This window comes from Mucilaginibacter sp. GW822-FHT03E02 (assembly GCF_058801545.1).
The window spans coordinates 55,053-100,703 of sequence record NZ_JBXANJ010000004.1 but is presented as its reverse complement, the minus strand read 5'-3'; the positions used below and the strand labels follow the sequence as shown (position 1 = coordinate 100,703).

Annotated in this window: 28 protein-coding genes (1 of these 28 cut by a window edge); 15 read left to right on the top strand and 13 right to left on the bottom strand. The window is 43.3% G+C overall.

Translation table 11 applies throughout. The features are described from left to right. The 6 genes from AC1RM2_RS34125 to AC1RM2_RS34100 form a co-directional block, all read right to left on the bottom strand. Window positions 1–1,044 (bottom strand): ABC transporter permease (locus AC1RM2_RS34125; RefSeq protein WP_492989586.1); only part of this gene is annotated, 1,044 nt, incomplete at its 3' end. A 210-nt stretch (window positions 1,045–1,254) separates the two neighbouring features. Next, window positions 1,255–3,660 carry an ABC transporter permease gene (locus AC1RM2_RS34120; RefSeq protein WP_492989585.1) on the bottom strand — a complete coding sequence of 802 codons (2,406 nt, stop codon included), beginning with the start codon at window positions 3,658–3,660 and terminating at the stop codon, window positions 1,255–1,257. Between the two features lie 155 nt (window positions 3,661–3,815). Next, window positions 3,816–6,209, bottom strand: a complete 2,394-nt coding sequence (locus AC1RM2_RS34115; protein ID WP_492989584.1) for an ABC transporter permease — start codon at window positions 6,207–6,209, stop codon at window positions 3,816–3,818. 701 nt (window positions 6,210–6,910) lie between these two features. After that, window positions 6,911–8,647: a phospho-sugar mutase gene (locus AC1RM2_RS34110; protein WP_492989583.1), complete on the bottom strand. Its 1,737-nt coding sequence runs from the start codon at window positions 8,645–8,647 to the stop codon at window positions 6,911–6,913. A 1,155-nt stretch (window positions 8,648–9,802) separates the two neighbouring features. Beyond that, window positions 9,803–10,612: a hypothetical protein gene (locus AC1RM2_RS34105; protein WP_492989582.1), complete on the bottom strand. Its 810-nt coding sequence runs from the start codon at window positions 10,610–10,612 to the stop codon at window positions 9,803–9,805. 2 nt (window positions 10,613–10,614) lie between these two features. Then, on the bottom strand, window positions 10,615–11,127 hold the full coding sequence (locus AC1RM2_RS34100) for an endonuclease V (RefSeq protein ID WP_492989581.1): 513 nt from the start codon (window positions 11,125–11,127) through the stop codon (window positions 10,615–10,617). Window positions 11,128–11,314: 187 nt separating this feature from the next. Between AC1RM2_RS34100 and AC1RM2_RS34095 the strand changes: the two genes are divergently transcribed. The 4 genes from AC1RM2_RS34095 to AC1RM2_RS34080 all read left to right on the top strand — a co-directional run bounded on the left by AC1RM2_RS34095 (window position 11,315) and on the right by AC1RM2_RS34080 (window position 15,509). Further along, on the top strand, window positions 11,315–12,070 hold the full coding sequence (locus AC1RM2_RS34095; protein WP_492989580.1) for a glucose 1-dehydrogenase: 756 nt from the start codon (window positions 11,315–11,317) through the stop codon (window positions 12,068–12,070). A gap of 74 nt (window positions 12,071–12,144) precedes the next feature. After that, window positions 12,145–12,726, top strand: a complete 582-nt coding sequence (locus tag AC1RM2_RS34090; protein ID WP_492989579.1) for a TetR/AcrR family transcriptional regulator — start codon at window positions 12,145–12,147, stop codon at window positions 12,724–12,726. A gap of 267 nt (window positions 12,727–12,993) precedes the next feature. After that, window positions 12,994–14,889, top strand: a complete 1,896-nt coding sequence (locus AC1RM2_RS34085) for an AAA domain-containing protein (protein WP_492989578.1) — start codon at window positions 12,994–12,996, stop codon at window positions 14,887–14,889. Window positions 14,890–14,990: 101 nt separating this feature from the next. Further along, complete coding sequence (locus AC1RM2_RS34080; RefSeq protein WP_492989577.1) at window positions 14,991–15,509, top strand: DinB family protein; 519 nt, start codon at window positions 14,991–14,993, stop codon at window positions 15,507–15,509. Window positions 15,510–15,757: 248 nt separating this feature from the next. On the opposite strand, the gene AC1RM2_RS34075 is transcribed toward AC1RM2_RS34080, so the two are convergent. The 3 genes from AC1RM2_RS34075 to AC1RM2_RS34065 form a co-directional block, all read right to left on the bottom strand. Beyond that, window positions 15,758–16,699 (bottom strand): sugar phosphate isomerase/epimerase family protein, encoded by a 942-nt coding sequence (locus AC1RM2_RS34075; RefSeq protein WP_492989576.1) that lies wholly within the window; start codon window positions 16,697–16,699, stop codon window positions 15,758–15,760. A 3-nt stretch (window positions 16,700–16,702) separates the two neighbouring features. Next, window positions 16,703–17,563 (bottom strand): sugar phosphate isomerase/epimerase family protein, encoded by an 861-nt coding sequence (locus AC1RM2_RS34070; protein ID WP_492989575.1) that lies wholly within the window; start codon window positions 17,561–17,563, stop codon window positions 16,703–16,705. 98 nt (window positions 17,564–17,661) lie between these two features. After that, entirely contained in the window at window positions 17,662–21,105 is a 3,444-nt protein-coding gene (locus tag AC1RM2_RS34065) for a ThuA domain-containing protein (protein WP_492989574.1), read from the bottom strand. A gap of 332 nt (window positions 21,106–21,437) precedes the next feature. Between AC1RM2_RS34065 and AC1RM2_RS34060 the strand changes: the two genes are divergently transcribed. Beyond that, a complete protein-coding gene (locus AC1RM2_RS34060) occupies window positions 21,438–22,295 on the top strand; it encodes an alpha/beta fold hydrolase (RefSeq protein ID WP_492989573.1) in 858 nt (285 codons plus the stop codon). A 15-nt stretch (window positions 22,296–22,310) separates the two neighbouring features. On the opposite strand, the gene AC1RM2_RS34055 is transcribed toward AC1RM2_RS34060, so the two are convergent. Then, on the bottom strand, window positions 22,311–23,336 hold the full coding sequence (locus tag AC1RM2_RS34055) for a WD40/YVTN/BNR-like repeat-containing protein (protein WP_492989572.1): 1,026 nt from the start codon (window positions 23,334–23,336) through the stop codon (window positions 22,311–22,313). Between the two features lie 234 nt (window positions 23,337–23,570). Between AC1RM2_RS34055 and AC1RM2_RS34050 the strand changes: the two genes are divergently transcribed. Continuing rightward, window positions 23,571–25,481, top strand: a complete 1,911-nt coding sequence (locus AC1RM2_RS34050; protein WP_492989571.1) for an AMP-dependent synthetase/ligase — start codon at window positions 23,571–23,573, stop codon at window positions 25,479–25,481. 200 nt (window positions 25,482–25,681) lie between these two features. Further along, window positions 25,682–26,884 carry a DUF763 domain-containing protein gene (locus tag AC1RM2_RS34045; RefSeq protein ID WP_492989570.1) on the top strand — a complete coding sequence of 401 codons (1,203 nt, stop codon included), beginning with the start codon at window positions 25,682–25,684 and terminating at the stop codon, window positions 26,882–26,884. Window positions 26,885–27,086: 202 nt separating this feature from the next. On the opposite strand, the gene AC1RM2_RS34040 is transcribed toward AC1RM2_RS34045, so the two are convergent. Then, window positions 27,087–27,620 carry a DUF4142 domain-containing protein gene (locus tag AC1RM2_RS34040; protein ID WP_492989569.1) on the bottom strand — a complete coding sequence of 178 codons (534 nt, stop codon included), beginning with the start codon at window positions 27,618–27,620 and terminating at the stop codon, window positions 27,087–27,089. 226 nt (window positions 27,621–27,846) lie between these two features. Between AC1RM2_RS34040 and AC1RM2_RS34035 the strand changes: the two genes are divergently transcribed. Continuing rightward, entirely contained in the window at window positions 27,847–31,419 is a 3,573-nt protein-coding gene (locus AC1RM2_RS34035) for a TraB/GumN family protein (protein ID WP_492989568.1), read from the top strand. Window positions 31,420–31,494: 75 nt separating this feature from the next. Here AC1RM2_RS34035 and AC1RM2_RS34030 read toward each other — a convergent pair whose 3' ends face one another. Then, entirely contained in the window at window positions 31,495–32,973 is a 1,479-nt protein-coding gene (locus tag AC1RM2_RS34030; RefSeq protein ID WP_492989567.1) for a glutamate synthase subunit beta, read from the bottom strand. Window positions 32,974–32,979: 6 nt separating this feature from the next. Further along, window positions 32,980–37,497: a glutamate synthase large subunit gene (gene gltB, locus AC1RM2_RS34025; protein ID WP_492989566.1), complete on the bottom strand. Its 4,518-nt coding sequence runs from the start codon at window positions 37,495–37,497 to the stop codon at window positions 32,980–32,982. Between the two features lie 468 nt (window positions 37,498–37,965). Between gltB and AC1RM2_RS34020 the strand changes: the two genes are divergently transcribed. The 7 genes from AC1RM2_RS34020 to hisB form a co-directional block, all read left to right on the top strand. Then, complete coding sequence (locus AC1RM2_RS34020) at window positions 37,966–38,457, top strand: D-glycero-alpha-D-manno-heptose-1,7-bisphosphate 7-phosphatase (protein WP_439697381.1); 492 nt, start codon at window positions 37,966–37,968, stop codon at window positions 38,455–38,457. Window positions 38,458–38,631: 174 nt separating this feature from the next. Then, window positions 38,632–40,170, top strand: a complete 1,539-nt coding sequence (locus AC1RM2_RS34015; protein ID WP_492989565.1) for a hypothetical protein — start codon at window positions 38,632–38,634, stop codon at window positions 40,168–40,170. 332 nt (window positions 40,171–40,502) lie between these two features. Then, complete coding sequence (gene hisG, locus AC1RM2_RS34010) at window positions 40,503–41,354, top strand: ATP phosphoribosyltransferase (protein ID WP_492989564.1); 852 nt, start codon at window positions 40,503–40,505, stop codon at window positions 41,352–41,354. 111 nt (window positions 41,355–41,465) lie between these two features. Beyond that, the gene (gene hisD, locus AC1RM2_RS34005; RefSeq protein ID WP_492989563.1) at window positions 41,466–42,752 is read left to right on the top strand and encodes a histidinol dehydrogenase; all 1,287 of its coding nucleotides are present in this window, start codon (window positions 41,466–41,468) and stop codon (window positions 42,750–42,752) included. 1 nt (window position 42,753) lies between these two features. Continuing rightward, window positions 42,754–43,485 (top strand): hypothetical protein, encoded by a 732-nt coding sequence (locus AC1RM2_RS34000; RefSeq protein WP_492989562.1) that lies wholly within the window; start codon window positions 42,754–42,756, stop codon window positions 43,483–43,485. A gap of 1 nt (window position 43,486) precedes the next feature. Then, window positions 43,487–44,539, top strand: a complete 1,053-nt coding sequence (gene hisC / locus AC1RM2_RS33995; protein WP_492989561.1) for a histidinol-phosphate transaminase — start codon at window positions 43,487–43,489, stop codon at window positions 44,537–44,539. Between the two features lie 48 nt (window positions 44,540–44,587). Continuing rightward, on the top strand, window positions 44,588–45,651 hold the 5' portion of the coding sequence (gene hisB / locus AC1RM2_RS33990) for a bifunctional histidinol-phosphatase/imidazoleglycerol-phosphate dehydratase HisB (protein ID WP_492989560.1). 79 nt of this gene lie beyond the right edge of the window; only the first 1,064 of its 1,143 coding nucleotides appear in the window; its start codon is at window positions 44,588–44,590; its stop codon lies off the right edge, out of view.

Genomic DNA, 45,651 nt, shown 5'->3' with positions numbered 1-45,651 from the left:
CGACTCGGCCAAAAACTGAAAAATAAGGTATTTACGTGGCGAGCCCAGCACTTTACGTACCCCAACCTCGCGCGCCCGGTTTGATGAGCGGGCAGTAGATAGGTTCATAAAGTTTACACAGGCTATCAGCAATATAAAAATAGCCACTGCTGTAAAAATGTATACGTACAGTATATTGCCATTGGGTGCAAGTTCTGATACTGCGTTTGATTTTAGGTGAATGTCTTTTAATGCAATTAAATTAAGCTGGTACTTATTACCGGCTTTTTCAAACTGGTCGAATGTAATATGCAATATGCTTTGTAACTGCGGACCGGCATACTTACGCATGAGCAATGGCAGTTTGGCTTTAAATTTCTGCGGATCGGCCCCGTCACGCAATAAAACGTAGGTGTTAAAATTATTGCTGAACCAGGCATCATCCTTACTTTCGGTAAGGGTGCTCATTGATAAAAAGAAACCGAAATTAAAGTGCGACTGCTTCGGAATATCTTTTATAACCCCGGTTACTTTATAAAGTATGCTCTCGTTAAACGTAAGCGTTTTGCCAACCGCCAGTAACGGATCATTAAAATAACGCCTGGCAACGGTTTCATTAATTACCACGGTATGCGGGTCGACCAAAGCCTTATGCGGGTCGCCGGCCATCATCGGGAATGTAAACACATCAAAAAGTGTGGCATCGGCAAACAGCATCTGGTTTTCCTTAATATTCTGGATGCCTTTCTTTACATTGTAGCCTCCCCTGTTTATTAGCCGCACGGTTTTCTCTACTTCGGGCAAATCGGCCACTAAAGCTGCCGCCAGCGGCGCGGGCGAACTGGCGTACGACTGATCGTTGCCGCCAAACTTGATATCGTTGTTGATGCGATATATCCTGTCGGCCTTTTTATTAAACTTGTCGTAACTCAGCTCATCTACCACATAAAAAACAATAAGCAAACAGGTAGCCAGCCCAAGGGCCAGCCCCAACACATTAATAGCCGTAAAACCCAGGTTTTTCTTGAGCGTACGAAACGCTGTTTTAATGTAGTTTTTTATCATTTCATTTGGTTCATTGGTTCATTAGTTAATTGGTGGCACAGTTCATTAATTATTTTAGTTCATTGGTTCACTGGTTCATTAGTAGCACAGTTCATTATTCTTTTAGTTCATTGGTTCATCGGCTCAATGTTCATTAATCGCCGGGTGGCTGCCTTCGCTATAAACCGCCATGCACCAATGAACTAATGAACCAGTGAACCAATGAACAAGTTACTCACTCCTTAAACTCTTAACCGGGTTGCTTAACGCGGCTTTGATGGATTGGAAGCTGATGGTTACAAAAGCTATTAAAATGGCTACTCCACCTGCTATCGCTAATATCCACCATTGGAAGTTTGTACGGTAGGCAAAGTCCTGCAGCCACTTGTTCATGGTCAGCCAGGCTAATGGCGAGGCTATTACTATCGCCACAAATACCAGCTTTATAAAATCTTTTGACAACATGCCAACTATTGAGGTTACACTGGCACCCAAAACTTTACGTATACCAATTTCTTTATTGCGCTGCTCGGCTGCGTAAGCGGCAAGGCCAAACAAGCCAAGGCAGGCAATAAGGATGGCCAGGGTGCTAAATGAGATAAAGATCTGGCCTATCTGCTTTTCTGAGCTGTAGGTGGCATCAAAATCTTCGTCCATAAAAGAATAGGAGAAACGTTGGTTTGGCGAAAGCTCTTTCCATTTGCTTTCTATCTGGTTCATGAGGCCCATGATGTTTGCCGTTTTAACCCTCAGGCTGATAGCACCTCTGTCTTCGCTATAATACAACACCACCGGGTTAATTTTATCGTGCAGCGAATTGAAATTAAAATCTTTCATTACGCCCACAATATGATAGGGTTGTACACCATAAGTATCGCGGTAGACGGTTTTATCAAGCGGTTGCTTTTGGCCATACATCTTCACAAATGCCTCGTTAACTATAATGGCGGCCGTATCGGTGGCCATTTGCTTGTTAAAGTTGCGGCCATCAATCATTTTAATGCCCATGGTACTGATGTAATCTTCATCAACAGGCCAAAACTCTGATAGCATGTCTTTTTTAATATCGATAACGCGGTCGGGAAACAGACCTGTAACATTCCTGTCGTCACCAACCGGCAAAAATGCCGTCATAGTTGCGTTTACCACACCGGGCAGTTGTTTCAGTTGTTGTTTCAATATGGCTGCCTGTTTGCCCAGTACACCGGTATTTTTAATCACCAGCACCTCGCTCCTATCAAAACCAAGATTTTTATTGTGGATGTAATTAAGCTGATTATAGATAACTATAGTGCCTATGATCAGGAATATCGAAATTGAAAACTGGAATACTACCAGAAAACTGCGAAGTAGCCCCCCCTTAAAGCCGTTGGCAATTTTCCCCTTCAATACCTCAATTGGGCGAAAGGCAGACAGGAACAATGCCGGATACGAGCCTGCCAAAGATCCAATTACCAAAACAATCATCAGCAAGGCCGGCAAAAGCCAGGTTAACGTTTGTGACGTTATTGCCAGTTGCTTACCCGCCATCTGGTTAAAAACAGGCATCAGCGCAATGGCTAAAATAACAGCTGTTATAGTTGATACCAGCATAACCATAATAGACTCGGTTAAAAACTGGGCGATAAGGTATTTGCGCGCCGAGCCTAATACCTTGCGTACCCCAACCTCTTTGGCCCGGTTTGATGAACGGGCGGTTGAAAGATTCATGAAATTGACACAAGCTATCAGCAGAATAAACAGGGCCACAACCGAAAATATATATACGTACTGAATGCTGCCGTTTTTTTCCAGTTCGTACTGGCTGTCAGATCTCAGGTGAATATCAAGTAACGGTTTCAACTCTGTTTTCAAATAGTTCCCGTTGGTTGTCCAGGTTGACGGCGGTGCCATCGAGTTTTTGATTTCGATGTTCCTGATCTGAGTTTCCAGGTTTTTAATGTTCGTGCCCGGTTTTACCAACAGGTAATTACGCATACCGCTGTAGCCCCAGGAGTTTACCTTGCTTTCGGGCATTGAAGAAAACGACAAAAAGAAATCATAATGAAAATGCGAAGCCGCAGGTATATCTTTAATTACAGCAGTGATTTTGTAGGTACTGGTATCATTTATAGTTAATGTTTGCCCTACTACATTGGTTTTATTAAAATATTTTTTGGCCGTACTTTCGGTGATAACTGCTGTATGTGGTTCAGTTAAAACATTGGTTGCGCTGCCATCAATTATAGGTAAAGTAAATACATCAAACAGGCTCGACTCGGCAAACACAACACGTTTTTCCTGAAGGTTTTCGTTCCCCTTACGAATCGAAAACTTTTGTGGCGAAAAAAACAGCGCGGTGTTAGGGATCAAACGGGTCATTTTTTCGATGCCTGGCAAATCTTTCATCGCGGCTGCTAAAGGGGCCTCTGACGATGCATATGACCCTTCTCTTCCGTTCAACTTTGCGTTTACTGTAATGCGGTAAATCCTGTCGGCATTGGTATTATAGCGGTCGTAACTTAATTCATCTGCCACATATAATACGATAAGCAAACATGCAGCAAGGCCAACAGACAGCCCCAGCACATTTATAGCCGTAAAGCCTTTGTTTTTCCAAAGGCTGCGGTAAGCGGTTTTAATGTAATTTTTTATCATGAATTTGGTTCATTAGTTCACTTGTTCATTGGTTCATTAGTGCAATGTTTATTAGTTCACTGGTCTGTGGTTCAATGTTTATTAGCAACCGGGGCAAACGTCGGCAAATTAATCCGCCAAGCACCAATGAACTAATGAACCAGTGAACCAATGAACTACTCGCTTTTAAGGCTCCTGGCGGGATTAACTGTAGCTGCCCTTATTGATCGTGCACTTACGGTTAAAAAAGCGATTACAGCGGCTATAACACCCGCCAGCAGGAATACCCACCACTGTATCTCAATACGGTAAGCAAAGCTTTGCAGCCATTTGCTCATGCTATACCAGGCTAATGGTGATGCTATCAGTGCCGCTAATAATACAAGTTTCATTAAATCCTGCGATAGCAGATTTACGATGCTTGTTATACTGGCGCCTAATACTTTGCGGATACCTATTTCCTTAACCCTTTGCTCGGCTGTAAAAGTGATTAGCCCGAACAAGCCTAAGCAAGCTATGCCGATGGCCAATATGGTGAATACAAACAGCAGCTTGCCTTGCTTTTGCTCTGTTTGGTATTGTGCTGCAAAGTTTTGATCAAGAAAGTTATAGTCTGCTTTATTTTCGGGATCAAAGCGGGCATATACTTTTTGCAGGTAGCTGATAGCTGCCTGTACATTACCCTGGCCCAGCCGCACGTATAAATTATCTTTATCTTTTGTTTCGGATGGAAGGCTTAACACCATGGGCAAGATTTTGTGCTGCAGAGAGTAGGTATTAAAATCTTTTATTACACCTATTACGGTAGCGTAGGTAACCACCCCATGATCTACTCCGCTACGAACACGCGCACCGACCGGGTTTTTCCAGCCCATTTCTTTCACCAGCGTTTCGTTAACCAATATGGAATGGTTGGCGGTATCGGCAGGGCCTTTCATGAAATTACGGCCGGCAGCCATTTTTATCTGCATCGCAGGCAAAAAGTCCTCATCGATGACCAGTGATTCTACCAGTTTGCTATCCGGGCCTTTTTTACCGTCGGCCCCTATGCTAAAGTAGGTTGATCCGATATCGTTATTACCGATGGGATTGCCTGCAACCGCCACGCTTTGGATCAAAGGGCTTTGCAGTAATTGCGTTTTAATTTCGTCAGTTTTAGCCCGCACGCCGCGGTTACTAATATGGAACGTAAGCATTTGCGATTTGTTGAAGCCAAGGTCTTTAGTCAGCACGAAATTGAGCTGCTGGTAAATTACGCATGACCCAACGATCATCAATATGGTGATGACAAACTGGAATACCACCAGCCCCTTGCGGAAAAGAATGGTTGACGATTGGTTACCCAACTGCCCCTTCATGGCGCTAATGGTTTTAAAGCCCGAAAGGAACAAAGCCGGGTATACACCGCTTACCACGCCGGTAACTACAGCGAATAATGCAAATACCACCAACGATTTGGTTACCCCGAAATACCAAAGCTGTAACGATTTACCGGATAGGATATTCACGTAGGGTAAGGTAGCCTGTATCAGTACCATACCTGCAATGGTAGCCAGCACCGCCAGAAGGATTGATTCGGTAAAAAACATGTACAGCAATTGCATCCGGCCCGAGCCGATTACTTTCCGGGTGCCAATCTCTTTGATCCTGACTGATGAACGTGCCGTGGTAAGGTTAACGTAGTTGATAACCGCAATGGCCAGAATGAGCAGGCCAACAATGCCAAAAACATACAGATAGGCAACATTGCCATTATTACCCATCTGGTAGTCAAGGTTGGAATGCAGGTGTATAGCTGTAAGCGGCAATAGTTCCAGTTTATAGGTTACCCCTGCCAGGTTTTGTTTCAGGTATTTGTTATAAAAGTCGCCGGAGCGTGCTTCTATTTTTTTATCGTCGTCATGGTCTTTTAGCAGCGCGAAGGTGTAAATACCTGCGTTGCCCCAGTTGCCATTATAATCGGCATTGAATGAACGGAGTGCGCTAAACTTAAACGTAGAGTTTTGCGGCACATCATCAATTACCGCGGTAACGGTATTTTGAACGTCACCTTCAAAAGTGATCACCTTATCGATAGCGGATGAGATATCACTGCCAAAGATCTTTTCGGCCAGTGTTTTGGTTAAAACGATGGATTGTGGCTTTAAAAGCGCCGTATTAGGGTCGCCGGCTAAAAAGTGGTAGGTAAATACGTTAAAGATGTTTTTATCGGTAAAAGAAATATCACCGGCCTCAACTTGCTTTTCGTTGTAAACAATTTTGCCGCCGCCCTCCAAATCAACGCGTGCAGCCTCTTCAACTTCGGGGTAGTCTGCCTTTAGCGCCTGTGCATAGGGTGGCGAGGTTACTGCCAGGTTAAAACTGCCGCCGTTCCATTTGCCGTGCTGGGCTACCTGGAAAATCCTGTCCGATTTTTCATTATATCGGTCGTAACTCCACTCATCGGCAACGTATAAACTGATAAGCCAAAACGCTGCCACGCCAATGGCCAGGCCGCTTACATTGATAATGGAGAAAACCTTATGTTTGATTAGGTTACGCCAGGCTATTTTTATATAATTTTTCAACATAAGGCAAATGTTTAACGTTTATACAACTTAAATACTAAAACGCGTACCAATTACATAATTACTTGATTAACAACAATTTATAAAAAATTAAAAATAACAAACCGTCCGCTTTCGTACGGTGCCCGTGCACAGGCGAACATATGTGATTGTAAAAAGGCTGTTATGGCGAGGTGGTGAAATTCGAGGACTATGAAAGGAGAATGACGTTCAAAAATAAAAAACTGTCATGCTGAGTGGTAAAATTTCGCGAAACTCTGAAGGGGAAATGACATACAATAAGAGAACTGTCATCCTGAACGTAGTGAAGGATCTATTCGCGAACTTTTCCATCGGCGATGCATGTCGGTTAACAGATTTTTCACTTCGTTCAAGAAATTGTTCTTCACTTCGTTCAGAATGACAAAGGGGCTATTTCCAACATGTCATGGGTAGGAACGAAGCATTCGCGAACTTTTCTATCGGTCATGCATAGCTGACAGATCCTTCGTTCCTCAGGATGACAGGAAAATTGGATATGTAATTGTAAGATCCGCGAACTCTGAAGGAAAAATGATATTCAAAAATAAAAAACTGTCGTGCTGAGTGGTAAAATTTCGCGAAATTCTGAAGGAGAAATGACAAGCCAACGAAAGACTTACGAAGTTTTTAAAACTTCGTAAGTCCGGGATTTCCAACTTGCCATGCACACAAAGCTGAAGGGCTTACACGCCCAAATCCTGCATAATGGCGTCAATTTTAGCTTCCAATTGCTTGTCGGTATCCGCATAAGCTTCCTTGCTGGCCAGTTTACCATTAACGCTGCAATAAAATTTGATCTTCGGCTCGGTACCTGAAGGACGGGCAGATATTATGCTTCCATCTTCGGTAATAAACTGTAACACATCTGATGTAGGCAACTCAATTGCTTTGGTAGTGTTGGTGTTCAGGTCGGTTTCTACCTGGAATTCGTAATCCTTTAAAGTAACCACTTTCGATCCGCCTAAAGTAGCCGGCGGATTTTTCCTGAAGGTTTCCATCATGGCCTTAATTTCTTCGGCACCGGTTTTACCTTTCTTGGTTATCGAAATCAGCTTCTCTTTGTAAAAGCCGTACTGGACGTAAGTATCAATCAAGGCTTCAAACAGGCTGCTGCCTTTGTCTTTGTAATAGGCAGTCATTTCGGCAATAAAGGCACTTGATACAACAGCATCCTTATCGCGTACCAGCTCGCCTATCAAATAACCGTAGCTTTCCTCGCCACCGCCAATGAAGGTTTGTTTGCCCTCAAAATGGGTCATCAGCTCGCCAATGTATTTAAAGCCGGTTAGTGTATTGTAGCAGGTTACGTTTTTAGCTTTGGCTATGGCATCAATCAGGTTTGATGTTACAATGGTTTTAACAATGTACTCGTTGCCTGTAAGTTTGCCTTTATCTTCCCATGCGCTAAGCAGGTAGTTAATAAGCATACAGCCGGTTTGGTTACCGTTAAGCAATATAAATTCGTTATCGGTGTTTTTTACGGCTATCCCTACACGGTCGGCATCGGGGTCGGTTGCTAACACTAAATCGGCATCGGTTTCCTGTGCTTTTTTTAAGGCCAGGGTTAAAGCTTCTTTTTCTTCGGGGTTTGGATACACTACCGTAGGGAAATTTCCATCGGGTGTAGTTTGTTCATCCACCAGTATGACATTCTCAAAACCAAAGCGTTTTAAAGCTTGCGGCACCAAGGTAATACCTGTACCATGTATTGGCGAGTAAACAATTTTTAAATCTTTTTGGCGATTTATGGCCTCGGGCGAGATCGATAATTTAGTGATCCCTTCTAAGTAAAGTTCATCAACTTCCTCACCTATTTCCTCTATGTTGGCGTCAACACGGTTGAATTTGATTTCATCAACGATGGCAATTTTTGCCACTTCGTCCATCACCGCTTTATCATGCGGCGATACAAACTGCCCGCCATCGGCACCATACGCTTTGTAACCGTTGTACTCTTTAGGGTTATGCGAAGCGGTAAGCATTACCCCGCTTTTGCAACCGAAGTGGCGCACGGCAAAAGAAAGCTCGGGCGTTGGGCGCAAGGCCTTAAAAAAATACACATGGATATCATTGGCCGAAAACACTTCAGCCGTAATGTTCGAAAACAAGTCGGCGTTGTTGCGGCTATCGTGTGCTATGGCAACTTTAACTTTTTCGCCCGGGTAGGTTTTTTTCAAATAATTGGCCAGGCCCTGGGTAGCAGCACCAATGGTGTACTTATTAATGCGGTTTGAGCCAGGGCCCATAGTACCACGCAAGCCACCGGTACCAAATTCCAGGTCGCGGTAAAACGAGTCTGTTAACTCGGTATATGCTTTATTATCTAATAACGTTTGAATTTCTTGTTTAACATCAGCGTCGTAATTTCCTTCGAGCCAGGTGTTTACTTTTTTTAGGATGGATGGGTCTAAGTCCTGCATTAGTATAGTATTTAATAGATGATTGGGTTAACCAGTGGTTGTAACAAATATGGTAATAAAATGTGTTTTTAAATCAACATCAAAAAAATCTGTCGTTTAAAATTATTCATAATGTTACGCCGATAAATGTAATATTTTCTGCAATTATCTTTCATTATAAAAACATTAATTCGGATGGTATATCAATTAAAGTTTCTCAAGTGTGCCCGAATCAAATCTTATCGCATCAAAATGAAACAAGCCATCCCTGGTAAAAGCTAACTCAAGCTACGATAAAACATGTACCCCTTGGGCACGGCATCCGCACGCTGGCAAATACCATGAGGCTCAACATTGCCTCCATTTATCAGAAAGTTAAACGGCTTTAACTTTGCATGGTTGGCTGGAATTTAAATTAAACAAGGAGAAAATCGTCGGAATATCGTGAGCTTTTAAACAAAGTATATATATAATAACTATTTCATATTCAACATATTGAGATTACCATATAATCTATTACTTTATACAAGAAATAACACTCTTTACCATCTATATCAAAGCCACAGTAAGTGCAATCAGCTCTATATCTGCTTAAATACATGCTTGGGAAAGCGAAATTCTCCATCGATATACGAATTCCCCTTCCCCAGCCTGATTAATTCATGAAAATATCGGTATGGATTTGCCAGGCCGTTCGCCAGGTGCACCTCAAGAACTGATGTATATTAACTAATGCAACTGTACAAGCAGCTGTTTTATCACCTGATATGATTAAACAAGTCAACAGATTTACAGCCGGTTAGCTATCTAATGAAACAGCCATCGATCATAAATACCTGGATGCCAGGACATGTTTTATTTATAAGTTCAACTATCTGCTGCAATCACTTATATATCAGGAATTTACCTTCTTTTATATACCCGCTTTGTTTATTGTTTTAAAGGGAAATATCAGCTGTAATTGAAAGGTTTGGCAAACGATAAACAAAAGTGGTAAATCCAACAATCAACTATGATTGATATACGCCGGTATCACTAAACAAAAACGGTTGTCATTCGATAGAGCATGTGTGGGGTTGTGCGGGAGAGCGAAAGAGAAATCTTGTACGCTCTGCATCGTGACAAGCCATCGGAATCCAGGGCGTTCAAGATTTTTCGCTACGCTCAAGAGAAGCGCTAAGCTTTAAATAAATCATATAGCCTCCGGAGAAACCCCGGGGCTTTTTTTGTGGATTGATTAATGTTAATATCATCGGTTCTGCTGTTCAAGCTTTCATTGATACTTGAATCACCAATCATCTTGTTCAAACGTATAATAGTATTTTTTACATAATGTGTTAAAAGCTCAAAAATATTCTCATTCCGAATAATATACCCAAAAACACTAATTTCTGTGTCTCCAATTACGATGTCGTTATAAGTAGGTCCCTGGTCATAAACAATTTTCCCAGCATCAAGACCATTAAGTATAAGGTATACAAATGCACCACAGCCACCTTGTTCAAGTATCAATGCAAAGGTCAATAAATACTCTTTGTTCTCTTGGGTCCGATAGATTTCTCCAATTTTTGCATTCCAGAACGTTTTAGTTATATGGTCATAACCACATTCTTCAATTTCTTCTACACTAAAGCCTTCGGCTACCAATAACTCTACAAATTTGGCAGTTAAAAAAACCTCTATCGGGCTTTCATAAGCTGATGTCGGGTCGGCCAACTTTAACCAGTATAAAAAACTGGCATGATTAAAATAGTAGATTCCCTGAGTGCCAATATCTTCCAAATAATAACGAAAATCTTTAGGCAATTTTACATTATGAGCCCCTTCAAAAACATCCAATACGGAAGCCGGGGTTTTAACACGTTTTGAATACACATATTTATAATGCTCACGCTTAATAAGGTCCACCTGGCGTGAATTAAGAGATTGCAAAAAAGCTTTTAATTCCTCTTCAGCATCTTGAAGTTCTGTAAACGAATTGTTCATTACTAAATGACTAAATCTTTTTTAGTTAGAATATCAAGCTGTTTTAACAGGCTCGGAATCCTGTATTCTCCAGCCATTACCTTAACATAGGCCGCTGCGGCATCAATATTCGTACCCAGTGATGTTATATACAATGGTTTAGTGCTCTCTCCTCTTATTACAACTCTTTTATTGTGTATTAGGCTCTTATAATCGTTTTTTGCAATCCCAATTATTGGGATGCTTTTCTTCATTTCCTCATATAAATAGCCGCCCAACCCCAATTTCCCAAAATCGTCCAGCACAACAAAGCCGTCAATAATTATGGCATCAATATCAGTCAAGTCAACCTTTTTGAGTGCATTTAATATACATGGCAGTTCTCTTTTATAAAACTCGCCCGATTGATAAACAGCTTCAGAATTAGTTGTTTCGATTATTACATCTTTAGGCTCAACACTTATCCAGCTTTCAAACACAAAACAAACTGTTTTAGCCTTATCGGCGTAATAGTAAGAATCAAAGGCTAACAGCATCAGGCAAAAATAACATTTACCCGTCGATTGCCAACACCTGTAATAGCACCTCGAATACCAATGCCCGCCCCTATTTTGTAATCAAAATGTAATCATCAACAAAAACGTTATTTTTATTTGGAACGATCGTTCCAATTGTATTACCTTTGAGTCATCAAACAAAAAACAATTATTAAAAAATAAAACAATGAGCAATTTAACAAACAAAGTAGCCGTAGTTACAGGTGGTAACAGCGGCATAGGATATGCCACTGCAAAAGAATTGGCCGCCAAAGGTGCACAGGTTGTTATTACCGGGCGTAACGCCACGGCAGTAAGCAAAGCAGCCGAAGAACTGGGCGTAACAGGTATAGTATCCGATCAGGCCAAGTTAGACCAGATAGATAGCCTGGTTGCCCAGGTAAAAGCGCAGTTTGGTAAGGTTGATATCCTATTCCTTAATGCAGGTGTAGCCTTATTCAGCCCGATGGAAGTTGCAACCGAAGAACATTATGATACCATGATGAACCTGAATGTAAAAGGCGTGTATTTCACCGTTCAAAAATTTCTGCTTATTTTAAATGATGGCGGTTCTATCATATTCAACGCATCAGTTAACGCATCATTGGGTGCCCCCGATAGCAGTGTATATGCAGCAAGCAAAGCAGCTTTGTTATCATTCACTAAGGTATTTGCCCGCGAATTAGCCTCCCGTAAAATCCGTGTTAACTCCGTATCTCCAGGCCCGGTTGAAACCCCGCTTTATAGCAAACTTGGCTTAACTGAAGAACAGGTTAGCGGCTTTGGATCTGTTTTAAGTCAAAGGATTTTGCTTAATCGTTTTGGCAAATCAGAAGAAATTGCAAACGCAGTAAGGTTCCTGGCTTCTGATGATGCCTCATTTATAACCGGTACGGAACTTACTGTTGATGGTGGCTTAACTGTTAATGCCATTATGTATTAATAAAAAAATTAAAAACCCGCACCTATTTGGAATGAATGCTCCAAATAGGTTTTTGTATTATTACAATTTGAATTATGGCCAGGAATAAAGATTTTGACGAGGATGAACTGCTTGGTAAAGCTGTTGATTTGTTTTGGGACAAAGGGTACCATGCAACATCTGCCCAGGATTTGGTAGACGGACTGGGCATTAGCCGCTCAAGTATTTACAATACCTATACCGATAAAAAAACACTGTTTACCAAGGCTTTGCGGCAGTACCAGGTTAAAAACACCGGCGCGGTACTTACCCTGCTCAATAATGCCGGCGACGCGGAAGAAGCCATTAAACAAATACTTTACGGCGTTATCCGCGAGAGCGAAGAAGATACGCTGGCTAAAGGCTGCTTTATGGTGAATACGGCAGTCGAGTTGTCTCCCCATGATAAAGACATCGCCGGCCTGGTTGCTGAAAACAACCAGAGTGTAGAAGATGCCCTGACCAAAATTATGGAGAAAGGCCAGCACGAAGGCCAGTTTAATACCTATTTGCATCCCAAAGCTGCCGCACGGTTTATTTTTAGCACTATTGCCGGCCTCAGGGTATCTGCCCGGAGCGGCGCCGACATGAGCGTGTTGGAAGATGTGGTACGGGTCGCTTTATCGGCTTTGCGCTAAGAAATATGATTTCCACAAGCTGTTGCGGTTTTGTTGCGGTTTTTATTTTATAACAATTCGTAATTTGGTGATTGTTAGCGAGATGTATTTTTTAACTGTTTCACCTGTTGCGCAACGCAACACTTTTGGATAGTATTCAAAATCTAAAAGGTGTGTATACAAAGCAGTTCCCGGAAGAGGGAATGGTACACCTGCTGCTTTTGCACTTCCTTATGGCTTTCTGCCTACCGCCTTAAGCTTTTAGCTTTATTACTACCTTTGCCCTCAATGGATTATTTTAAAAAGCTGCTCGATCTGCTGAACAAAGAGAAAGAAGAAGACCGCAGCACCTACCTTAAACTTACCGAAAACACATCTGCCGCCGATCGTCGTGCTCAGGGCCTTACCTGGTACCCTATCGCCATCAGGAATACCGAGCCCGGCCGGGGAGATTATATCAATGTTGAGGTGGAACGCACCACCCATCAGGATATATCGCACCAGTTACGCTTTGGAATACCCGCCGCCTTATTCAGCAATCACGATCCGCAAAAAGATCGCGTGGAGGGCACCGTAACCTACCAGGGTGGCAACAGGCTAAAGATTACTCTATATACCGATGAGCTGCCCGATTGGGCCCGAGACGGCAAGCTGGGTATCGACTTGCTGTTTGATAATAACAGTTACGATGAAATGTTCAAGGCCATTAAACAGGCATCGGCCTTAGGCGAAAAAAAGGAAGGCCGTTTGGTAAATATCCTCAGCGGTAAAACCTCCCCTGTTTTTGCCGACCCTGCCCAGCCTTTAAATATTTCCCGTTTAAATACATCCCAGCTGGCGGCGGTAAACAAAATAGTAGCCGCGCAGGATCTGGCTATAATTCACGGCCCGCCGGGCACAGGTAAAACCACCACACTGGTGCAGGCCATTTGTTTGTTAGCAAAACAAACCAGCAAACAAATTTTAGTGGTGGCTCCAAGCAACACCGCTGTTGACCTCCTGAGCGAAAAACTGGCCGACGAAGGTTTAAACGTTTTAAGAATAGGCAACCCCAACCGGGTATCCGAAAAACTGGTTTCATTAACGCTTGATAGCAAAATGGCCGGCCACGCGGATAATAAACTCATCCGCACGTTAAAAAAACAGGCCAGTGCTTATAAGGATATGGCGCACAAGTACAAGCGCAGCTTCGGCAAATCGGAACGCGACCAGCGCAAGGCCCTGTTTAACGAGGCGCACAAGATCATGAAAGATGTGGCGAATACCGAGCAGCACATCATCGACGACCTGGTGAGCAAAGCGCAGGTAATAACCGCCACCCTTGTCGGCTCAAACCACTATACCATCCGCGAGGTAAAATTTGATACAGTGGTTATTGACGAAGCCGGTCAGGCACTTGAACCCGCATGCTGGATCCCTATCCTGAAAGCGCAGAAAGTAATTTTGGCCGGCGACCACCTGCAGCTCCCTCCTACCATTAAATCAAATGATGCCGCCCGCGCGGGTTTGAGCACTACTTTGTTAGAGAAATGCGTTGCCCTGCATCCCGAAGCTGTTGTTTTGCTGAATGAGCAATACCGCATGAACGAGTCCATCATGGGCTTCTCATCCCGTGAATTTTACGGCAATCAGTTAAAGGCCCATGCCACTGTAGCAACACGATTATTGTTTGCTGGCGATACACCGGTTACTTTTATCGATACCGCCGGTGCCGGCTTTGAAGAGCAAACAGCCGGCACCAGTACCTACAACCCGGATGAAGCGGTACTGCTATTTAAACATCTGAACCGGCTGGTAAGTGAGATTGACCCGACCGAAAAATCCCCGTCGGTAGCCATTATATCGCCTTATAAAGAGCAGATCAGGGTACTGAACGAGCAATTACAAGCCAACCCGGAGCTGTTACCGTATATCGATAATATCTCCGTTAACACCATCGACAGTTTCCAGGGACAGGAACGGGATGTAGTTTACATCAGCCTGGTGCGCAGCAATGCTAATGGCGAGATAGGTTTCCTTTCGGATATCCGCCGCATGAACGTAGCCATGACCCGCGCCCGTAAAAAATTGGTAGTTATAGGCGATAGCGCCACCCTAACCCGTTTAAAATTTTACGCTGATTTTGTAGCATATGCCGAAAAACTGGGCGGCTACCAAAGTGCCTGGGAGTACGCGGGAGATTAGAAGACTGTCGCATATCGCCCTTAAATTGGTCGGTTATGCGGATCATTGAAATCAGTTACATGCAGTATCTTTATACTAAAGAAAAAAGCTATTGACAGACGATGATAAAAATTGGCCGCCCGTACCAGGAAGATGCACCATCCTGGTACCCCTATTTTTTCGATTTAGCCAAAGGCGATGACCTCATCGAAGCATTGGAGGTTAACAAACAGCAAACAATTGACTTGATCAGGTCGATTCCGGCAACCGCCGAAAATTACAGTTATGCCGAGGGTAAATGGACAGTAAAACAGGTTTTTATCCACTTAAACGATGATGAAAGGTATTACGCCTATAAGGCATTTTGCTGTACAAGGCAGGTAAACGCCATACTGGAGTTACCGCAGGGCGCAGATTACAACAAGAATTTTAACGCCCATAACCGCACTTTGACAGATATAGCCGAAGAATTCATAACCATCAGGGAGGCTACCATCAGCCTTTACAAACACATGACCCATGCCATGCTTGATTTCAAATTCGACCAAACCCCGGTCTATACAGCAAGGAGTGTGGGATGGATGGTGTTTGGGCACAATGTACATCATCGTAATCTTTTGAGGGAGAGGTACGGGGTGTGAGCGCACTACTTTCCTGTCATGTTGAGTTGCTTTTTTCGCGAAAATTCTAAAGTAGGCATGACAATTAAAATAAAAACCCTGTCATCCTGAGGTACGAAGGATCTATTCGCGAACTTTGTTGGCGGTTATGCATGGCGTACAATAGATCCTTCGCTATCGCTCAGGATGACAAAGGGGGTTATTTATCACGTGCCATGGGTGGGTACGAAGGACATTAGCTTTGAACGCTGGCTAAGGCTCGCCCCATATCACATCCCCGCCGTAACGGCTTTCATCTTCTCCAACGCCGTTTTAGCCACTTTTAAAGCATCCTGCGCGTAGTAGCTTTTGTTAAATACTTCAAAGGATATCACCAATGGTTTATCGGGGTGTTTGGCCAATTGTAATATCTGTTTTACGGGCGCTATGCCATCACCTACGTAAATCCTGTCGGGTTCCGAGATTTGGGCAGGTGTAATTCCGGCCGGGTAGTCGTTTATGTGTATAATATCCAGCGCCTGTTTGCCCACAAAATTCAGGCTCTCAACAGGCGATCCTCCTTTAAAAAAGTGGAATACATCCAACAACACCCTGGCATCGGCATCACCTAAGGATGATATTACATATAACACATCACTTACATGCTTCAGGTTTACCGATGCACCCCACATTTCCAGCTGCGGGATAACCCCGCTTTGTTTACCCATTTTCAGGATAGTTGCGTAGCGTTCTGTAATGGTGTCAAGACTTATCGGCTCCTTTGTGCCGCCTGCCGGTGGCGCTGCTATTCGCGGGCAGCCTAATTTGGCCAGCAGGTCCATATCCGCTTGCAGGTCGGTCAGGGCTTTGGCACGGATAGTGTTGTCATCTGCGATCCAGGGCGCAAAGCCTATGGCATCCTCTACCTTAAGGCCAAGCCCGTCGATGATTTTTTTGGCCTCGGTAATAGTACCGCCGCCCTGCAGGTAAGTATCCAGCGTATCCAGCCAGATCTCTACAGACGTGAAGCCGGCCTTAGCCGCAACCTCCAGCTCTTTTACAAAGCCCAGGTTATGGCCTCGGATGGTGCTCATATTCAGCGAATATATAAAACCGTTACCTGGCCTCTTATCCACCTTGATAGCCGCCGAAACCGGGCCGCTCAACACCGCGGCACCCGTTGCTAAGCCAATTGTTTTTAGCGCCTGCCGCCTGTTTAATGCCGCGTTCATATGTTAGTATTTTAAACCTTTAATGTATTCAATGGTAACAGGAATTTGCGTGGCATACGATGGGCTTTCATCCTCAATAAAATAATGCCTTACGCCCGCTTTCCTTGCTGCCTTAAGTACGGCCGGGATATCAATCTGGCCGGTGCCCAGGGCTACGTCGTTTTTGGTATCGGTACCTCCGGTAAGGTCATTGGCTACGCCTTTGCGGATATCCTTCAGGTGCATCAGTTTAATGCGGGTTGGATATTTTTCAATCAGCTTAGCCGGGTCCTGCCCGCCGTGGAACGACCACAACAGGTCGATCTCGAATGATACATACTTTGGGTCGGTATTTTTAGCGATATAATCAAACAGGGTTCCGTCCTCGTAAGGGCCAAACTCATACCCATGGTTGTGGTAGCAAAATGTAATCCCGGCTTCTGCAAGGTATTTGCCAACCGTATTAAAATCAGTAACGGCTTTTTTGGCATCTTCCAGGTTAAACTCCTTACCATGCGGAATCCAGGCTACCATCACATATTTGGCTCCTAACGCTTTAGCCTGTTTCACCACCTGGGCCGGGCTTTTTACTATATCATCATATCCCGCTCCTATCGATGGGATGCTAATTCCTCTTTCGTTACAAAGCTTACGGAAAGCTTCGGGCGTCATGCCCTTGGGTTCCTGTCCTTCCAGTTCGGTTATACCCATTGCTTTAATGGTATCCAGTACGGATATCGTAGCTTTGGGCATACTGCTACGGAAAGTGTAAGCTTGCACGCCTATTTTACCAATAAAAACCGGCTTGCCGCTTTGTGCAAACGTATTGGAAGCCAATAAGCTTAAGCCCAGGCAGGCATTTATTATTACTTGTGATGTTTTCATATATTAATTATAAGTGTTAGCCCCCTCTAAATCTCCCCCGGTTGGGGAGACTTTTATATTTTTTAGTTCGAGTTAATTTGAAAGTTTACTATCTTAAATTATTGACCGAAGCGAATATCGCTTAATTTAAGGATGCCATCGTTTGGTTTGGTACGTTTAATAGCAAAAACAAATACATTATGTTTGCCTGCAACCGGCTTTTGTACATCGCCGGTTAACCAGGCCAGTTTATCCCAGCTGCCGGTATCGCCATAATTGGCCGAGCAAATAACAGGGCCTGCCTGTGAATCCATCCGTACTTCAATCTCGCCATCAACTCCTTTGGATGCGTACTGGAAGCTCATTTTTTTGATATCGGTTAAATCCACATCCCTGAACAACACAAACGATTTATGGTTGCCCAGCGACAGATCGTCTTTAAAACGATTGAATCCTTTTAATTCATCAGCATAAACTGCCTTTACATCAGCATTGCGCAAAGTTACCACATCAGTACCGGTAAGTGGCCCAACCATTTTTCCACCTTTATCGGTATAGGATGCAAACAGGGTGTATTGCCCGCGCGGCTCGGCATCGCTAAATTTAAGGTTCAGGCTACCGGTAAGCGGTAAAGGCGTTGCTTTGCTTTTTCTATCGGTTAATGAAAATATGTATTTCACAATCTCTTTGGTATCGGCCGCCGAAAGCTGCGGGTGGGCGCTCATGACATGCTCGGTTCCCCAGCTCCCTGCGCCACCCGCTATGATTTTTTTGGATAGCTTATCAACCGATCCTTTTTGTGTTTTATACCGGTTGGATATCGCTATAAAACTTGGCCCTACAGCGGTCTTGTTGGCCAGGTGGCACGATTTACAATCGCTGTTGGCCATCAACGCCTTGCCGGGATAGCTTATTTCGTTGGCCGACAAAGCAGCCAAGCTTTGCACCGTTTTACCATCGGTTGATGGCTGCGGGTTATAAATGTAAAATAACTTCACCCGTTTAGGGTCTATCTTACCGTCTTCCTTATCCTTCACCACCACATGATATTTAAAGGGCTGCCCCTTTTGGACGAATGATTTGTTACCAGTGCCGGCAATGGTAACTACCGGCCTTGTATTACCCACCCTCACTATAATGGTATCGTGCCCTGTAGCACCGCCTTTATCGGTAACTTTTAAAATAGCCTTGTAAACACCCGGCTTAGTATAGGTATAGCTTGCCGAGGCTGTTGCTGCGCCCGCCGTTTTACCGTCAAACAACCACTGATAGGTTATTTTATCGTCATCATCCAAATCTTTACTGTTCTGGCTGTTAAAACCTACGGTTAACGGCGCCTGGCCTGATATCTCTTTTTTTACCGGCATTTCCTTCAACTCGGCAGTAAGGTATTTGGTATGCTGGTAGTAGGCTTGCATAGCGGTATCGGTAATACCGGCTTTGGCAATGGGTGCACGGTTGCCGGTGTTGTATTCAATTTTCACCAGGCGGGCATCTTCATTTTGCGCGCCATACACCGACCCGTATTCCAGCATATATAAAGCGCCATCGGGGCCAAACTGCATATCAATAGGTCGCCTGAAATCGCCATTGGCGGGCATAAAAGCTTCGTTGCGTACATAATTTTCGTTTTCATCAAACGTCAGGCTTATTACCCAGTTACGCATCCAGTCGGCCACAAATAATTTACCGTCGTAATAATCAGGGAACTTATTGGGGTTTTTAACATTGGCATTGTACTTATAAAAATCGCCTCCGATAGCGCAACGGCCGCCTAATCCCAATTCCGGGAACTCATCCGATGCGGCATAAGGGTACCAGATCATGGCGGGTGTGGCGGGTGGCAGCACGTTTAAACCTGTATTGTTTGGCGAGTTATTTACCGGCCGTTTAGGATCAAACATTGGCCCAGGCGTGCCCGTAACAAAATCCCAGTGTGAGTAGGCAAAGTTGTTGCCCACAAAATACGGCCAGCCAAAGTTACCCGCCTTGCGGGCCTGGTTAAATTCATCATAACCGCGCGGGCCACGTGGCGAATCTTTACCCGCATCGGGCCCAATCTCGCCCCAGTATAAAACCGAGGTGTTAGGATTTACCGCGATACGGTATGGGTTACGGCAACCCATCACATAAATCTCCGGTTTAGTTTTGGCCATACCTTTAGGAAAAAGATTTCCTTCAGGTATGGTGTAAGTGCCATCAGCCTCGGGATGAATGCGCAGTATTTTGCCTTTAAAGTCGTTGGTATTGCCTGCGCTACGTTGGGCATCCAGGCTAAAATGCTCTTTCCCGGGGCGTTCGTCCAGCGGTGCGTAACCATCGGCCGGGAACGGGCTCGAGCTATCGCCTGTAGACAGGTATAGGTTACCGTTTTTATCCCAGGCCAATGAGCCGCCATGGTGTGCGCCGCTTACTATTTGTACCGGCACTTTTAACAGGATTTTTTCTGATTTCAAATCGAGCACATTAGTAGGGCTCAATTTAAACCGCGAAAGCTGAAAGTTTAAAGGCTCGATGGTTTGCCCTTCGGGCATGTAATAGATATATACAAACTGGTTGTTTTCAAAATCAGGATCGAGCGTTAGGCCAATAACCCCGGTGCCACCCTGGTAAGTGATGGGGAATTTATGGATCACTTTAAACTGGTTGGTTTTGGTATTATAAACCGAAAAATTACCCATCAGCTGGGTAAAAAATACGCGGCCATCTTTAGCGCAGGCCAATTCCATAGGCGATGCCACGTTGCTTATCAACACTGTTTTAATAAAGCGGGTTTGATCGGGCGATACTTTGGCGTAAGCTTTACTATAATCCAGCGGTTTACCGTTGCCCATGGCGTATTTAATACCGCCAAGCATCTGGCCTAAAAACAAGGGGTCACTATAGCTTTCGTCGGTATGGCCACAGCCTGTATAAAACGACCGGCCACCGTCAAACTCATGAAACCAGGTAATAGGATGGTTTGCACCGTTGGTACCGCCATCGTAAGTATTCTCGTCAAGGCTGGCCAAAATATGTATGCCGCTGTAGATGGATTTGTAGTTGTACCATTCGTCGGTACGCTCCCAGCGGGCAGGCAAACCGGCCGTTATAGGGTTTGTCCGATCTGTTACATCTATAGTAGCCGTACGGATATTTGAATTATTAGGATGGCTTGAAAAATAGGCGCCCACCAATTTGCCGTACCATGGCCAGTCGTACTCAGTATCGGCAGCCGAATGGAAACCTGCGTATCCGCCGCCCGCCTGTATGTACCGTTCAAACGCTGCCTGCTGCATGGCGTTAAGTACATTGCCCGTGGTGCATTGAAATATAACGGCATCGTATTTTTTCAGGTTCTCGTCGGTAAAAGCTTCAGAATTGGTTGTGGTATCAACATCGAAATTATTTTCTTTACCCAGCTTCTGGATAGCGGCTATACCAAACGGAATGCAGGAATGGTGCCAGCCCAATGTTTTTGAAAAAACCAGCACGCGCTGCCGCGGAACAGTTGTTTTAAATGAATACAGCCCAAAACTGAGCCCTATCAATAAAACACAGGTGAGTTTTAATTTTAATGACATGAGTTGAGAGATTTAGTTGATGTACATTTTGTTGCCAATAAGCCCGCCGGCAATAACGCATAAAAGCGCTGCAAGAATGGGCTGATCAGGCCCGATGATAAATATGTATTATGTAACGGTAAAAAAGTACCGGCTAACTAATTGGCTCAACAATATTAACGATTTAGCAAACCACTGTGTAATAAATACACCCTTATTTCGCTCTCGCGGCGCATTGTAAATGAATTGTTACCCTTGGTTTGCTGAAACGATTTACAACCTGTCGTAAACCGCCCTAAACTTTGTCGCATACTGCTATTGGTGCCATCAGCACTTCGCATTAAATTTGAATTATGAAAAACTTAATGCTGCTTTATATCAAGATCACTACTTTTATCATTATACTTATGACAACAGCGACAACCACCCAGGCACAAAATGCCGGTAAATATGCCCACGTAAACGGCATAAAAATGTATTATGAAATTCATGGCACAGGCCATCCGCTGGTATTAATTCACGGCGGTGGTTCAACAATGCATACTTCATTTGGTAAAATTATGCCGCAACTGGCCAAAACCCATATGGTTATTGCGGTCGATTTGCAAAATCACGGTCGCACATCCGCCAGGGACATTCCCGAAACTTTTGAGCAGGATGCCGACGATGTGGCCGAACTGCTAAAACAATTAAGCATTAAAGGTGCCGATGTTATGGGTTTTAGCAACGGCGGCAGTACTACCCTGCAGTTGGCTATCAGGCATCCCGAATTAGTACATAAACTGGTGGCAATTTCGGCACTTTATAAACGAGCCGGAACGTTCCCGTGGTTTTGGGATTTTATAAACAAAGCAGATCTATCTTCAATGCCACAGATTTACAAAGATGTTTACCTGGCCATCCCCGGCAATACCCAGGCAGGGCTGCAAAACATGCAAGATAAAGATGCCAAACGGATGCAGACTTTTAAGGATTGGAACACCGACGATATCAAAGCCATCCAGGCCCGTACCCTGGTCGTTGTAAGCGATCAGGATGTGATTACACCAGAGCACGCTATAGAATTGTCGCGGTTATTGCCACACAGCCGGCTAACCATTATGCCCGGCAGCCACGGCGCTTTCATGGGCGAGGTTATGGCGCCAAACCCGGATAGTAAAGTACCGGAGTTATTTGTAGCGATGCTTGATGAGTTTTTAACGGCTGAATAACGGCAGCGCCCAACTTTAATAAGTTATCTTAATTATTTTATTTCCCGTTATGCCAAAACCTACGCTTTGGTTCGGGAAGCTTACAGCGTTAATGGCAGAATACCCGGTAATATCTGACGATCCTATCCAGCTATCGCCGCCATCGGACGTGGTATAAATTGAAGCATAAGAATGACCAAAATCGCCACCCGAATAATTGCCCCGGCCGAGTGCGATACCGTTTTTAGAGTTTTTGAAATAGATGGCAAAAACATCTGCCGGCGAATTAGCCAGCACGCTCCACGAGTTGCCATTATTTGTTGATTTTATAACCTTGCCCTGCCCACCCACATAGGTAACGCCTCCGGCAGATGCTATGCTGTAGTAACCGGTGTTGGTTTGTGGGCTGATTACTTTCCAGGTTAGGCCGCCATCATCTGTCTGTACTATCTTATCAAACAGGCATATTATGAAGCCATTTTTATCATCAGTAAATTTTATTTGCATCATTTTCCCGCCCAGGTTTTCGATGGCCTGCGCTGTCCACGCCAAACCGCCGTCGGTAGTTTTGTAAATCACGTTATTACCTACACAAAAGCCCACATTGGTATTTACAAAATATACGGACGTTATATCAGTTTTTTCAACCGGTGTATAAACCCTTGTCCAGCTTTGGCCGCCGTCAAGCGTACGCAGTATAAAACCACCCGGTGGCACACAGCCCGTTCCTCCACATGAGCTTTCGCCACCAACCGCAAACCCTTTATTGCTATCTATAAAATAGAGGCCATAAATAGGCAAATTGGTATTTGAATTTTCGGCTTGCCAGCTGTCGCCACCGTTAAAAGTTTTATAAATACCACCGCCACCGCCGGCAACATAACCGGTTTTAACATCAGTAAAAAATACCGCTGTAATTGATTGGGGCAACTGAGCAGGCAGCAAAACTACTTTGGCGTTACTTTCGCTGCTTTTAATTGCAGCCGGCTGGCCTTTATCGCAGCCCGACAGGACGGCCATAACAATTGCCATTGCAAGAAAAATAGGGTAAGGTGGTTTCATAAAAAGTATAATTGGCTATTAACCTGATTACGCATTATTACCTGCAAATGCTACAACTGAATCATTTTTTTAATAAAACCTAAGGAATAAATTACACATCCGGAATTTTTAAAAATACTTTACGTTTGCATGGGGAACCGACCCTGCTTTATTTATCGGCCATTAATATTTGATTTGAGTTTTATACCGAAAAAACATAAGTTTGATGCTTGAACAGAACCAATTGATCAATTAATGAGCCAGGCTAATCAACTTACAACTGTCCCATCGTTTATACGCAATACCGTTGCCAATATCCATCCCGAAAGTCATCCATTTTTAATCCATAAGGTTAAAGATACCTGGGTGGAGATTACTTATGGCGAGGCACTTGAAAAGATAGATGCCATATCGGCCTGGTTATTAAACCTGGGCATCAAAAAAGGCGACCGGTTGTCGCTAATTATCGAGAATGGACCAAATTATGTTTATTACGACCAGGCATTACAACAGATAGGTGCCGTAAATGCATCGATATATCCTACCCTCACCGAAAACGAAATTGAATATATTCTGAACGATTCGGGCGCAAAAGTGATTATAACGGGTAATCCGTTTCTTTTTCGCAAAGTGCTCAAAATAGCCAATAACTGCCCCGAGCTCATTCGTATTATACCGGCTTTTGATGATTTTGAAAAACACAGCAGCAAACATACGCTCAATGCCGGCGTAATTGGTTTTGATGATGTTATTAAAGAAGGGCTGGCTTTGGTTAGCCAATATCGACACGCTATCGCTGCCGCCCGCGAAGCTATTTTACCTACCGATCTTTCCTGCCTTATTTATACATCAGGTACAACAGGTATCCCTAAGGGCGTAATGCTTACGCATTATAACCTTACCCAAAACGCGCTGAATAGTGTTATCCAAATTCCTTTTGTAAGCAAGGATGACCGCTTTTTATCGTTCCTGCCGTTATCGCATGTATTTGAGCGTACAATTTATCATATCGCAATTTTAAAAGGGTCGCAAATTGCTTTTGCCCAAAGTTTGGAGCTGTTAGCTAAAAATATGGGCGAAACGCAGCCTACCATACTATGTTGCGTGCCGCGCCTGCTTGAGCGTATTCACGATAGGGCTATCAAAAGTGGCACATCTGCAGGTGGCATAAAGACCAAAATATTTTTATGGGCATTTGAAATTGGCAAAAAGGTACGTTTGGCACAGGAAGCCGGTAAATCGCCGGGTCTTATTCTTAAAGCACAGCATGGCATTGCCGAAAAATTGGTTTTCAGTAAGATAAAAGAAAAAACCGGCGGCAAGCTACAGTTTATGGTATCGGGCGGCGGCGCCCTACCCAAAAACATTGGTGAGTTTTTTGGCGACCTGGGTATTGTAATACTGGAGGGTTTCGGGCTCACAGAAACATCGCCGGTTATGGCTGTAACCGAAAGGCACAGGGTTATTTATGGCACTGTGGGCCGCATTATTCCGGGCATTGAGGTGGCTATCCAAAATGTAGAAACCAAAGAAATTTACTCGATACAAACCCACGATAACTTTAAGGAAGATACAGAAACCGAAGAAGGCGAAATTATTGTTCGCGGCCATTGCGTGATGAAAGGTTACTGGCATAAGCCCGAAGAAACAGCAATAGTTATCGACGAAGATAACTGGTTTCATACCGGCGATATCGGCCGTTTCTACCGCGGCAACCTGCAAATTACCGACAGGCTGAAAAATATGCTGGTAAACGCATACGGCAAAAACATATACCCTACCCCGGTTGAGAATACGTACCTGAAAAGCCCTAAAATTGAACAGGTGTTTTTAGTGGGCGATAAACGCGAATACATAGCCGCTATCATAGTGCCCGGCAAAGAGGGCTTGCAGGAACAATTCGGCCTCAACAACGATTTTTTTGAGCGCCCCGAAATATTTATCGATGATCAGGAAATTGTAGACTGGATAAGCCAGGATATCCGCAAATTCAGCAACGAGCTGGCCAAGTTTGAACGTATCAAGTCGTTTAAAGTAAAGCGTAACCCCTTCAGCATGGAAGAAGGCGAGATAACCCCAACCATGAAAGCCAAACGCAAAGTTATTGAGAAAAAGTACGCGGCAGAAATAGATGAGCTGTACGCAGGTGAAACGGAAGAGGATTAATTTGATTTGAGAATTTGAATATTTGAGAATTTGAAGATGCTTTTGGTCTGAACTACTATTTTGGGGATTAAGGGATTGACAGGATTGGATTGGAATCAAATCCAAATAATCCGAAAAATCTGCTTAATCCGAGTTCAGAAAAAAAACCTGTTAATCTTGCAAAATCCTCAAATCGTGTAAATTTTACTAACTTTGTTAGCATGAAGCGATCTGGCAGTGCTGACTTACCTTTACACTATGGCTATGTACCCACATGGCTTGCCGAGCGCATGGCAAAGTTAGGCCTGGCTGTAATTGAAAACATCGTAATGGATTATGGCAAGGACGAGGTTTTACGCCGCCTGAGCAATCCTTTCTGGTTTCAGAGCCTTGGCGCGGTTATGGGGATGGATTGGCACTCATCGGGCATAACAACCTCGGTAATGGGCGCTTTAAAAAAATCGGTAAACCCGCACAGCCGCGAACTGGGCATTTACATTTGCGGCGGCAAAGGCAAACACTCCAAACAAACCCCTGCCGAGCTATTAAAGATTGGCGAAACTACGGGGCTTGACGGCAACTACCTTGTACGATGCAGCAAACTGAGCGCTAAAGTTGATAATACAGCAATACAAGATGGTTTCCAGCTATATACCCATAATTTTATCCTGAGCGATACCGGCAAATGGGCTGTAGTACAGCAAGGCATGAGCGATGCCAGCAGCACCGCACGCCGCTATCACTGGCATTCCGAGCAATTAACATCGTTTGTTGATGATCCGCACACATCCATCTACGGCAAAAATACAGGTCTGATCCTGAACATGACAGATAAACTGGCCGACACCTCCCGAAACGGGGTTATGCGGATAGCCGCCGAAAACCCGGAAGCCATGATCAAAGAAATCAGCCTCCTGGTATTACCGAACCATCATGATGTAAAAGCCAAGGACGTGGATTTAAAACGCCTGGGCGCTGTGCTTTGGTTAGCCCATGAAAAGCAGCCCGCTGATTTTGAAGATTTATTGCTGTTACAAGGCCTGGGGCCGCGTACCCTGCAATCGCTGGCATTGGTAAGCGAGGTTATACACGGGACTCCCTCCCGGTTTAAAGATCCGGCAAGGTTTTCCTTTGCACACGGAGGCAAGGATGGGCACCCCTTCCCGGTACCTACCAAAGTATATGACGAAACCATAGGCGTTCTCCAAAACGCAATACACAAATCGAAACTGGGATTATCGGAACAAAATGAGGCTATCAAACGGCTCCATAAAATAGCCGAGAATGCCGAAAAGGATTTTACGCCAAATGCCAACTTCGACCAGGTAATAGCCAAAGAACGTGAATACTCATGGAAATATGGCGGACGTACTGTATTTGGAAAAGCAAAGCCGCCGGTACAACAGCAATTGAAATTATTTTAGTTAGATATGGCCTATCGCACCCGCGAGCTTCCAGCTCGTGGGTTACATGGTTTCATGCTTTCAGCTGAAATAGTTAGTCCAGCACCCTTACGAGTTACACTAACGCTAACCTCGCGGGTGTTAAAAACATTAAAAAAAAACAAATAAAATAAAAAACGACTCCAACCCAGTTCGCCAGCACAATCCGCAATTTAAAAATAAGCTATTTCAACGCCAGCATAATCATTTTAGCCGAATCAAGATGTGCCTGCAACGATGGTAAATTTTTCCTGGCAAAATCAGATAGATTAGGATTTTTATTGAGCGCGACAGTTTTAAAAAGGGTTATTTCCTGTTCATGCTGGCTCACAAGCATTTCTATATATGCCTTATCAAAATCGGCAGCTTTCTTCTGCTCAAGGACGGCAATCACTTGTTGGTGATTTGCATTTATGGTATCGTTGGACGTTACAAAATTATCAATCTCCAATTTTCTCAAATTATCGGCCAACAAAGTATGGTCGTCAATCATAGCTTTGGCAAATTGAACAACCTTTTGATTTTTTGAGTTGGAGATAGCCAAACCGGAAGCTTTTACAGTTGCCAGACTGGCTTCGGTACCATTTTTAAAAAAGAGCATTCCGCCATCGTCAACAAGTACTTTATTGTTGTAATTATTTGCGCGTTTGTTGCTTTCGCATGATTGCACAAAAAAGATAGCTACTAAAATCAATAACAAGCCAGTTAAATACTTCATTTATAAATTGATTATGCTTTGTTAAGGTTTAACGGCAAAAAGCGACAAGTGGTTTTATAAAGTAGCATAATTATATTGATTTACAATACAAAACCTATTTCGGCAACCAAGTATTCTTTTTTACTATGATACCTACTTATAGCGCGATTACTTGCAAAGAATTAATAAAAAACCAATAATATCCATTATATTAGGGTTGCTTTTTTTTATCTTACTATTAATATTTATGACCAAACCTTACCCACCAAACGTCCTGATCTTAAACGTTTTTACCTATTTTTTTAAGTCTGCTGTTAAATTTTCGCTGTTAACTATTTTATTGTTGATGGCGACAGTCCCTATTTTAAGGGCTCAGCAAAAACCAGTGTATAATATACTATGGCGCATTGAAGGTAAGGGACTTACCAAACCATCCTACTTATTTGGCACCATGCACATAAAGGACAGCCGGGCATTCCGGTTCAGCGATTCGGTTATGCTCGCTATTCAAAGCTGCCAGGCATTTGCTTTAGAAATACATCCGGATACCCTGATCAAAAAAATGTTCGCCACCTTAAGCGATAAAGATAGCATCCGTAATGTGCGCAAATGGCTCAGTGATGCCGAGTATAATAAGCTTGCAAAACGTTTTAAAGAAAAAAATGGCTTCCCAATGGGCGACCTCGACCCCATGCGCATTGAAGCTATGATGAAACCCGAAAAGGTAAAGCCCGACGATAAAAAATCGTTTGTTGATGCCTACCTCTATGGCGTTGCACGCTCCATGAGCAAAAATATTTTCGGGCTTGAAAACACGTTGGAAAAATTTGAAGAGCATTATGGCAATCAATCGGATTTTAAAACAAGGGTACAAGATCTTGTAGAAGATAGCAACGAAGAGGAAAAGCTTGACAACCAGGAAAAATTAATAAAGATTTACAGTACCGGTAATTTAGAAACCATAAAAGCGTGCCTTGGCAATGATGAGCTTAACGATGAGGAAATCATCGCCCGTAACAAAGTAATGCTTGCCGGCATCATTGCAAAGATACACCGCCAACCCCTATTCACCGCGGTAGGTGTAGCCCATTTACCAGGCGATAATGGATTGATAACGCTGTTAAAAAACAATGGCTATACAGTTAGCCCGGTAGCTGCTGCATTTACCGGTATAGCAGATAGGTTTAATACCGATTATACCAAACTTAACTGGAAAACATACACAGATGAGGAAAACGGTTATGCTATTGATTTGCCATTTGCACCTATGCAAACCAAAGCGCTTTACGGTATCAGCTCGATAATTTTCCCGGATATGGCCAATGATATGTTTTTTGGCGCCTATGCTGTTCAAAAGGGTACAACGTTAAGGCCAATAACCGAAGATGAGGTGATGCACAAGGCGATCAGTAATTTTTCGATCAATCAAAATAATCATGTCATAAGCAAAACTCCTATTCTGGTTAATGGCTTAAAAGGAACAGATGTAGTATTGCGTACAGGCAAAGCAATTACCCGTTTCAGGGTATTGGTAACCCACAATTACTTATATTGCCTGTATGCAGGCAATACATTACAAAGCATCAACTCGGTTTATGCCAACCGTTTTTTCAACTCCTTTAAAAGCCTTAAGCTTGTTGAAAAAACTGATCCTACCTGGATAACCTTCAAAAATGACACAGCGGCATTTTCTGTTAGCATGCCCGGGCAACCCACATTGCTTAAAAAAGAAGTTCCAAATCCTAAAAACCCAGCTTCAGGCCCGTTTGTAATAACCGTTTATATGGCTACTGATACCAGCAACCTGGAAAACTACCTGGTAAGGTATAACGACTACCCCAAGGGTATGTACCTTGCCAACAAACAAGTGATGCTTGAATCGCTCACCACTGAATTTGAAAAAAAAGGTAAAGTAATTGGAAAACCACGAAAAATTTTTAAAGATGGCAACGAAGGCCGCGAAGCTGATGTAACTTTAAATGAAGTATTATGCAAAGTACAATTGTTTGTGAGGGGCAACCGCACTTACCTGATCATGGAAAGCAACATACCCGAAGTGAAGAGCAAACAAATCAGGAACGCTTTTTTTGAGTCGTTTAAATTTACACCTTATGTCAAAACCACATTTGTCGATTTTGTGTTTGATGGCGGTAACTTTAAGGTTAAAACATTTGCCGATACCAAATCAATTATAGATACAGCTTCTTCTACGTCTTTTTTGGGTAACACAGTATCAACAACTTCAACCAACCCCGCATCGGGCGGTGTGTATATAATGGAACATGCTGCTATCAGCAATTATTACAAGGCTAAAAATGTCGATTCAGTATATAAGCATTTTATAACAAAATCCGTTGGATACCAGGATTCGCTGCTTAAAACAGATACTATTAATGTAAACGGTATTGCCGGAAGGGAATATATTATTCAAAAAAAGGATTCGGAAGATAAAAGGCGCAACCGATTATTTATTATAAATGCCGATGTAATTACACTTAGCGGCTATGTGGCTAATGAGGAATTATTTAGCGACGCAAGTAATACATTTTACAACTCGTTACAAAAAATAAATGAAACCCCGTCATTTAACCTGAGTGGTTCAAAGGCTGAAAAGATAATCAGCGACCTTTCATCGGCAGATACACTTGTGCGCAACAGTGCTAAAGGAGCCCTATCCTACTATGACTTTGAAAAGGATGAACTGCCATATCTTTACAAAGCAATTGAGCGCGTGTACGATGATGATACCGCTAAGTTTGGAGTACGCAGCGCCCTTATTACTACCTTATTAAAAATAAATGACGATAAAACCACCGGTGTTTTGAAATCACTTTATACCGATAAGCATACCAACGACAGGCTTAAGGTAAAAATACTTGGTGCTATCCCCGAAATAAATAAAAAAGAAGGTTATGACATCTACCTCGATCTTTTAACAAATTACCCAATGCTTAAAAGCGATGAATTGTACCGCGCCTTTAGCCCGATGTATGATAGTGTTGAATATGTTGCGGCCAATTTCAATCGCATCCTGCCATTACTTAAATACCCCGAATACAGGAAAAAGCTACTATCGGTAACACAACAGATGACCTATGTTAAAGACAAACAAAAATATGCCGGTTTGTTAAAAAACAACTTCAACCTGCTTACAGCCTACGCTGAGGACGATCTCGATCATTACCTTTCAAAAACAGATACGGTAAATGCCAAATACTTTGCATCGGGGTATAGTTACCTGCAGCTGATGCAATCTGTTAAAAACCAACCAATAACAGATAGATTCACAGCCAAACTTATTAAAAACGGGACAAATGAGTATTATTTTTCAGAAGCCGTTATCACCCGTATCAACAACCATCTTAATATAGATCAGAAACTATTAAACAAGCTTTTGGATAGTATAGATGTACGATATAATTTGATGCAGGCTTTAAATAAAGAAAAACAATTATCAAGGGTGCCGCCTAAATACAAAAAAGCGGATGAGTTTGCCAAGCTATGCCTATATCAATCAATGACGGGTAACGACGATGAGGGAGGTTCTCCAAAAAACATTACGCTTTTAGGTTCCATTTTGGATAAGGGCAATACTTATTATGCCTTTAAATATACCCAGGAATATGACGAAGACAACAACGTATACCTGGCACTTTGCGGGCCTTATAAACAGGGAGTTTCAAAACTTACATTTGGCAATAGCTACCATGCCTATTACGACAGCACCATTAAAAAAACCAACTGGCTGCTACAGGCAAAAAAGATGCTGATAAAGCTAAAAGAACAAAATACAACTGAACTGGCAAATCTGTCTGATTAATTTTTATAAAAAGCCAAAAAAGCCGGATTGTTAAGTAAACGATCCGGCTTTTGTTTTTATAAGATATTGAAAAGGTTAAAACACCTGGTCAAACTGATTAACAGCATCCTTGCTTTCCAGCAACGAGTGGCCCATTAAAAACTCATCTACTTTGCGGGCAGTTTCGCGGCCTTCGGAGATAGCCCAAACTACCAGTGATTGTCCGCGGCGCATATCACCGGCGGCAAATACTTTGCTTACGTTGGTACGGTAAACGCCTTCTTTGGCTTTAACATTTTTACGGTCATCCAGTTCAACCCCTAACTGAGCTAAAAGGCCTGCAGGCTGCGGATACAGGAAACCCATAGCCAGGAACACACGTTGACAAGGAATTTCGCGTTCTGATCCTTCAACCACATGGAATTTTACCGGGCGGCCCATAAAATCCTGCTCCCACTCTACATCTACCACTTTTAACGCACGCAGGTTGCCTTCGTCATCGCCTAAAAACTCCAGGGTATTTACGCCCCAGAAACGATCAGCACCTTCCTCGTGCGAACTGGTGGTTTTAAGCACCATTGGATATGTTGGCCATGGCATATGCTGTGTACGCTGCGCAGGCGGCTGAAACATCACCTCAAATTGTTTGATTGATTTTGCTCCCTGGCGGTTTGATGTACCAACGCAATCGCTGCCGGTATCGCCGCCACCAATTACTACTACATCTTTGCCTGTGGCCAAAATATCATCACCTTCAACAGCAATATCACTTACACGTTTGTTTTGCTGTTTCAAAAAGTCCATCGCAAAATGGATGCCTTTTAATTCCCTGCCGGGGATCATCAGGTTACGAGGCACTGTTGAACCGCCTGCCAGTACTACTGCATCATTGCTGCGCAGTAATTCATCAGCAGCTACGTTAACGCCTACTTCACTGTTCAGCTTAAACACCACACCATCTTTTTCCATTACTTCAATACGGCGTTCCACTACGGTTTTCTCTAATTTAAAATCAGGAATACCATAGCGCAATAAACCTCCCGGTTTATCATCGCGCTCGTAAACAGTTACTGCGTGGCCTGCCTTTACCAATTGCGCTGCAGCAGCCAAACCGGCCGGACCAGAGCCTATTACAGCCACTTTTTTGCCCGATTTTACTAAAGGCGCAGTTGGTTTTACCAGATTTTTCTGGTAAGCAATTTCGATGATATGTTTTTCAATTTCCTCGATAGCTACAGCCGGTTTATTGATACCTAACACACAGGCAGACTCGCATGGTGCAGGGCAAATACGGCCTGTAAACTCCGGGAAATTATTAGTTGATGATAAAATATGGTAAGCTTCCTCCCAGTTTTGACGATACACGGCATCGTTAAACTCCGGGATAATATTACCCAGCGGGCATCCCGAATGGCAAAAAGGGATACCGCAATTCATACAACGGGCCGATTGCTGGTTCAGCTTCTCGTCGGTATATAAATTAACAAACTCTTTATAGTTTTTTACGCGTTCAGCAGCGGGAACCTTAGTTGGTAATTCCCTGTTAAACTCCTGAAATCCTGTTGGTTTTCCCATTGAAATTTAGCCTATTGTTTGATATTGTAACTTCTCTACTACTTTTTTATACTCTTTTGGATACACCTTCACAAATTGTGTAGATGCCTCGGCCCAGTTAGCCAGGATCTGCTGTGCAAGCTTGCTGCCGGTAAGGCTTACGTGCTTACGCAGTAAGGTAAGTATCTGTTCTTCATCCTGTAACGATAATGGATCAAGATCCACCATCTCGGTATTACAGTTCTCGGCAAAGCTGTTATCCGGGTTATAAATCCAGGCTAAACCGCCGCTCATACCAGCCGCGAAGTTGCGTCCTGTTTTACCAAGGATAAGCGCACGGCCACCGGTCATGTACTCACAACCATGGTCGCCAATACCCTCAACAACAGTAGTAGCACCAGAGTTACGTACCGCGAAACGTTCGCCTGCCATACCGCCTATAAATACCTCGCCGGATGTTGCACCATATAAGGCAACGTTACCAATGATGATATTATCTTCCGGCGTGAAAGTAGCTTTCGCCGATGGATAAATGGCCAGTTGTGCACCTGATAACCCTTTACCTACATAGTCATTAGCTTCGCCTTCCAACTCAAAAGAAATACCTTTGGTAGCAAAAGCACCGAAACTTTGCCCGGCCGAGCCTTTGAATTTGTAGTTAATGGTATTGTCGGGTAAGCCAGCCGAACCATAGATCTTCGAGATCTCGTTTGACAACAAGGTGCCTATGGTACGGTTAACGTTGATGACATCAAATGATGCAAATACTGGCGTTTTATCTTCGAGGGCAGGTTGAGCTGCTGCTAATAGCTGCCAATCCAATATCTCATCCATACCATGATCCTGCTTTTCGCTGTTGTAAAGCGTCATGCCTTTGGTATTGGTAACCGGATGTAATATGCCGCTCAGGTCAATCTTTTTAGCCTTCCAGCTTTCCAGGTGATCTTTCACTTTCAGGAACTGAACACGGCCAACCATTTCATTAATGGTACGAAAACCTAATTCGGCCATAATCTCGCGCAGTTCTTCAGCCATAAATTTAAACAGGTTCACTACGTGATCTGCCTTACCGCTAAACAGTTTCCTTAATTCAGGATCTTGCGTGGCAACCCCTACAGGGCAGGTATTTAAGTGACACTTACGCATCATGATACAACCACCGGCTACAAGCGCCGCTGTTGCAACGCCCCATTCTTCGGCGCCCATCAAAGCTGCAATGGCCAAATCGCGACCGGTTTTTAGCTGGCCATCTGTTTGTAATACCACTCGGCTGCGTAATTTATTGCGTACCAATGTTTGATGAGCCTCGGTTAAGCCAAGCTCCCAAGGTAAGCCTGCATGTTTTACCGAACTTATTGGCGATGCACCTGTACCGCCATCATATCCGGCAATCAGGATAACATCGGCATGTGCTTTGGCCACACCTGCAGCTATAGTACCCACACCTGCTTTTGATACCAATTTTACATTGATACGTGCAGCACGGTTGGCATTTTTTAAATCGAATATCAATTGCGCCAAATCCTCGATAGAGTAAATATCGTGGTGTGGCGGCGGAGAGATTAAACCTACGCCAGGAGTTGAGTGACGGGTTTTAGCAATCCAGTCATCGACTTTATGGCCCGGAAGTTGTCCGCCTTCGCCTGGCTTGGCACCTTGCGCCATTTTTATCTGCAATTCATCGGCATTGGTCAGGTAATTTGAGGTTACCCCAAAACGTGCAGATGCTACTTGCTTAATAGCCGAACGCATAGAATCGCCATTGGCCATTCTTTCATAACGCATCTCGTCCTCACCACCTTCACCGGTGTTGCTTTTGCCACCTATGCGGTTCATGGCAATAGCCATGGTGCTATGCGCTTCGTGTGATATAGAGCCGAATGACATGGCGCCTGTTGCAAAGCGTTTCATGATATTTTCGGCCGGTTCAACTTCGTCGATGCTGATAGCTTCGCGGTGATGGGCAAAGTCAAGCAATCCACGAATGGTAAAGTGCTTTTCGGTTTGCTCGTTAATTGCTTTAGCGTAATTTTTGTACACGTTATAATCATTGCTACGGGTAGCGTGTTGTAATAAGTGTACAGTGGTTGGGTTAAATAAGTGCGCTTCGCCCCTGCGTTTCCATTGGTAAATACCACCTTCGGGCAATAAATTGTCGGCTCCCTTGGTGTTAAAGCCCATGCGATGTTTACATAAAGCTTCGCGGGCTATTTCGTCAAGACCTAAACCGCCAATACGGGTAACAGCTCCGCAGAAATATTTATCTACGACCGTTTTATTTAAACCTAATATTTCAAAAACCTGCGAACCATGGTATGATTGTAAGGTCGAGATCCCCATTTTAGAGAAGATCTTCAACAAACCATCATTTATAGATTTTACGTAGTTTTTTTGTAATGTTTTAATATCATGGCTGGTTTCTAAACTGCCGTTGTTTTTAACGGTTTCGATAGTTGCCAAAGCCAGGTACGGGTTGATAGCTGTAGCGCCAAATGCCAGCAAGCAGGCAAAGTGATGCACTTCCCACGCATCCCCGGTTTCAACAACCAAACCTACAGCGCCGCGGCGACCTTTTTTAATCAGGTGATGATGTACCGCAGATACAGCTAACAATGTAGGGATGGGCGCGTGCTCCGAATCTACAGCACGATCCGACAAGATCAGTACTTCAAATCCATCATCAACGGCATCTTCTGCATAGCGGCAAAGCCTTGCTATACCTTTTTCTAACGAGCCGGGCATACCATCGGCTACAAAGTAAGTTTGCAGCGTTTTGGCATGGAAAAGGCCGGTATCAATACTCCGTAGTTTTTCTAACTGGTGATTTTTTAATATCGGGTGTTTTAAAACCACACAATGACAGTGCATTTTATCTTCATCCAGCAAGTTACCATTGTTACCGATAAAGGTTGCCAAACTCATTACCAGGCGCTCGCGGATCGGGTCGATAGGCGGGTTGGTTACCTGGGCAAAAAATTGCTTAAAGTAGCTTGATAAATGTTGTGGTTTATCAGATAAGATAGCCAAAGGCACATCGGTACCCATCGAGCCTACGGGCTCTTTACCATCAACAGCCATTGGCTTAATAATGGTATCTATATCCTCGCGGCTGTAACCAAATACCTGCTGGTAACGGAATACAGAAGCTTCTGAAAGCTGGGCGAATGCCAAACGTGGTTCAGTAAGTTCGCTCAGGTTTATTTTATAATTTTCCAGCCAGCGGCCATAAGGCTGCCTTGAAGAAATTTGTTTTTTTATTTCATCGTCGGTAATGATCCTGCCTTTTTCGGTATCAATCAGCAGCATTTTACCAGGCTGCAAACGGCCTTTACGTACTACAGTACTTTCGTCAATAGTCAGTGTACCTGCCTCTGACGCTGCTATAACGCGACCATCGTTGGTAATTACATAGCGCAACGGGCGAAGGCCATTCCTATCCAATAAAGCACCTACCAGTTTACCATCGGTAAAGGTGATAGCAGCCGGGCCATCCCATGGCTCCATCAAAGTAGCATGGTATTCGTAAAACGCCTTTTTAATAGGATCCATGTGTACGTTGCCGTCCCATGCCTCGGGTACCAGCATCATCATTACATGTGGTAACGAACGGCCCGAGTGTAACAGAATTTCGATGATATTATCCAGACAGGCAGAGTCTGACTGGTTGTTATCAATCACCGGCATAATCATTTCCATTTCTTCAGCCGTGAAGTACGACGAAGCATATGATTTTAAACCTGCATAAAACCAGTTTAAGTTACCTGTTAAAGTATTGATCTCGCCATTATGGGCAATCAGGCGGAAAGGCTGAGCCAGTTTCCACGATGGGAAAGTATTGGTAGAGAAACGTGAATGGATCATGGCAAAGCCAGATGCAATACGCGGATCAGTTAAATCAGCATAATATTTACGCAACTGGTAAGTAGTTACCTGGCCTTTGTAAACAATTGTTTTGCAGGACAACGAGGTAAAATAAAAATATTCAGATGCACCCGGGATGGTATCCGTAATAGTTTTATTGATGTACCTGCGTAATATAAAAAGCTTCCGCTCAAAGTCATCCGCATTGGTAATGTGGTGCGGGCGGGCAATAAATATCTGCTCCACATCCGGCTCGGCCTGGCGGGCTGTTTCGCCAACTGCCATTGAATCGACGGTCAATTTGCGGTAACCTAATTTAACAAGGCCAAGCTTTTCTATTGCATTGGTAATCACAATGCGGCAGGCCTTTTTTTGCGCCGAGTCTTTAGGGAAAAAGATCATCCCAACACCATACTCGCCCGGTTCGGGCAGGCTGATCTCGAGGTTTGAGCATTCTTCCATCAAAAACTCATGGGGCAGCTGTATTAATATACCGGCACCATCGCCGGTTTCAGGATCACATCCGCAGGCACCGCGGTGTTCCATGTTCTCGAGCATCGTAAGCGCATCATCAATAATCTGGTTACTTTTATGACCATTTATGTTGGTTATAAATCCAGTTCCGCACGAATCGTGTTCAAATTCTGGCCTGTAAAGGCCCTGGTTGCTATCAGTTTGATTCATCTTTTAGAGTAAACCGTTTATAAAGGGGTGTAACAACGAAGTTACCAATTTACAAATAAATTATAAAATTTATCGGAATTTTTAAAGATTTCTAAAAAATCGATTATTTAGATCATATTTATTTAACAAAATGACAACATAAACAATCAATTATTATGATTAAGTAAATGAAATATGTTGTTTTCTTATTTAGAATCGGTATAAAGTTGCACCAATTTACCGCTATTCATTTATACAATCGGTAAATATACCAATAACAGAATAAAATTTTGTTGGTTAAATCTATGTGAGGAGTAGACTATTTTGGGAAAGTTGATGGTTCATAGATCATGGTTCATGGCCGGATACATAAGATGGCATATTTAGCTGCACGGAACTACTTACATTAAGCAAAAAACGGCCATGAACTATGAACCATTAACTATGAACACATAAAAAACTACTAACTTCGCCAAAAATTAAAATTAGATGTCTGCAAAAGTTAAAGCCGTTTTTTTAGATCGCGATGGAGTATTGAACCAGGAAATGGGCGATTATGTTCGCCGTTTCGAGGATTTTCATGTACTTGATAATTTTGATGCCCTTAAAACTTTGCAGGATAGGGGCTACATGCTACTGGTAGCCACCAACCAGGGCGGCTTGGCTAAAGGCTGGTATACCGAAGAGGAGTTGGCAAAAATGCACCATCACTTAAAAACTGTATATGCTGAGCATGGTGTAATTATAACCGACTTTTTTTACTGCCCGCACCATCCTAATTTTACCGGCGACTGCGATTGCCGCAAGCCAAAACCAGGATTGTTACTACAAGGCATTGCCAAATATAATATTGACCCTGCCCTATCCTATTTTATAGGCGACCGCGAGCGCGATGTGGAAGCAGGCACCCTGGCTGGTGTTAAAGGCATTTTGATTGACAGCGATCAGCCGATTAGCACCGTATTGGATTTGATTGCGTAGAGCCAGCCCCACCCAAACCCTCCCCGGCAGGGGGGGGCTTTAAAAGAAAGCTGATAAAAACTCTCCCCTACCGGGGGAGATTTAGAGAGGGCTTGGGCTGGGCTTTTTAACTATTTTTAAAACATTTTACCCGCTTACAACTTTTACAACTAAATTTAACAGTAAAAAAGTCCTATGCAGCTAAGCCGCTATTTAAAAAACTACGACACATTTATTGCCGCGGTACTTGGCTTTGTTGCAATACAACTGTTTTGCAGTTATAGCGGTATTGGTATATCGCCAGACTCTATTATGTACACCAGCGCTGCCCGGAGCTTGAACACTAATGGCACGTTGCAAACATTTAACCATATCCCTATTGTTGATTTCCCGGTATTTTACCCCATATTTTTAGGGAGCATTATGTTTATTACCCGCATAGATCCTGTTGTTTTTGGCGCGGTATTGAATGGTTTGATGTTTGCCACGCTCATTTATACCGCCGGTTGGATCATGCAGCGTTTTGTGCCCGCAAACCGCGTTTACAAGTGGCTGATGCTGGTAGCCATTATATTAAGTCCGGCGTTATTGCAGGTATACTCCTACTTATGGTCCGAAACGTTATTTATAGTAGAAACCTTGTTTTTCCTGGTTGCTTTCAGACAGTATTTGCTGAAGCATACGGTTAAAGCCTTGATAGTAGCGGCTTTAATTGCCGCAATAAGCTGCGTTACCCGTTATGCCGCAGTTACCATTGTTGGCACCGGTGGCTTACTTTTATTGCTGGACAGGGTTTTGCCGCTTAAAAAGAAGATCATACATATTATTATATACGGAGGTGTTTGCATTTCGCTATTGGTAAGTAACTTGGTTTTCAATGCTTTTATGTCGGGCACTACTACCGGGCCGCGGGAGCCTTCAATAACCTCATTTGGCAAAAACCTGTATTACTTTGGCAACGTGGTTTGCGACTGGATGGGGCTTACACCTAACCAATACTGGTTATCTGTGCCATTGGCTATTTTAATATTCGGTGGTTTTATAGCTGCCCTGGCTTACAACTATTACCGCAGGCACCTGGATAGTTTTGAAAACCTTGCCATAACTTTTGCTTTGGTGTATGGCTTATTTATAGTGGTCTCTTCAACCTTTTCGCGGTACGAGCGTATTAACCATCGCCTGCTGGCACCTATATACATTCCCGCGCTTTGGGGTTATACCAGTTGGGGCCTGCTGCTGCTCAAAAAAATAGTCAATGATAATACCCGCAAAATAGTTGGCGCTATTATGATCGTCCTGATGCTGGGCTTTGTAACCAAAGAATTTTTTATCGACAAAAACCGCTACGACGACCAGGTAAGGGACGAGTATGGCAACCCCGGCTACACCGACGAAAGTTGGATGGATTCGCCCTTCGCGGCTTATCTTAAAACAATGGATAAGAGCCAATTTGATCCAAAAGTTACGATTTATACAGATGCGCACGAAGCTGTTTACTTTTTCTCGGGCATGTCATCCTACCTGGTGCCTCATCGGTTTTTTAAAAAGGATATAGCCAAATTTTACACTTTTAAGCACTATTACCTTATCTGGTTTAAAAGCCTCGAAAACCCGGAACTGATCAACATAAAGGATATCCAAAAAGTAAAACAGCTGAGGCTGATCAAAGATTTTGGAGACGAGGGTGGCATTTATGAATATGATGAAAGTCAGAATCAGAATTTACAGAATTAAAGGATGGACAGAATCTTAAAGTTTGTTAATTCGTTAATTTCGTTCAACAATCCCGGCTGAGACAAAATTCTGTTAATGCTCAAATTCTGTAAATTCTGATTCTGACAAATTCTCCCAAATCCATAAAATTCTGATTTAATTTTGATTTAAAAAACATCTGTCTATATTTGCGCCAGACTTACCCGTATACTATAAAAAAATGAACGGTATCGCATTACATCATCTTCATCTGCATCACCACCATGTGGTGATCAGCTAATATGTATGTTTCTACGCGAAATAACAACCTCCGTTTGTACTCTTTTTTATTATAGTTCATAAATTCAATTCTTTTGAAAACACTTAAAATAGCGATCCAGAAATCTGGTCGTCTCAACGAAAAATCTGTCGAATTATTAAAAAATTGCGGCTTAAACTTCGAAAACTACAAAAGTTCACTAATCTCGCCTGTTTCCAATTTCCCTTTAGAGATTCTTTTTCTGCGCGATGATGATATCCCCGAATATGTTCAGGATGGCATTGCCGACCTGGGTATAGTAGGCGAAAATGTGATAGAAGAAACCGAAGTTGAAGTAAGCTATCTGCAGCGTCTTGGCTTTGGCAAATGCTCGCTTAAAATAGCGGTACCAAACAATAATGATATTGCTACCCTTGCCGATTTAAATGGTAAAGCTATAGCTACTACCTACCCTGTGATATTGGGCAAATTCCTGAAAGCCCAGGGTATCGAATCAGATATCCGTACCATTTCGGGCTCGGTTGAAATCTCTCCCGGCCTGGGCTTGTCTGATGCTATTTGCGATTTGGTATCAACCGGCGGTACGCTAAAAAGCAATGGTTTAAAAGCATTTGCCGATGTAATGTCATCAGAAGCCATTCTGATTAGCAGTAAAGCCACTGAAAGCAATCACCTTGTTCAGGAATTGATACAACGCATCCAATCGGTTTTACGCGCCAAAGAGACTAAGTACGTGGTACTTAACGTTCATAAAGATAACCTTGATACGGTGATTGCTTTATTGCCGGGGGTTAAAAGCCCATCGGTAGTGCCATTGGCCGAAGCTGATTGGGTTGCAGTACACACCGTTATACCGGAGCGCGATTTTTGGGACAGGATAAGCCAGCTAAAACAAGCCGGCGCGCAAGGCATTGTAGTAATGCCGATTGAGAAGATAATATTGTAAAAAGCCCCACCCAAACCCTCCCCGGTAGGGAGGGCTTAAAAACCTGGGGGCTATGAAATAAAAAAACAAAAGTCTCCCCTACCGGGGGAGATTTAGAGGGGGCTCGGCTCTATGAAACTATTTAAGTATTCAGAACTTACTGCAAAAGATATCCAGAAACTGGTTCAGCGTAATGTCGACCCGGCTAATGAGATTCGTGCCGTTGTGGAGGAAGTGATTGCCAATGTGCAACAGCATGGCGACAGCGCTTTGATTGACTATGCCCAAAAGTTTGATAAGGTAACGCTAAGTAAACTTTTTTTGGATAAGGCAGAGTTGGAGGAACTGGCTGAAGCTATTACGCCAGAGCAAAAAAATGCCCTGGAAACCGCTTACAGCAATATTTACAAATTCCACCAAACACAGCTAAAAACCGAGGATAAGGTAGAAACCATGCCCGGCGTTACATGCTGGCGCGAGTTAAGGCCGATTGAAAAAGTTGGTTTATATATCCCCGGCGGATCGGCAGTGTTGCCAAGCACATTTTTAATGCTGGGCATTCCGGCGCGTATTGCCGGCTGCCACGAAATTGTAGTTTGCTCGCCGCCGCAAAAAAGCGGCAAAGTAAATGCCTTTATAGCGTATGTGGCATTATTGTTAGGCATCGATAAAATTTATTTAGCGGGTGGTTCGCAGGCAATAGCCGCGATGGCCTACGGAACAGAGAGCATTACTAAGGTTGATAAAATATTTGGCCCTGGCAACCAATTTGTAACCAAGGCTAAAACGCTTATTCAATCAACCACTACAACAGCTATCGATATGCCTGCCGGACCGTCGGAAGTTTTGGTTATTGCAGATGATACCGCTATACCGGCGTACATCGCGGCTGATTTATTGGCACAGGCCGAACATGGCATTGATAGTCAATCGGTTTTAGTTTGCACATCGGCTGCAATTGCAGAGGCTACATTAGCAGAAATAGAAAAACAATTACCCGTGTTACCGAGGGCCGAAATTGCCGGTTTAGCGTTGGATAACTCCTACATTGTAGTAACATCCAGCCTGGCCGAAGCAATGGATTTCAGCAACCGGTATGCACCTGAACACTTAATTTTGGCAACCCATAGCTGGGAGCAGATAACCGGAAGCATCATTAATGCCGGCTCAGTTTTCCTTGGAAATTTAACGCCCGAGAGTGCCGGCGATTATGCATCGGGCACCAACCATACTTTGCCAACCAGCAGTTATGCAAGGGCTTACTCGGGCGTATCGGTAGATTCGTTTGTGAAAAAAATCACGTTTCAGCACATCACCCGCGAGGGAATTCAAAATATTGGCCACACAGTTGAAATTTTGGCCGAGATGGAAGGATTGCATGCGCACAGGAATGCGGTATCAATAAGAAGTAACAATTAAAATGAAGTCTTTAGCCTACTTATCATTGATTATTTTGATTACCGCTTGTCATTCTGGTTCAAAAACAGAATCAGCAGATACCGTTGTAAAAAAAGAAACCGTAACAGACACGAGTGCGGAAAAAAAAGCAACCGAAAATTCGGTATTTAAACCATACCAGTTCAACGGGGATTACACAGTTATAGATACTGGCTTTTTAGATTTGACTGTTATGGAAGCCACTTACGCTATTATAACCAAAAATGGAAAACTCGTTGATACTATTGACAAGGATTATGGTATTCAAAAAATTGACGACGGCCATTATTTATATTTAACAGTAACAGGTACCGGGCCACTTGAGGCAAATGCTTCAGGTAAAAGTGGCTTCAAGAAACAACTTAGCGGTTCATTAGGCCATTACGTTATTACAGGGAACGAAAACAAGCAACATCTATCAGGCTTAACAACAGGTTTAGATGATTATTTTTCTTCGCCATCAGTCATAAATGGCAAAATCTATTTTTGGCAAATCAAAAAGATAGGCAAAGACGGCAACAACCAAATTTCGGCAGCTGTATATGACCCCGCAACAAAAAAAACTGTAAGTCAATACATTAAGGACGACTTTATAGAAACCGATGATGCTGGTTATTTTGCTGCTCCCTACCATCAAAAAGACACTATCTACTTTGATAATGGCGAAAATGACAAATTAAAAAAGTTCGACAAAGATTTAAAGTCTTATAATTAGAATGTACAATATCAATAATATACTCAGAGAGAACATCAAAAAGCTTGTGCCCTATTCATCGGCACGAGATGAGTACCAGGGCGAGGCCAGTGTTTTTTTAGATGCCAATGAAAATGCCTATGGTTCGCCGTTAGCAAAGCAATTTAACCGCTACCCCGATCCTATGCAATACGCCATAAAAATGCGTTTAAGCGAGATTAAGGGAGTACCTGCCCGCAACATATTTATAGGTAACGGCAGCGATGAAGCCATCGATATCCTGTTCCGTAGCTTTTGTAACCCAGGTGTTGATAACGTGATCCTGGTGCCGCCTACTTATGGTATGTACGAGGTATCGGCCAACATCAATGATGTGGAGGCCCGGAAGGTTTTGCTGACTGAAGATTACCAGTTGAACTTAGAAGGCATTGCCGAAGCCATTGATGAGCATACCAAGCTGATATTTATATGTTCGCCCAATAACCCTACGGGCAATTCTATTAACCGTGCTGATGTTGAAACACTGCTGGCAAACTTTAATGGCATTGTAGTAGTTGATGAAGCCTATATCAATTTCAGCAGGCAAAAAACCTTTATACAGGAACTTACCGAGTATGCCAACCTGGTGGTAATGCAAACTTTATCCAAGGCATGGGGTCTGGCTGGCTTGCGTGTTGGAATGGCCTTTGCCAGCGAAGAGATTATCGAGGTTATGAATAAAGTGAAGCCGCCTTATAACGTTAACGAATCATCGCAGCAACTGGCATTAGAAGCACTGGCAAACGTTGACCAGGTAAATGGCTGGATAAAAGAAACGCTTTTACAACGCGACAGGCTGGTACTCGCTTTAAAGGAATTTGATTTTGTGGTAGATATCTATCCATCAGATGCCAACTTTATTTTGGTAAAAACAACTGATGCCAACGGGATTTATAAATTTTTAGTCGGTAAAGGCATCATTGTACGCAACCGTTCAAAAATTGAACTGTGCGAGGGCAGCTTACGCATTACCGTGGGCACCCCCGAAGAAAATTCGATTTTATTAGAGACCTTAAAAAGCTTTGATAAGCAGTAGAAAAACATAATCACTAATTCAATAATTCAAAAATCAATAATTATATTGATGAGCAAGCTGCAAAAAATACTCTTTGTTGATCGTGACGGCACCATGATTAAAGAACCTGCGGATGAGCAGATAGACTCGTTTGCCAAACTGGAGTTTTACCCAGGTGCGTTAACTTATCTGCCCAAAATAGCCAAAGAACTTGATTTTGAATTGGTAATGGTTACCAACCAGGACGGCTTAGGCACATCGGTTTATCCCGAAGATACGTTTTGGCCGGTACATAATTTTATTCTTAAAACGTTTGAAAGCGAGGGCGTAAAATTTGCCAACCAAATTATCGACCGCACCTTTGCTGCCGACAAAGCCCCTACCCGGAAACCGGGAACTGCCTTACTTACACAATACTTCGATACGGAGAAATACGACCTGAAAAACTCCTTCACTATCGGCGACAGGAAGAATGATGTATTGCTTGGCAAAAATTTAGGTGCTAAAGCAATCTGGTTAAATAACCAATCTAACTTAGGCGGTGGCGAATTTACCGAAGCTGATCACATCGGCGATACCATAGCATTAGAAACTACCGACTGGCAAAAAATCTACGAATTTCTGAAACTGGGCGAGCGCGTGGTTGAGCATCGCCGTAGCACCAAAGAAACAGATATCTTCATCAAAATAAATCTGGATGGTACCGGCGAAGCCAAAGTATCAACCGGGCTGCATTTTTTTGACCACATGCTTGATCAGATTGCCCGTCACGGCAGCATCGACCTGGAAGTGGTTGCCAAAGGCGATCTTCATATTGACGAGCACCACACTGTTGAAGATACCGGTATCGCTTTAGGCGAGATTTTTGCCAAAGCTTTGGGCAACAAAATGGGTATTGAACGCTATGGTTTTTGCCTGCCCATGGATGATTGCCTGGCGCAGGCAGCTATTGATTTTGGCGGCCGCAACTGGATAGTTTGGGATGCCGAATTTAAACGTGAAAAAGTTGGCGATGTGCCAACCGAAATGTTTTACCATTTCTTCAAATCATTCAGCGACGCGGCAAAATGCAATTTGAACATAAAAGCCGAAGGACAGAACGAACATCATAAAATAGAAGCTATATTTAAAGC

Excerpts from the sequence above, each read along its gene's own strand:
- hisD (WP_492989563.1), top strand. The coding sequence starts at position 41,466 with ATGAAACTATTTAAGTATTCAGAACTTACTGCAAAAGATATCCAGAAA.
- AC1RM2_RS34035 (WP_492989568.1), top strand. The coding sequence starts at position 27,847 with ATGACCAAACCTTACCCACCAAACGTCCTGATCTTAAACGTTTTTACC.
- AC1RM2_RS34095 (WP_492989580.1), top strand. The coding sequence starts at position 11,315 with ATGAGCAATTTAACAAACAAAGTAGCCGTAGTTACAGGTGGTAACAGC.
- AC1RM2_RS34070 (WP_492989575.1), bottom strand. The coding sequence starts at position 17,563 with ATGAAAACATCACAAGTAATAATAAATGCCTGCCTGGGCTTAAGCTTA.
- gltB (WP_492989566.1), bottom strand. The coding sequence starts at position 37,497 with ATGAATCAAACTGATAGCAACCAGGGCCTTTACAGGCCAGAATTTGAA.
- AC1RM2_RS34120 (WP_492989585.1), bottom strand. The coding sequence starts at position 3,660 with ATGATAAAAAATTACATTAAAACCGCTTACCGCAGCCTTTGGAAAAAC.
- AC1RM2_RS34065 (WP_492989574.1), bottom strand. The coding sequence starts at position 21,105 with ATGTCATTAAAATTAAAACTCACCTGTGTTTTATTGATAGGGCTCAGT.
- AC1RM2_RS34100 (WP_492989581.1), bottom strand. The coding sequence starts at position 11,127 with ATGCTGTTAGCCTTTGATTCTTACTATTACGCCGATAAGGCTAAAACA.
- AC1RM2_RS34075 (WP_492989576.1), bottom strand. The coding sequence starts at position 16,699 with ATGAACGCGGCATTAAACAGGCGGCAGGCGCTAAAAACAATTGGCTTA.
- AC1RM2_RS34105 (WP_492989582.1), bottom strand. The coding sequence starts at position 10,612 with ATGAACAATTCGTTTACAGAACTTCAAGATGCTGAAGAGGAATTAAAA.
- hisC (WP_492989561.1), top strand. The coding sequence starts at position 43,487 with ATGTACAATATCAATAATATACTCAGAGAGAACATCAAAAAGCTTGTG.
- AC1RM2_RS34060 (WP_492989573.1), top strand. The coding sequence starts at position 21,438 with ATGAAAAACTTAATGCTGCTTTATATCAAGATCACTACTTTTATCATT.
- AC1RM2_RS34080 (WP_492989577.1), top strand. The coding sequence starts at position 14,991 with ATGATAAAAATTGGCCGCCCGTACCAGGAAGATGCACCATCCTGGTAC.
- AC1RM2_RS34050 (WP_492989571.1), top strand. The coding sequence starts at position 23,571 with ATGAGCCAGGCTAATCAACTTACAACTGTCCCATCGTTTATACGCAAT.
- AC1RM2_RS34020 (WP_439697381.1), top strand. The coding sequence starts at position 37,966 with ATGTCTGCAAAAGTTAAAGCCGTTTTTTTAGATCGCGATGGAGTATTG.
- AC1RM2_RS34110 (WP_492989583.1), bottom strand. The coding sequence starts at position 8,647 with ATGCAGGACTTAGACCCATCCATCCTAAAAAAAGTAAACACCTGGCTC.
- AC1RM2_RS34000 (WP_492989562.1), top strand. The coding sequence starts at position 42,754 with ATGAAGTCTTTAGCCTACTTATCATTGATTATTTTGATTACCGCTTGT.
- AC1RM2_RS34040 (WP_492989569.1), bottom strand. The coding sequence starts at position 27,620 with ATGAAGTATTTAACTGGCTTGTTATTGATTTTAGTAGCTATCTTTTTT.
- AC1RM2_RS34090 (WP_492989579.1), top strand. The coding sequence starts at position 12,145 with ATGGCCAGGAATAAAGATTTTGACGAGGATGAACTGCTTGGTAAAGCT.
- AC1RM2_RS34030 (WP_492989567.1), bottom strand. The coding sequence starts at position 32,973 with ATGGGAAAACCAACAGGATTTCAGGAGTTTAACAGGGAATTACCAACT.
- AC1RM2_RS34055 (WP_492989572.1), bottom strand. The coding sequence starts at position 23,336 with ATGAAACCACCTTACCCTATTTTTCTTGCAATGGCAATTGTTATGGCC.
- AC1RM2_RS34115 (WP_492989584.1), bottom strand. The coding sequence starts at position 6,209 with ATGTTGAAAAATTATATAAAAATAGCCTGGCGTAACCTAATCAAACAT.
- AC1RM2_RS34085 (WP_492989578.1), top strand. The coding sequence starts at position 12,994 with ATGGATTATTTTAAAAAGCTGCTCGATCTGCTGAACAAAGAGAAAGAA.
- AC1RM2_RS34045 (WP_492989570.1), top strand. The coding sequence starts at position 25,682 with ATGAAGCGATCTGGCAGTGCTGACTTACCTTTACACTATGGCTATGTA.
- AC1RM2_RS34015 (WP_492989565.1), top strand. The coding sequence starts at position 38,632 with ATGCAGCTAAGCCGCTATTTAAAAAACTACGACACATTTATTGCCGCG.